General features: G+C 63.1%; 52 protein-coding genes, 1 tRNA gene and 1 other annotated feature (1 of these 54 cut by a window edge). Of the genes, 25 read left to right on the top strand and 28 right to left on the bottom strand.

Annotated features, from left to right (window positions below):
• From tsaE to trxA, 6 genes are all read left to right on the top strand, one after another.
• Positions 1-11 carry the 3' end of a tRNA (adenosine(37)-N6)-threonylcarbamoyltransferase complex ATPase subunit type 1 TsaE gene (gene tsaE, locus A9D13_RS00470; RefSeq protein ID WP_066768571.1) on the top strand. It extends 457 nt beyond the left edge of the window, so 11 of the gene's 468 nt are visible here — the last part of the coding sequence; its start codon lies beyond the left edge, outside the window; the stop codon is at positions 9-11.
• Positions 8-1,036, top strand: a complete 1,029-nt coding sequence (locus tag A9D13_RS00465) for an aminoglycoside phosphotransferase family protein (protein WP_373288772.1) — start codon at positions 8-10, stop codon at positions 1,034-1,036. The genes tsaE and A9D13_RS00465 overlap by 4 nt, the downstream gene beginning before the upstream one ends.
• A gap of 3 nt (positions 1,037-1,039) precedes the next feature.
• Positions 1,040-1,777: a nucleotidyltransferase family protein gene (locus A9D13_RS00460; RefSeq protein ID WP_066768568.1), complete on the top strand. Its 738-nt coding sequence runs from the start codon at positions 1,040-1,042 to the stop codon at positions 1,775-1,777.
• A 24-nt stretch (positions 1,778-1,801) separates the two neighbouring features.
• Positions 1,802-4,858 (top strand): double-strand break repair protein AddB, encoded by a 3,057-nt coding sequence (addB, locus tag A9D13_RS00455; protein WP_229665539.1) that lies wholly within the window; start codon positions 1,802-1,804, stop codon positions 4,856-4,858.
• Positions 4,855-8,340: a double-strand break repair helicase AddA gene (addA, locus tag A9D13_RS00450; RefSeq protein ID WP_066768566.1), complete on the top strand. Its 3,486-nt coding sequence runs from the start codon at positions 4,855-4,857 to the stop codon at positions 8,338-8,340. Before addB ends, addA begins: the two co-directional genes overlap by 4 nt.
• A gap of 104 nt (positions 8,341-8,444) precedes the next feature.
• Complete coding sequence (gene trxA / locus A9D13_RS00445) at positions 8,445-8,765, top strand: thioredoxin (RefSeq protein ID WP_066768564.1); 321 nt, start codon at positions 8,445-8,447, stop codon at positions 8,763-8,765.
• Here the strand turns inward: trxA and A9D13_RS00440 are convergent.
• The 3 genes from A9D13_RS00440 to A9D13_RS00430 form a co-directional block, all read right to left on the bottom strand.
• The gene (locus tag A9D13_RS00440; RefSeq protein ID WP_066768562.1) at positions 8,762-9,556 is read right to left on the bottom strand and encodes an inositol monophosphatase family protein; all 795 of its coding nucleotides are present in this window, start codon (positions 9,554-9,556) and stop codon (positions 8,762-8,764) included. The genes trxA and A9D13_RS00440 overlap by 4 nt on opposite strands.
• Complete coding sequence (argJ, locus tag A9D13_RS00435) at positions 9,553-10,773, bottom strand: bifunctional glutamate N-acetyltransferase/amino-acid acetyltransferase ArgJ (protein ID WP_066768551.1); 1,221 nt, start codon at positions 10,771-10,773, stop codon at positions 9,553-9,555. Before argJ ends, A9D13_RS00440 begins: the two co-directional genes overlap by 4 nt.
• 66 nt (positions 10,774-10,839) lie before the next feature.
• A complete protein-coding gene (locus A9D13_RS00430) occupies positions 10,840-12,069 on the bottom strand; it encodes an MFS transporter (RefSeq protein WP_066768549.1) in 1,230 nt (409 codons plus the stop codon).
• 306 nt (positions 12,070-12,375) lie between these two features.
• Between A9D13_RS00430 and A9D13_RS00425 the strand changes: the two genes are divergently transcribed.
• Positions 12,376-13,167: a hypothetical protein gene (locus A9D13_RS00425; RefSeq protein ID WP_066768547.1), complete on the top strand. Its 792-nt coding sequence runs from the start codon at positions 12,376-12,378 to the stop codon at positions 13,165-13,167.
• A 53-nt stretch (positions 13,168-13,220) separates the two neighbouring features.
• On the opposite strand, the gene A9D13_RS00420 is transcribed toward A9D13_RS00425, so the two are convergent.
• Both A9D13_RS00420 and A9D13_RS00415 read right to left on the bottom strand, forming a co-directional pair.
• Entirely contained in the window at positions 13,221-13,853 is a 633-nt protein-coding gene (locus tag A9D13_RS00420) for a hypothetical protein (RefSeq protein WP_066768540.1), read from the bottom strand.
• Between the two features lie 185 nt (positions 13,854-14,038).
• The gene (locus tag A9D13_RS00415) at positions 14,039-15,220 is read right to left on the bottom strand and encodes an acetyl-CoA C-acyltransferase family protein (protein WP_066768538.1); all 1,182 of its coding nucleotides are present in this window, start codon (positions 15,218-15,220) and stop codon (positions 14,039-14,041) included.
• Positions 15,221-15,513: 293 nt separating this feature from the next.
• Between A9D13_RS00415 and nadB the strand changes: the two genes are divergently transcribed.
• On the top strand, positions 15,514-17,166 hold the full coding sequence (gene nadB / locus A9D13_RS00405) for an L-aspartate oxidase (RefSeq protein ID WP_066768534.1): 1,653 nt from the start codon (positions 15,514-15,516) through the stop codon (positions 17,164-17,166).
• Between the two features lie 208 nt (positions 17,167-17,374).
• The gene (locus A9D13_RS00400; protein WP_066768532.1) at positions 17,375-18,229 is read left to right on the top strand and encodes a GGDEF domain-containing protein; all 855 of its coding nucleotides are present in this window, start codon (positions 17,375-17,377) and stop codon (positions 18,227-18,229) included.
• Between the two features lie 4 nt (positions 18,230-18,233).
• Here the strand turns inward: A9D13_RS00400 and A9D13_RS00395 are convergent, their stop codons facing one another.
• On the bottom strand, positions 18,234-18,473 hold the full coding sequence (locus A9D13_RS00395) for a GlsB/YeaQ/YmgE family stress response membrane protein (RefSeq protein WP_066768528.1): 240 nt from the start codon (positions 18,471-18,473) through the stop codon (positions 18,234-18,236).
• 564 nt (positions 18,474-19,037) lie between these two features.
• Between A9D13_RS00395 and A9D13_RS00390 the strand changes: the two genes are divergently transcribed.
• On the top strand, positions 19,038-21,017 hold the full coding sequence (locus tag A9D13_RS00390; RefSeq protein ID WP_066768523.1) for a ribonucleoside-diphosphate reductase subunit alpha: 1,980 nt from the start codon (positions 19,038-19,040) through the stop codon (positions 21,015-21,017).
• A gap of 246 nt (positions 21,018-21,263) precedes the next feature.
• The gene (gene mddA / locus A9D13_RS00385; RefSeq protein ID WP_066768522.1) at positions 21,264-22,001 is read left to right on the top strand and encodes a methanethiol S-methyltransferase; all 738 of its coding nucleotides are present in this window, start codon (positions 21,264-21,266) and stop codon (positions 21,999-22,001) included.
• Positions 22,002-22,127: 126 nt separating this feature from the next.
• On the opposite strand, the gene A9D13_RS00380 is transcribed toward mddA, so the two are convergent.
• Positions 22,128-22,346, bottom strand: coding sequence for a DUF2171 domain-containing protein (locus tag A9D13_RS00380; RefSeq protein WP_066768520.1), 219 nt, complete (start codon positions 22,344-22,346; stop codon positions 22,128-22,130).
• 190 nt (positions 22,347-22,536) lie between these two features.
• Here A9D13_RS00380 and A9D13_RS00375 point away from each other — a divergent pair, with 190 nt between their 5' ends.
• Positions 22,537-22,944: a PepSY domain-containing protein gene (locus A9D13_RS00375; RefSeq protein WP_308420409.1), complete on the top strand. Its 408-nt coding sequence runs from the start codon at positions 22,537-22,539 to the stop codon at positions 22,942-22,944.
• A 185-nt stretch (positions 22,945-23,129) separates the two neighbouring features.
• Here A9D13_RS00375 and A9D13_RS00370 read toward each other — a convergent pair whose 3' ends face one another.
• Positions 23,130-23,360 carry a hypothetical protein gene (locus A9D13_RS00370; RefSeq protein ID WP_066768505.1) on the bottom strand — a complete coding sequence of 77 codons (231 nt, stop codon included), beginning with the start codon at positions 23,358-23,360 and terminating at the stop codon, positions 23,130-23,132.
• A gap of 509 nt (positions 23,361-23,869) precedes the next feature.
• Between A9D13_RS00370 and A9D13_RS00365 the strand changes: the two genes are divergently transcribed.
• Positions 23,870-24,925, top strand: coding sequence for a ribonucleotide-diphosphate reductase subunit beta (locus tag A9D13_RS00365; RefSeq protein ID WP_066768504.1), 1,056 nt, complete (start codon positions 23,870-23,872; stop codon positions 24,923-24,925).
• 61 nt (positions 24,926-24,986) lie between these two features.
• Entirely contained in the window at positions 24,987-25,838 is an 852-nt protein-coding gene (locus tag A9D13_RS00360; protein WP_066768503.1) for a DUF3800 domain-containing protein, read from the top strand.
• Positions 25,839-26,311: 473 nt separating this feature from the next.
• On the opposite strand, the gene ppk2 is transcribed toward A9D13_RS00360, so the two are convergent.
• Positions 26,312-27,091, bottom strand: coding sequence for a polyphosphate kinase 2 (gene ppk2 / locus A9D13_RS00350; RefSeq protein WP_066768492.1), 780 nt, complete (start codon positions 27,089-27,091; stop codon positions 26,312-26,314).
• Complete coding sequence (locus A9D13_RS00345) at positions 27,091-27,504, bottom strand: hypothetical protein (protein ID WP_082922000.1); 414 nt, start codon at positions 27,502-27,504, stop codon at positions 27,091-27,093. The genes ppk2 and A9D13_RS00345 overlap by 1 nt, the downstream gene beginning before the upstream one ends.
• Before the next feature lie 431 nt (positions 27,505-27,935).
• Between A9D13_RS00345 and A9D13_RS00340 the strand changes: the two genes are divergently transcribed.
• Positions 27,936-29,594 carry a lysine--tRNA ligase gene (locus A9D13_RS00340; protein WP_066768489.1) on the top strand — a complete coding sequence of 553 codons (1,659 nt, stop codon included), beginning with the start codon at positions 27,936-27,938 and terminating at the stop codon, positions 29,592-29,594.
• Entirely contained in the window at positions 29,594-30,001 is a 408-nt protein-coding gene (locus A9D13_RS00335; protein ID WP_066768486.1) for a metallopeptidase family protein, read from the top strand. Before A9D13_RS00340 ends, A9D13_RS00335 begins: the two co-directional genes overlap by 1 nt.
• A 9-nt stretch (positions 30,002-30,010) precedes the next feature.
• Here A9D13_RS00335 and A9D13_RS00330 read toward each other — a convergent pair whose 3' ends face one another.
• Positions 30,011-30,688 (bottom strand): prolyl hydroxylase family protein, encoded by a 678-nt coding sequence (locus A9D13_RS00330; protein WP_066768484.1) that lies wholly within the window; start codon positions 30,686-30,688, stop codon positions 30,011-30,013.
• Positions 30,689-30,903: 215 nt separating this feature from the next.
• Positions 30,904-31,854: an RcnB family protein gene (locus tag A9D13_RS00325; protein ID WP_066768482.1), complete on the bottom strand. Its 951-nt coding sequence runs from the start codon at positions 31,852-31,854 to the stop codon at positions 30,904-30,906.
• Between the two features lie 236 nt (positions 31,855-32,090).
• Between A9D13_RS00325 and A9D13_RS00320 the strand changes: the two genes are divergently transcribed.
• Positions 32,091-33,458: a chloride channel protein gene (locus tag A9D13_RS00320; protein WP_066768479.1), complete on the top strand. Its 1,368-nt coding sequence runs from the start codon at positions 32,091-32,093 to the stop codon at positions 33,456-33,458.
• Position 33,459: 1 nt separating this feature from the next.
• Here A9D13_RS00320 and A9D13_RS00315 read toward each other — a convergent pair whose 3' ends face one another.
• The 3 genes from A9D13_RS00315 to ettA form a co-directional block, all read right to left on the bottom strand.
• On the bottom strand, positions 33,460-33,726 hold the full coding sequence (locus A9D13_RS00315) for an acylphosphatase (RefSeq protein WP_066768476.1): 267 nt from the start codon (positions 33,724-33,726) through the stop codon (positions 33,460-33,462).
• Positions 33,727-33,765: 39 nt separating this feature from the next.
• Positions 33,766-34,128, bottom strand: a complete 363-nt coding sequence (locus tag A9D13_RS00310; RefSeq protein ID WP_156521841.1) for a hypothetical protein — start codon at positions 34,126-34,128, stop codon at positions 33,766-33,768.
• Positions 34,129-34,204: 76 nt separating this feature from the next.
• Positions 34,205-35,878, bottom strand: a complete 1,674-nt coding sequence (gene ettA / locus A9D13_RS00305; RefSeq protein WP_066768470.1) for an energy-dependent translational throttle protein EttA — start codon at positions 35,876-35,878, stop codon at positions 34,205-34,207.
• Between the two features lie 148 nt (positions 35,879-36,026).
• Here ettA and A9D13_RS00300 point away from each other — a divergent pair, with 148 nt between their 5' ends.
• Positions 36,027-37,436, top strand: coding sequence for a M28 family peptidase (locus tag A9D13_RS00300; protein ID WP_066768468.1), 1,410 nt, complete (start codon positions 36,027-36,029; stop codon positions 37,434-37,436).
• Between the two features lie 63 nt (positions 37,437-37,499).
• Here the strand turns inward: A9D13_RS00300 and A9D13_RS00295 are convergent, their stop codons facing one another.
• Positions 37,500-38,063, bottom strand: a complete 564-nt coding sequence (locus tag A9D13_RS00295; protein WP_066768465.1) for a superoxide dismutase family protein — start codon at positions 38,061-38,063, stop codon at positions 37,500-37,502.
• Between the two features lie 232 nt (positions 38,064-38,295).
• On the opposite strand from A9D13_RS00295, the gene A9D13_RS00290 reads away from it, so the two are divergent.
• The 6 genes from A9D13_RS00290 (at position 38,296) to A9D13_RS00265 (ending at position 44,369) form a co-directional block, all read left to right on the top strand.
• On the top strand, positions 38,296-39,195 hold the full coding sequence (locus A9D13_RS00290) for a LysR family transcriptional regulator (protein ID WP_066768458.1): 900 nt from the start codon (positions 38,296-38,298) through the stop codon (positions 39,193-39,195).
• Between the two features lie 165 nt (positions 39,196-39,360).
• Positions 39,361-39,807 carry a MarR family winged helix-turn-helix transcriptional regulator gene (locus A9D13_RS00285; protein ID WP_066768455.1) on the top strand — a complete coding sequence of 149 codons (447 nt, stop codon included), beginning with the start codon at positions 39,361-39,363 and terminating at the stop codon, positions 39,805-39,807.
• A complete protein-coding gene (locus tag A9D13_RS00280) occupies positions 39,804-41,870 on the top strand; it encodes an FUSC family protein (protein WP_066768452.1) in 2,067 nt (688 codons plus the stop codon). The genes A9D13_RS00285 and A9D13_RS00280 overlap by 4 nt, the downstream gene beginning before the upstream one ends.
• Positions 41,867-42,082 carry a DUF1656 domain-containing protein gene (locus tag A9D13_RS00275; RefSeq protein WP_066768450.1) on the top strand — a complete coding sequence of 72 codons (216 nt, stop codon included), beginning with the start codon at positions 41,867-41,869 and terminating at the stop codon, positions 42,080-42,082. The genes A9D13_RS00280 and A9D13_RS00275 overlap by 4 nt, the downstream gene beginning before the upstream one ends.
• Positions 42,079-42,954, top strand: coding sequence for an efflux RND transporter periplasmic adaptor subunit (locus A9D13_RS00270; protein ID WP_066768449.1), 876 nt, complete (start codon positions 42,079-42,081; stop codon positions 42,952-42,954). The genes A9D13_RS00275 and A9D13_RS00270 overlap by 4 nt, the downstream gene beginning before the upstream one ends.
• Positions 42,954-44,369 (top strand): efflux transporter outer membrane subunit, encoded by a 1,416-nt coding sequence (locus tag A9D13_RS00265; RefSeq protein ID WP_066768448.1) that lies wholly within the window; start codon positions 42,954-42,956, stop codon positions 44,367-44,369. The genes A9D13_RS00270 and A9D13_RS00265 overlap by 1 nt, the downstream gene beginning before the upstream one ends.
• Here A9D13_RS00265 and A9D13_RS00260 read toward each other — a convergent pair.
• The 10 genes from A9D13_RS00260 to A9D13_RS19955 form a co-directional block, all read right to left on the bottom strand.
• Positions 44,359-44,673, bottom strand: coding sequence for a PepSY domain-containing protein (locus tag A9D13_RS00260; protein ID WP_066768439.1), 315 nt, complete (start codon positions 44,671-44,673; stop codon positions 44,359-44,361). The genes A9D13_RS00265 and A9D13_RS00260 overlap by 11 nt on opposite strands.
• Entirely contained in the window at positions 44,670-45,248 is a 579-nt protein-coding gene (locus tag A9D13_RS00255; protein ID WP_082921999.1) for a ferric reductase-like transmembrane domain-containing protein, read from the bottom strand. Before A9D13_RS00255 ends, A9D13_RS00260 begins: the two co-directional genes overlap by 4 nt.
• Positions 45,245-45,928: a Fe2+-dependent dioxygenase gene (locus tag A9D13_RS00250; protein WP_066768430.1), complete on the bottom strand. Its 684-nt coding sequence runs from the start codon at positions 45,926-45,928 to the stop codon at positions 45,245-45,247. The genes A9D13_RS00255 and A9D13_RS00250 overlap by 4 nt, the downstream gene beginning before the upstream one ends.
• Before the next feature lie 64 nt (positions 45,929-45,992).
• Entirely contained in the window at positions 45,993-48,365 is a 2,373-nt protein-coding gene (locus A9D13_RS00245; protein ID WP_066768428.1) for a TonB-dependent receptor, read from the bottom strand.
• Positions 48,366-48,381: 16 nt separating this feature from the next.
• The gene (locus tag A9D13_RS00240) at positions 48,382-49,128 is read right to left on the bottom strand and encodes an energy transducer TonB (RefSeq protein ID WP_066768425.1); all 747 of its coding nucleotides are present in this window, start codon (positions 49,126-49,128) and stop codon (positions 48,382-48,384) included.
• Entirely contained in the window at positions 49,125-49,553 is a 429-nt protein-coding gene (gene exbD / locus A9D13_RS00235) for a TonB system transport protein ExbD (RefSeq protein WP_066768422.1), read from the bottom strand. The genes A9D13_RS00240 and exbD overlap by 4 nt, the downstream gene beginning before the upstream one ends.
• A gap of 3 nt (positions 49,554-49,556) precedes the next feature.
• Entirely contained in the window at positions 49,557-50,318 is a 762-nt protein-coding gene (gene exbB, locus A9D13_RS00230) for a tonB-system energizer ExbB (RefSeq protein ID WP_216635472.1), read from the bottom strand.
• Between the two features lie 231 nt (positions 50,319-50,549).
• Positions 50,550-50,626, bottom strand: a tRNA-Pro gene (locus tag A9D13_RS00225).
• A 315-nt stretch (positions 50,627-50,941) separates the two neighbouring features.
• Positions 50,942-51,820, bottom strand: a complete 879-nt coding sequence (locus A9D13_RS20325; protein ID WP_156521840.1) for a hypothetical protein — start codon at positions 51,818-51,820, stop codon at positions 50,942-50,944.
• Between the two features lie 53 nt (positions 51,821-51,873).
• The gene (locus A9D13_RS19955) at positions 51,874-52,455 is read right to left on the bottom strand and encodes a recombinase family protein (RefSeq protein WP_082921997.1); all 582 of its coding nucleotides are present in this window, start codon (positions 52,453-52,455) and stop codon (positions 51,874-51,876) included.
• 114 nt (positions 52,456-52,569) lie between these two features.
• On the opposite strand from A9D13_RS19955, the gene A9D13_RS21365 reads away from it, so the two are divergent.
• Entirely contained in the window at positions 52,570-53,583 is a 1,014-nt protein-coding gene (locus A9D13_RS21365) for a DUF4238 domain-containing protein (RefSeq protein ID WP_425304737.1), read from the top strand.
• Positions 53,584-53,693: 110 nt separating this feature from the next.
• Here the strand turns inward: A9D13_RS21365 and A9D13_RS00210 are convergent, their stop codons facing one another.
• On the bottom strand, positions 53,694-54,365 hold the full coding sequence (locus tag A9D13_RS00210; RefSeq protein WP_082921995.1) for a hypothetical protein: 672 nt from the start codon (positions 54,363-54,365) through the stop codon (positions 53,694-53,696).
• 751 nt (positions 54,366-55,116) lie between these two features.
• Positions 55,117-56,345, bottom strand: a protein-coding gene (locus tag A9D13_RS00205; RefSeq protein ID WP_373288794.1) for an IS3 family transposase whose coding sequence is annotated in 2 segments (ribosomal slippage) — positions 55,117-56,054 and positions 56,054-56,345 — 1,230 coding nt in all. Because the reading frame shifts where the segments join, the coding sequence is not laid out codon by codon here.
• Positions 55,950-56,064 (bottom strand) — a sequence feature (AL1L pseudoknot). (Overlaps the previous gene by 115 nt.)
• Positions 56,346-56,395: the final 50 nt, after the last annotated feature.

Here is a 56,395-nt window from a genome sequence, read left to right as displayed (position 1 = left end):
GCTGGACATGAGCATGCCTGTCACGCCCGTTCGTCCAGAGTCTCCGGCCGAGCCGCCGCACGCCCGCGCGTTTCTCGAAGGTGCGGGCTGGGGCGATGCGCGGATCGACCCGCTGCCGGGCGATGCGTCGTTCCGCCGCTATTTCCGTATCCACCTTGGCGAAAAGACCGCCATGCTGATGGACGCGCCGCCTCCGCACGAAGATCCGCGCCCGTTCCTCAAGGCTGCGCATTACCTTGTCGATCAGGGCTTCCGCGCGCCGAAAGTGCTGGCCGAAAATGCCGAGCAAGGGCTCGTCCTGCTGGAGGACTTCGGCCACCAGCGCATGCGCGATCATCTGGATGTCGCAGGCGATGATGAACACGCCGTCTATGCCCGAGCGGTGTCGGTGCTGGCCGAACTGGCCGAGGCACCGGCAGGGCCGTTCGATCCTTACGACCTCAATACCTATCTTCGCGAAGCCAAGCTTTTCACCGAATGGTTCTGCGTCGCCCATGGCCTGTCCGTCGACGATGACGGGTTTGAGGCCGCGTGGCGCGAGGTCATGGCCCCGGTGCTGGACAAGCAGGCCAAGATGACAGGCGGCGGCGTTACCGTGCTGCGCGACTATCATGCCGAAAACATCATGCTGCTGGGTGACGTTGCCGAGCAGGGGCTGCTCGACTTTCAGGACGCACTGATCGGGCACCCGGCCTATGACCTCGTCTCGCTGCTTCAGGATGCGCGCCGCGACGTTGCGCCGGAACTGGAGGCGGCGATGCTCGACCATTACCGCGCCGCGACCGGCGTGGATGAGGATTTCCTGTCGGACTACGCCCGTCTGGGCGCGCAGCGCAATGCGAAGATCGTGGGCATTTTCGTCCGCCTTTCGCGCCGCGACGGGAAGCATCATTACCTCGACCTCATCCCCCGCGTCTGGGCGCTGATGGAGCGTGACCTCGCCCATCCGGCGCTGGAGCCGGTGGCGCGCTGGATGGACGCCAATATCCCCGGCGAGCTTCGCAGCACCGGCGGCGCTACGGCGGCGGAGGGCTGAGCCATGGCCAAGGACACGATCCCGCTCGCCAGCGATGTCGCCATGGTCATGGCGGCAGGGCTGGGCAAACGCATGCGCCCGCTGACCGCCAGCCGTCCGAAGCCGATGGTCAAGGTCGCGGGCAAGCCGATGCTCGACCATGCGCTGGACCGCATTGCCGATGCCGGGATCGCGCGTGCCGTGGTCAATGTGCATTACCTGCCCGATCATATCGAAGGGCACATGAAGCTGAGGAACGCGCCCGAGATCATTATCTCGGACGAGCGCGAACAGCTGCTTGAAACCGGCGGCGGGCTGGTGAAGGCGCAGCCGCTGATCGGGTCCGATCCGTTCTTCTGCCTCAATTCCGATGCCATGTGGCTGGATGGCCCGGTCGATGTGTTCCGCGCTTTGTCGGAAGCGTGGGACCCTGAAATCATGGACGCGCTCCTGCTGCTCGTCCCGCATAAGCGCGCGCACAACTATCGCGGGAAGGGTGACTTCCACCTCGATCCGCATGGCCGGGTGTCGCGCCGCAAATCGGGCCGGGTCGCGCCTTTCGTTTTTACCGGCATCCAGCTGGTTTCGAACAAGCTGCTGCGCGATCCGCCGGCAGAAGCGAAATTCTCGACCAATGTGTTCTGGTCGCGCGCGATCGAGGAAGGGCGCCTTTACGGCACCGTGCACCAAGGCGAATGGATCGAGATCGGCGAACCCCAGCATATCGCGCCGGCAGAAGCCCTGTTCTCCACCACGAGCTGATGGCCGTGGAAGGGGCGCAAGGGGTTGGCTGAGAAAACGGAAAAGCAACGGCTGGCGATCTATTCCATCGCCGCGCATCGCGGTTTTGCCGATGCATTGGCGGCAGGTCTGGTCCCGCGCTATTCCGATGGCGCGCACGGCCTTGCCCGGCTGACCCTGCTGCTCCCCGGTCGCCGCGCGATCCGTACCATGACAGAGGCGTTCACCCGGCTGATGGGGGAGCAGGGCACGCCCAATGGATCTGGCGGCTTGCTGCTGCCGCGCATGGCGGTGATCGGCGATATCGAGCTGAACGAAACGCTTGGTCCCCTGCTCGATCCCATAGGAGAGGGGGCGGACATCCCGCCCGCCGCCAATCCCACACGCCGCTGGCTGCGCCTTGCCGAAATGCTGCGCATGGCGATGCTGCGCGAGGGAATGGAGATCCCCACCAATGCCGCCCTGCTGCGGCAGGCGCGAGAGATCGGCAGCGCCATGGACCGCCTGCTCGTCGAAGGCATTGCGCCCGAGGATCTGCTGGGTGAGCGCGTGCTCGACATCGTGGGCGAATTGTCGGGGCACTGGCGGGAGAACCTGAGGCTCTTCGCCACCGTGCAGGCGATGTGGCTTTCCGAATTGCAGGCTCGCCAAGAACTCGACGCACCCGCCCGACGCAATGCCCTGTTCGAACATGCGGCGGATCGCTGGCGCACGAACCCGCCGGTCGATCCGGTGGTGGCGGCCGGCATCACCAGCGCCAGCCCCGCTATCGCGGCGCTGCTGCGGCGTATCGCGGAACTGCCGCAGGGCGCGGTGGTGCTGCCCGATCTCGACCTCGCCATGGAGGACGAGGTCTGGGAATCGCTGGGCCGCGCGGGCGTGGGGCCGGAACCGGGCGATGCGCCGCTGGGGCCGGGCGATGCCGTCACCCATCCGCAATATCATCTGAAGCTGCTCTTGAACCGCATGGGCGTGGCGCGGGGCGAGGTCCGCAACTGGCATCGCCGTGGCTCGTCCGCCGCACCGCCGGAACGGAGCCGCGCACTCTCAAGCCTGTTCCTGCCGCCGAAGGAAAGCGCCAGCTGGGTCGACTTGCCGCCCGAGCGCCGCCGCCTGACCGGCGTGCGCCTCATGGAAAGCGCCCACCCGGAGCATGAGGCGCAGTCCATCGCCCTGCTGATGCGCGAAGCGCTGGACACGCCCGAACGCCGCGTCGCGCTGGTGACGCCCGATCGCGGTCTGGCGGGCCGGGTGATCGCGCATCTCAAACGTTGGAACATTGATGCCGACGATTCCGCCGGTCGCCCGCTGCCGCATACGCCTGCGGGCCGGATCGCGCTGCTGATCGCGGAAATCCTTGCTACCCGCGCGGCGCCGGTCCCCTTGGTCGCGGCGCTGGCGCATCCGCATGCGGGCGGCAAGGACGACGAACGCCGCCAGTGGCTTTCCCATGCGCGCCTCTTGGAAAAGGCTTTGCGCGGCCCGCGAATTGATGTCGGCCTTGCGCCGCTTGCCGAGAAAGCGCGGGAGATTGCGGGCAAGCGCAGCAGCACCGCCTTCGCCGAATGGTGGGCGCGGGTGGAGGCGATCATCGCCCCGCTGGTCGCCTTGGGCGAAACCGAAACGCTCGACATGGGCGATGCGCTGAGCGCCATTGCCGCGGCGGGTGAGGCGATGTGCGGCCTTGCCATCTGGTCGGAGGCCGATGGCCGCTCCCTGTCCTCCACGCTCGAAACCCTGCGCGAAGCCGCGCGCGAAGTGCCGACCGCGCTGGCCCCTGCCGAAGTGCCCTTGGTGCTGCGCGACGTGCTGGATCAGGTCTCGGTCCGCCCGCCCTATGGCGGCCATCCGCGCATCGCGATCTATGGCCTGATCGAGGCGCGGATGAGCCGCGCCGATCTCGTCATCTGCGGTGGCCTTACCGAGGGAAGCTGGCCGCAGGGCGCGTCGCAGGACCCGCTGGTCGCCCCTGCCGTGATGCGCGCCTTGGGCGTGCCGGGCGGCGATTTCCGCATCGGGCTCTCCGCGCACGACCTCGCCGCCGCATTGGGCGCTCCGCAAGTGGTGCTCAGCTATGCCCGCAAGGATGCCTCCGGCCCCGCCATCGCCAGCCGTTTCGTGCTGCGCGTACGCGCCATGCTGGGCGAACTCCTCGAACGCCACATGGAGCGCGACATTCCCCACATCGCCGAGGCGCTGGACCGCGACCAGCCGACCGCGCCGCATCCGCAGCCCAAGCCCATGCCCAGCGCCGAGCAGCGCCGCGTCGATATTTCCGCGACCGCCCTGGACCGGCTGCGCAGCGATCCCTACCAGTTCTACGCGTCGCATATCCTGCGCCTGCGTGCGCTGGACGGGATCGACCAGGAACCCACACCTGCATGGCGGGGCGAGGCGGTGCATGACATTCTCGAACGCTGGTATGTCGATCATCGCGCCGCGCCCGGCACGCTCTTGCCGCTCGCCGAAAAGCGGCTGGCGGAATTGTCGGGGCACCCCTTCATGCGCGGGCTGTGGCAGCCGCGCCTGTTGGCGGCGCTGGCGTGGCTGGACGAAGAAACGCAAGGCCTGCGCGCCGACGGGCGCGAAATCGCGGTGGTGGAAACCGGCGGTGCCTTCACCGTCGATGGCGTCAAGATCAGCGCCCGCGCCGACCGCATCGACCGGCTGGTGAATGGAGAGCTGGCCATCGTCGACTACAAGACCGGCCACCCGCCCAAGGGTTCGGAAGTGGAGGCAGGCTATGCGCTCCAGCTGGGCACCACCGGGCTTGTCGCGGCGCATGGCGGGTTCGATGGGCTAAGCGGTGAGCCGACCCATTTCGAATATTGGTCACTCGCCCGCGACAGGAAATCGGGCGAGTTCGGTTACCGCGAGGAACCCATCCCCGAAGGCCGCAAGAAAAGCGGGATCGAGCGCGACAAGTTCCTCTCCGAAAGCAGGCGCATGCTGCAGGACGCGCTCGACCGCTGGATCACCGGGACCGAGCCGTTCACCGCGCGGCTTAACCCTGACCTTCCGGGTTACAATGATTACGACCAGCTCATGCGCCTCGACGAATGGCAGGGCCGCGGAAATGATGGGGGGAGCGACGAGACATGAGCGGCCCCGCGAAAGTCTATCCGCTGGCGGGCAGCCAGCGCGACGCGGTCAATCCCGCCGATACCGTCTGGCTGTCGGCCAGCGCGGGGACGGGGAAGACGCAGGTGCTGTCGGCCCGCGTGCTGCGTCTATTGCTTCAGTCCGACGTGGAGCCGGCGCAGATATTGTGCCTGACCTTCACCAAGGCGGGCGCGGCAGAGATGGCGAACCGCGTCAACGAGGTGCTGGCCAGCTGGGTCCGCGCGGATGAGATCGACCTTGCGCGGGATCTGCAGGCCATCGGCGCGGAGTTCGGCCCCGACGACATCGCCCGCGCCCGCACGCGCTTCGCCGCCGTGCTCGATTGCCCCGGCGGCGGGCTTCGCATCGAGACGATCCATGCCTTTTCGCAATGGCTCCTCTCCGCCTTTCCGCTGGAGGCGGGGCTGGTGCCCGGCACGCGTCCGATGGAGGACCGCGACCGCGAACTCCTGCTGCGCGAAGTGTTGGGCGATTTGCTGGTCGAGGCGGAGGAACATGGCGACACGACGCTAACGGACGCGCTCGCCATGATGTCGCTGCGCGCCGATCAGGGGGCGATCGAACGTTTCCTGATGGCCTGCGCCGAAGCGCGCTCTGCATGGGAGGGGACGGGCAGCTGGATGCCGCCGCTGCTGCCGCGCGTCTATCGCCTGCTGGGACTGAAGACCGACCATTGCGAAACGCATGTCGCGGCGATGTGCGGGGGCGATGTCTTCGATTGCCGCTCGCTGGAAGCGGCAGAGGCGATGCTGCGCGACAAGGGCGGCAAGAACCCGACTGCCGCTGCGGACCTGATCAGCGTCTGGCTGGGCGGCGATGCGGACAAGCGCCTTGCCATGCTCGACGATCTGAAGGGCGCGCTATTCACGCAAAAGGGCGAGGCGAGGAAGCTGGTGAAGGACAGCTTCGCCTATGACGATGCGGTGGAGGCGGTGCGCCAGTCCATCGAGCGCGTCGTCGCCTGCCGCGATCTGGGTGAGCTGGCGCAATGGCTGGCCCCGGCGCTGACGCTGGGCCGTGCGTTCGCGCTCAAATGGACCGAGGCGAAATCGCGTGCCGGCCTCATCGATTTCGACGACCAGATCGCGGAGGCTGCGCGGCTGCTCCAACGCTCCGACATGGCCGAATGGATCCGCTACAAGCTCGACCGGCGCTTCGACCATATCCTTGTCGACGAGGCGCAGGACACGAATAGCGCGCAATGGGACGTGATCGACGCGCTGACGGAAGAGTTCTTCGCAGGCGAGGGCGCGCGGGGCGACCGGCTGCGCACGCTCTTCGTGGTGGGCGATTACAAGCAGGCGATCTTTCGCTTTCAGGGCACGTCACCAGAAAACTTCCGCCTCGCCCGCGACCGGGTGAAGGAGCGCATGGCGGGTGCGATCGAGAACCGCACTGGCCAGCGGGGAGGGGGCGGCGAGCCGCGCCCGTTCCGCGAATATGGCCTCGCCCGCAGCTATCGCACCGCGCAGCCGGTGCTTGATTTCGTGGACGAAGCGATCCGCGAGATCGGGCCGCAAGCGCTGGGGCTGGAGGATAATCCCGGCCGCCATATCGGTGAGGATCGCCCCGGTCAGGTGGTGCTGTGGCGCACCGTTGGCGGCATCAGCGAAGACGCGGAAGACAAAGGCGAAACGGGCGAGGAAGGCTGGCTCTCCCGCCCCGACCGGCGCGTCGCTGAACATATCGCGACGCAGATCCGCCACTGGATCGACGATGGCTTCCCGCTGGTAAAGGGCGAGGCGCGGAACGCGGGCCCCGGCGATGTCATGGTCCTCGTCCGCAAACGCAAGGAGCTGGCCGGGCTGATCGTCGCGCGGCTGCATGCCAAGGGCGTGCCGGTGGCGGGTGTGGACAGGCTGCGACTAGGTGCGCCCTTGGGCGTGCGCGACCTGATGGCGGCGATGCGCTTTGCCGCGCAGCCTGCCGATGATCTCAGCCTTGCCAATCTGCTGGTTTCCCCGATCTTCGGGTGGAGCCAGGAGGATCTGCTGGAGCATGGCTGGCGCGAAAGGCGCGTGCGGCTGTGGGATCATTTGCGCGCCGCCGTGGCTGACAAGCCGCGCCGCGCGGTGGAGATGCTGGGCGGGCTGCTGGCCCGCGCCGATTACGACACGCCGCAGGCGATGCTGCACTGGATGCTCGTCGGACCATGGCAGGCGCGGCGCAAACTCGCGGCTCGGCTGGGGGGAGAGGTCAATGATCCCATCGACGAGATGCTCAATGCCGCCATGGCCTTCAGCGCGAACAACACGCCCAGCCTTGCGGGTTTTATCCGCTGGTTCGATGCGGGCGATGGCGAGCTGAAGCGCGAGGCCGAGCAGCAGGGCGGGCTGGTGCGCGTGATGACGGTGCACGGGTCCAAGGGCTTGCAGGCGCCGATCGTGATCCTCGCCGACGCGGCGGACGATCCCGATCTCGCCATGCCGCGCACGCTGGAATTGACCGAGCCGCTGCCAGACACCCCCGGCTTCGCGCCCCGCACCCTGCCGCTGCCCTCGCTTAAAAAGGCCGAGAAGCTGGGCCGCATCGCGGAGGCCGAGGACAAGGCCGCGCGTGAGGAGCGCGAGGAGCACTGGCGGCTGCTCTATGTCGCGATGACGCGGGCGGAGGAGGCGCTGTTCGTGGCCGGGGCCTTGCGCGCGAAGAAGACCGAGCCGCCCAAGGACAGCTGGTATGCCCGCCTCGCGCCCCTGTTTGGCGAAGATGACGACTGGCTCGCCGATCCGGTCTGGGCCGGGGCGAAGCGGCTGGGCGAGCCGGCGGACAAGATACCGGGCCTGGCTCCGGGTGCGCGGCAGACGGGGCTGGGTCTGCTGCCTGCATGGGCCACCGCGCCCGCCGGGGCCGAGCCTGCGCCGCCCCGACCGCTTGCGCCATCCTCATTGGGCGAAGCGCATGAGGTGGCCGAGCCGCCATCTGCGCCAATGCAGCCCGGCGCGGTCGATGCGGCGCGGCGCGGCGTGCTGATCCACCGCCTGCTAGAACGCCTGCCCGAACTCGCGCCCGAGGCCCGCGCCGATGCCGCCGCGCGCTGGCTGGCGCGGCAGGCGCAGGATCTGCCGGAGGCTGCGCGGACCGAGATAGCCGATGCGGCCGTCCGCGTCCTGTCCGATCCGCTCTGCGCCGATCTGTTTACGCCCGATACGCTGGCCGAAGTGTCGCTTTCGGCCACTGTCGGCCCGCGCGTGGTCACCGGTACCATTGACCGTCTCCACCTTGGTGATGGCAGCGGCCCCATCCGCATCGTCGATTTCAAGACCGCCCGCCGCCCCCCTGAAAGCTTTGACCAGATCCCCTCGGCCTATCTGCGCCAGATGGCCGCCTATGCCTGCGCGCTGGAGGTGATCCACCCGGGGCGCGAGGTCGAGGCATTGCTGCTCTATACCCATGCCCCGCGGATTTTCGCGATTCCCGCCGATGTGCTGGAGAGGGAAAGGGCTGCTTTACGCTCCGGGTAGAATCCGTTGCCACATGGCGCATTGCGCTTAGGCGCGCGCGGACTATCTAGGGACACAAGACTTTCCCCGCGCGGCCCCCTTGCGCGACTACAGGAGATAGATCCATGCCGACCGTTGCCGTCACCGACGCCAGCTTCGAAGAAGACGTATTGAAGTCCGACAAGCCCGTGCTGGTCGATTTCTGGGCCGACTGGTGCGGCCCGTGCAAGATGATCGCCCCCGCGCTGGAAGAGATCAGCGAAGAGCTGGGCGAGCAGGTCACCATCGCCAAGATGGACATCATGGAAAACACCGGCGTGCCCGGCCAGATGGGCGTGCAGTCGATCCCGCTGATGGTATTGTTCAAAAACGGCGAACCCGTTGCGCGCAAGCTGGGCGCTGCGCCCAAGGGTGCGCTGAAGAGCTGGCTCGAAGGCGAGCTCTAATCCGGTATGCAGGCGGCGAGCTTGTCCCACAGGGCCGGGCTTGCCGCCGCCAGCAGGCCGGTGCCGTCCTGGTCCGGCCGATAAGCTGATCCGTCGAGCCGCGCGGCCCTGCCGCCCGCTTCGTTCAGCCACAGAACGCCCGCCGCGTGGTCCCACGCCAGCGTGCGCTGAAACACCGACACATCGTTTACGCCAAGCGCCAGCCGCGGATATTGCTCCGCCGCGCATCGCGGAATGTCGACCAGCTGGAAATAAGGCGCGATGTTCTGCTTCACCTGGTGGCGCTGCGCCTCGTCCATGAAGATCGTGCTGATCGCGGCGACGGGCATGTCCTCGCCGGTCTCGCGCGCGGCAATGCGCTCGCCGTTGACAAAAGCGCCCTTGCCGCGCTCGGCAAAGCAGATCCGGTCCTGCAGCGGGTCCCACAGCCAGCCGGCATGGGTCTCACCTTTTTCGGCCAATGCGATGATGATGCCGAAAGGCGGCTTGCCCTTGGCGAAATTATTGGTGCCGTCCAATGGATCAATGATCCAGCACAGATCCGCGCCGCGCCGGTCCATCACGCTGGCATCGGCATGTACCGATTCCTCGCCCACGATGGCGGCTTCGGGCAGGATCTTCGCCAATCCCTCGGCCAGCATCGCCTCGCTTTCGCGGTCGGCGATGGTGACGACATCGTCCTCGGCCTTCTCGATGATCTCTCCGGCAGACAGCGACTGGTAGCGCGGCATGATCGCCTTGGCGGCGACATCGCGCATCAGATCGGCGACGGCGGTTTCAAGTGCGCTCATGTCCGGTAATCCGCGTTGATGGTGATGTAGCCATGGGTGAGATCGCAGGTCCACACCGTGGCCCGGCCATCGCCCATGCCAAGGTCGACATCGATCCGCACGTCCTGCCCCTTCAGATGCTCGGCCACCGGCGCTTCGTCGTAATCGGCCAGCGGCTGCCCGTCCTTTGCCGTCCACACGCCGCCGAACCCGATTGAGAGCCTGTCGCGATCCGCCGGTTCGCCGGCCTTGCCCACGGCCATCACGACGCGGCCCCAGTTCGCGTCCTCGCCCGCGATCGCGGTCTTCACCAGCGGCGAATTGGCGATGGCAAGGCCGACGCGGCGCGCGCTTTCATCGCTCTTTGCTCCGGTCACCGCGATCTCGATGAATTTCTGCGCCCCTTCGCCGTCGCGCACGACAAGATGCGAAAGCTGGCGGCAGACATCGGCAAGCGCGGCGGCAAAAGCGTCCGCGCCGGGGCTGTCGGGGCCGGTGATCTCTTCGTTCCCCGCCTTGCCGGTGGCAAAGGCCAGCACCGTGTCGCTGGTCGAGGTGTCGCCATCGACCGTGATGCAGGAAAATGTTTCCTCGTTGATGGCCGACAGGCACTGCTGCAGGAAGGCGGGCGCGACATTGGCGTCGGTGAAGACATAGCCCAGCATCGTCGCCATGTCGGGCGCGATCATGCCGCTGCCCTTGATGATGGCGCTGAATTCGACGCGGGTGTCGCCGACCATCGCGCTGGCATGTGCACCTTTTGCAAAAGTGTCCGTGGTGCCGATGGTGTTGGCGGCCTCTTCCCAGCTGCACGGCTCTGCATGGAACACCTTTGCCAGCCCCTCGCGCGCCTTGTCGGTGGGGAGCGGTACGCCGATCACGCCGGTGGAGGACACGAACACGTCGCTGGGTTCGCAGCCCATATGGGTGGCGACCTCGACCATGATCGCTTCCACCGCCTCACGCCCGCGATAGCCGGTGAAGGCGTTTGAATTGCCCGCATTGACGATCAGCGCGCGGGCCCGGCCCAGCTTCACCTGCTCGCGTCCCAGCTCGACTTCGGAAGAGCAGCAAATGTTCTTCGTGAACACGCCCGCGACGGCGGTGCCTTCGTCCAGTTCGACATAGGTCAGGTCGCAACGGCCCCAGTTCTTGTAGCCTGCGCGCGCGATGCGCGGCGTGGCCCCGGCAATGGCGGGAAGCTGCGGAAAGGGGCGGGCGAGGGGAGAGCGTTCCATAATGGCGCGGTGCTTATGGCGCGCGCCCTGTGCAGGCAAGCACCTTGTGCGGCTTGACCCAGTCCCTCAACGCAAACCATGCGCGATCCGCACCGCGCCGGGATGGCGGCGCAGCAGCATCATCGCGATCAGCCCCACGACCGGTCCGGGGACGAGGATCAGGAACGTCCAGCGCCAGCCGATCCAGTCGGCCACCACCGGGGTCAGCCGGATCGAAACCACCGTCAGGGCAAAGCCAAGTCCCAGTTGCAGTGCCAGCGCCGCGCCGACCTGGCTGCGATCGGCAAGTTCGGTCGCCATGGCGGAAAACTGCGCGCTGTCGCCGATGACGGTTACGCCCCAGAGCACACCGATCGCGACCAGCAGCCATAGCGGCCCGTCGAAGGCAAAGCCGATGGTGAGTGCGCACAGCCCCGACAATGCCAGCATGATCGCCGCCGTCGCCGTCCGCCCGATCCTGTCGGCCAGCAATCCGCCCGCAACTGCGCCCGCCAGTCCCGATGCGATCACCCCGAACGCCAGCAGAGAGGCCGACGCAGCATCCACCAATCCCAGCGCCGGAAGCGCAGCGGCGGCAAAGGCGAGGAACCAGCCCCACATCGCATACAGCTCCCACATGTGTCCGAAATAGCCGATGTTGGCGAGCAGTAGCGGCCGGTCGCGCAGCACCGCGCCCAGCTTGGCCGGATCGAAGCTGGCGCGGGCGAAGGGGAACGGCCCTTCGCGCACGAGCACGCCCATGGTGAAGGCCCCGACTGCGACACAGACGGTCGAAGCGGTGATGACCGCCCGCCAATCCGGCCCGACCGCCAGCGCCCGGATCAGGTGCGGCGATGCCGACCCCAGCGTCAAGGCCCCCACAACCACGCCCAGCGCGGTGCCGCGTCCATGCACGAACCAGGTCGAGATCAGCTTCATCGCGGGCGGATACACGCCCGCCAGCGCAAAGCCGGTGACAAAGCGCGCCGCATAGGCGAAACCCGCATCCGGTGCCCATAGCAGCGCGATATTGGACAGCGCCGCCAGCAGGGCGGACAGCCCCATGACAAGGCGCGGCGACACGATATCGGGAAGCCCGGTAATGCTGGCGAACAGCGCGCCCGCGACAAAGCCGATCTGCACCCAGATCGTGAGCCATGCTGCATCCCCTGCCGTCAGCCCCCAATGTGCGGCCAGCGCAGGCAGCACGGCGGTTGCGGAAAACCAGCTCGTCATCACCAGCACCAGCGCCGCGCAGGTCATCGACAGGGCCAGCCAGCGACCTCTGGCGGGCCGGGGGGCAGCCTTTCCATTCATTGCGGGATGCAGGCTAGGCGGCGCGGCGGAAGAGGGCAAACCCGACCTTTGGGCGATGGTGCTTCGCGCGGGAAAATCGCGCCCGCCGGCAATATGCGAACCGGATCGCTTGCCGAATCGGTTTGATGGAACATGTGCGTGGAAGGATGTGTCGGTTAAACGACGTTGCTAGGGTCATAACTGACTTATTTCAAAATAAGGGCCTGAAAATAAGGTTCTCTTACAGGAAATTTTCAGAAAAACATGGGCGTGGACATGGCCCGCGATACAAGTTCACAATCTCTTCACCAAAAGAGGGGATCTGAAATGACCTTTGATTGCGTAAAGAATACGGCAGCATTGGCCGGCGCGGCTGCAATGCTTGTCGTTTCGGGCTCAGCCTATGCGAACCCGCCGTCCAATATCGCCGACCTTGTCGATGCGCGCGCCAGTTCCGGCGAAAGCGCGATGCAGAGCCGCGGTTGGGAAATGCACCACTCGTCCCCGTCGGATGCCGGTCGCTACAGCTATTGGTGGCGCGCATCGACCAAGAAATGCGCGCGCGTGCTGACCAGCGACGGGCGCTACGCCGCGATCAAGGAAGTAAGCGCCAGCGATTGCGGCCGGAAAGGCAATGACAATACCGCGGCCATCGCCATTGGCGCTGCGGCGCTGATCGGCGTGGCGGCGCTGGCGTCCAAATCGCACCACCGCGACGACCGCGATTATGACGAACGCGGCACCGCCGATTTCGAACGTGGCTATCGCGACGGCCTCTATCATCAGGGCTATCACAATTATTCCAGCGCCAGTGAATACAGCCACGGCTATTCCGCGGGCGTGGAAGAGCGCAACCATAAGACCAGCTATCGCAGCGGCTATGACAGTCGCGGCGGCTATAGCAGCCACTCGGGCTATCGCGATCTGGTGGGCCGCTCCAATTCCTACGTCGACAGCGAACTGGGCCGGCGCGGCTATCGCTACATGGGCAAGGACGAGCTGAGTTCAGGCCATGAGCGGACCTATTGGAACCGCAGCACGAAACAGTGCATCTCGGTCCGGACGCGTTCGGGCGATGTCGACGACATCCATTCGATCCCGAAGCGCAACTGCCGCTGATCCTGCCGGGTCAGGGAGGGGGCGGCCTCGCGACAAGCGGGCCGCCCTTTTGCTTATGCAGGTGGGGCAGGCAGCGGGTCGGCCCGGTCGCGCATGGAATCGTAGCTTTGCGCGATCCAAGTCGCTGCCCATACGCAGATGCCAACGAACTTGGCCCCGTCCTCGAAGGACTGGTCGAGGAAGTTGAAGAACTGGTCGAGCACGGCCGACAGGCCCCAGAAGCCGATGGTGGCGGCAGTCCCGATGGTGGTGCGCGGCGGCATTTCATGGGCGCACATCAGCAAGATGCCGCCCGCCGCCCCGAAATAGCCCAGAAAGACCAGTTCCTGCCGCAAATAGATCATCGGGTAGACATGGTCGTGCAGCAGGAAGATATCGTCGATCCCCATCGCCCATGACAGCATGGCGGCGGCTGCCAGCACCTTGAAATGCCGGGGCCAGAACGCCAGCGCAAAGGTGAGGATCGCGGCGCATGCGAACCAGACAACCCCGCCAAGGCTGGAGAAGGCGCCCACATACCAGTCGCCTTTCAGAACGTCCTGCGGTTCGCCGGTGAAAGTGCGCCCCTCTCTTCCCGTGGCCGCCATGGCGAGCGCCAGCATGGCCAGAGAAACCGCGCCGAACAAAAGCGCGGCGGCAATCGCCCGGAAGTCACGCAATGTCGGAACGGGCCAGTATTGGCGCAAAACAGCCCAGTATTTTCCTATCAATTTCGGATTCCCCCGGCCCTGCAATTTCCATTTGCGACCGCAATACTGCGATTTCACTGCATTCGTGACAATTGCGATTAGGTAGAAGGGTGCCCGAATCGAAAAGGGCGGCCCGCGATGGGCCGCCCTTTGTGTTCGTGTGCCGGTAAGGGCCGAAACGGTCAGACCGCTTCCCACACCGTGGCGATGCCCTGACCGCCGCCGATGCACATGGTGGCAAGACCCATCTTGCCGCCGCTGCGCTGCAGTTCATAGGCGAGCTTGGTCACCAGCATCGCGCCGGTCGCGCCGATGGGGTGGCCCAGCGAAATGCCCGAACCGTTGGGGTTCACCTTGGCCGGGTCGAGACCCAGCTGCTTCGACACGGCGCAGGCCTGCGCGGCGAAAGCCTCGTTCGATTCGATGACGTCGAGATCGTCCTTGGAAATGCCCGCCTTCTTGAGCGCGTTTTCCGATGCCGGGACCGGGCCGATGCCCATATAGGCCGGGTCCACGCCTGCATGGCCATACGAAACAAGGCGTGCCAGCGGCTTCAGCCCGTGTTCCTTGACCGCGGCTTCGCTGGCAAGGACGGTCGCGGCCGCGCCATCGTTGATGCCCGATGCGTTGCCGGCCGTGACGGTGCCGCCATCCTTCTTGAATGCGGGGCGCAGGCCAGCAAGCTTTTCGGCGGTAGTGCCGGCCTTCACATGCTCGTCCGTGTCGAAGCTGACCATGTCGCGCTTCACCTTGACCTCGATCGGAACAATCTGGTCCTTGAAATAGCCCGCCTCGATCGCGGCGGCGGCACGGCGCTGGCTTTCGGCGGCGAAAGCATCCTGGTCCTCACGCGTGACCTGGTACTTCTCGGCCACGTTCTCTGCCGTGATGCCCATGTGATAGCGATGGAACGGGTCCTGCAGCGCGCCCAGCATGCCGTCGGCGATCACGCCGTCACCCAGCTTCAGGCCAAAGCGCGTGTTCATCGCGAAATAGGGCGCGCGGCTCATGACTTCGGCGCCGCCGCCGATGCAGATGTTGTGATCGCCCAGCATGATGTGCTGCGCCGCCGACACGATCGCCTGCATGCCCGAACCGCACAGGCGGTTGAGCGTGAGCGAAGGGGCGGCGACCGGGATGCCGGCCTCTACCGCCGCGATGCGCGAGACATAGGCATCGCGCGGTTCGCACGGGACGACATTGCCGATGACCGTATGCTCGACCAGCTCGGGCGAAATGCCGGCACGCTCCAGTGCGGCCTTGATCGTGAGGGAGCAAAGCTCGCCCGGCTTCTCGTTCGCGAGCGAGCCGCCGAAGGTGCCGATCGCGGTGCGAGCCGCGGAAACGAGATAGACGTCGGTCATGGATGCATCCTCTTGACTTGTGGCGGGCCCGCGATGGCCTGCCCTATGGGTACGTTGACGAAGGTCGCAGTAGTTGGTTGTGGGTTAGCAGATCAACTGTGACAGTCCAGAGGTGCATCGCGATCGATAATTTCGCTAGCCCGACCTTCATCCTATGCATGGCCCGTCTCGTGGCGGATGCGGTCATGCAGCCGCGCCTGTGACTACGGGGCTTGCCTGCCCGCCCGTGGTGATGGCAAGGCGGCGCGTCCGGGGCGCCAGCCGCCCGCAGATGATGAAAGCTTTGACTGCCCATGGCCGAGAAAATCACCACTGCGTCTCCCGCCCCGCGCGACCATGACGTCATCATCGTAGGATCGGGTGCGGCAGGCCTGTCGGCGGCGCTGGTATTGGCAGAGCGGCTCAAGGTGCTGGTGCTGGCCAAGGGCACGCTGCAATCGGGATCGACCGCATGGGCGCAAGGCGGCATCGCCGCCGTGCTGGACGAGGGCGACACGTTCGAGGACCATATCCGCGACACGATGATCGCGGGCGCAGGGCTGAACCGGCAGGAGACCGTGGAATTCGTGATCGAGCGTGCACCCGCCTCGATCCAGCGGCTGATCGACCTTGGCGTGCCTTTCAACCGCGAGCATGAGGATGAGGACAGCGATGGCCAAAAGGAAACAGCAGGGCGCGATCTGCATCTGACGCGTGAAGGCGGGCATTCGCATCGCCGCATCGTCCATGTGAACGACGCCACCGGCTGGGCGGTGCAGGCCGCTTTGCTGAAGGCCGCCGAAGAGAATCCAAACATCACCCTGCTGCCGGGGCGGGCGTGCATCGACCTCGTCACCGGACGGCATGAGGAGAAATATTCAGGATCGGGCCGGGTCTGGGGTGTTTATGCCGTGAATCAGGAAACGGGCGCGGTCGAAACCCATATCGCGCGCGCCACGGTGATGGCGGCAGGCGGGGCGGGGCGCGTCTACCAGTTCTCCACCGCGCCGCGCGGCGCGACCGGCGACGGCATCGCCATGGCATGGCGGGCAGGGGCGCGCACCTCCAACATGGAGATGATGCAGTTCCACCCGACCTGCCTCTATAACCTGGAGGTCAAGAATTTCCTGATTACCGAGGCCGTGCGCGGCGAGGGCGGGCGGCTGATCAATCCGCGCACCGGCGCGCGCTTCATGGAAAGCTATGATCCCGAAAGGCTGGAGTTGGCCCCGCGCGACATCGTCGCCCGCGCCATCGATTCAGAGATCAAGCGTTTCGGCCTCGACTACGTCCATCTCGACATCAGCCACATGCCAGCAGAGTTCGTGAGGGAGCATTTCCCCACGATCCATGAAAAGCTGCTCGGCCTGGGCATCGACATGACGACTGGGCCGATCCCGGTCGTGCCCGCCCAGCATTACACCTGTGGCGGCATCCTCATCGGTCTCGATGCGCGCACCGATCTGCCGGGCCTGTGGGCGGCGGGCGAATGCACCGAGAGCGGCCTGCATGGCGCGAACCGGCTTGCGTCAAACTCGCTGCTGGAATGTTTCGTTTTCGGCGATGCCGCCGCGCGCGACATCCTCGCCTGCTGGGACGATCTCGACGCTCCGCCGCCGATCCGCGAATGGGACGCCAGCCGCGTGACCGAGGCGGACGAGGAAGTCGTCATCAAGCAGAACTGGACCGAGATCCGCCGCTTCATGTGGAACTATGTCGGCATCGTGCGCACGACGAAACGGCTGGAGCGCGCCGCGCACCGCATCGCGCTCTTGGGGCAGGAGATCGAGGATTACTACGGCTCCTTCCGCGTCTCGACCGATCTGATCGAGCTGAGAAATCTGCATCAATGTGCGCAATTGATCGTGATGTCGGCACTGAAACGGCACGAAAGCCGCGGTCTGCACTTCACTTTGGACTATCCCGAAACGCTGGAAATCGCACGCGATACGGTGCTCGTGCCCTAGGGCGGCCGAGGTTAAGCCAGCGGTTGGAAAGGCTTAACCTTTCTGCGCTAGATCAAATGATGGAATTTGCGCATTTCGGCGCGGCGCGGTGGTTGCGAAAAGCTTAACCGCGTTCGCAGTCATGTCGTCAACCGTGATCGGTGACGCTTTCTTGTATTCGTATCAGGCACTTTCGGGATCAGGTCGCCGAAAGGAATACGTGCCAGCCATGCGCTTTTACAACGCCACCCGCTTCATCTTCCCGCGCCATTACGGCGTCAGGATATTCGCGACCTGCTTCCTTGCGGTGCATATCCCGCTCATCACCTATGGCGGGATGGCGGCGATCCGGGCGGAGATCGACTGGGGCATCGCGATCGCGCTGCTTGCCGCAACCGTCGCGGGCAGCATCTTCGGTATCGCGGCGCTGGCGGGGCTGCTGATGCCGCTGCGCATCGCAACGCTGCGGCTTCAGCAATTGCAGCAGGGGCAAAAGGTCGCGAACGTGCCGACCGGGGGGGCCGACATGGCGGGCGAACTCCTATCTTCGGTGGCGCTGGCAGTCGATGCGACGGTGTCGCAGCTCGACCGGCTGCGCGAGGCGGCACTGACCGATACGCTGACCGGCCTTCGCAATCGCCGCGGGTTCGAGGCTTCGGTCGATCAGGCGCTGATAGGCGGACGTTCGGGTACGCTGGCGCTATTGGATGGCGACAGGTTCAAGCAGGTCAACGACCGTCTGGGCCATGCCGAAGGCGACAAGGTGCTGCGCGGCTTTGCCCGGCGCATCGCCGAATTCCTGCGCGCGACCGATATATCGGGCCGCTGGGGCGGCGATGAATTCGTGGTGTTCTTCCCCGGCCTTGATGCAGGCGAGGCGAGCCGCGTGATCGAACGAATCCGCGACGCGCTGATCGAGAGGCCCGATGCCGTGATCGACGGCAATCCCGTTACCTTCACCTATGGGCTTGCCCCGCTGGAAAAGCGCGGGAAACAGGCACTGGAAACGGCAATGGATATCGCCGACACGCATCTCTACGCGGTCAAGGAAACGCGCGCCGCAGCCATTGTCGCAGCGGCCTGATCCCCTAGGTCAGCAGAACGCGCCCCAGGAAGATCAGCGCCATCGCGCCCAGGATCGAGGCGAGGCAGCCCGCGCGGCTGAACTCGCGGCTGCCGCGGCTGGTGATCAGCCCTGCCGCCAGCGAACCGCCGATGCCAAGCAGGATCGTCGCGATCCACCCCATGTCGACATCGCCGGGATAGAACCAGCGGGCGAGAGCGCCGATGATGAGCCCGCCGAGAATCGCGCCGATGATGTTGAGCATGTGGCCTTTGTCCCCTGTTGCCGGATGATGCCTGATTCGTGATCGGCCATGCCATGGGGCAGGGGCCGAAGACTCGTATTTACCCTTATGAAACCCCATATTGGGGGCCGCGAAAGATGCGCAACGAAGTGGTGGAAAAGTTTTTTTAACGCCCCGCCGCCTCTTGCAACGCTCTTGTGCGGCGAGCCGCGCGGGCAGCGCAGTGTTGCATGTGGACTTCGGTGGAAAACTTGCGCTTGAACGGCAAAGCCTTTGAGGCACTATCCCTAGCGGTTGGCGCGACAGACCGACCGCAAGACCTTGTGGCAGGGCATTGCCCCGCGATTGCCGCGAAACCGGGCCGAAAGGGCGATTTCGCAGTGGTCATACAAGGAAATGCGGGCCGAAAACGGCATGGATCCGGCGCGCTGGACGGGGGCTGCAGATCGATTTGGCGATGTCTCACCACGGGTGATGCGGGCCGGATCTGCGCCTTCGGCAAATTGAGTTTTCCGGTGCCCGGGCGGGCCCGGACAGGATCGGTAACCGGCGAATTGGCGCCATGGGCGGACAGTGGGGCGAACGATGGATTTCAGGAACGGTGAAGCAGGTCATGATGGTGAGGTTCAGGTGACGAGCAGCGACGTGGATACCCCCACTGCGGAAAAGCCTTCGGTCGAGCAGGCAGCCGGCGAAGCCATGGCCAATGCCATGAAGGCCGCCGCGACCCCTGCGAAGAAGCTCTCGTCCAAGGACGTGGCCGAGCGCCGCTTCACGATTAAAACCGACGACAGCCGCGATGCCAAGCTGACCGAGTTCGGTAAGGAAACGCTGAACGATCGCTATTTGCTGCCGAACGAGACCTATCAGGATCTCTTCGCCCGCGTGGCCGACGCCTATGCGGACGATCAGGAGCATGCGCAGCGCCTGTACGACTATATTTCGAAGCTCTGGTTCATGCCCGCCACTCCCGTGTTGTCGAACGGCGGCACCGGGCGCGGTCTGCCGATCTCGTGCTATCTCAATAGCGTCGAGGACAGCCTGAATGGCATCGTCGACACCTGGAACGAGAACGTCTGGCTGGCATCGCGCGGCGGCGGCATCGGCACCTATTGGGGCAATGTGCGCGGCATCGGGGAGCCGGTCGGCCTGAACGGCAAGACCAGCGGCATCATTCCCTTCGTCCGCGTCATGGATTCGCTGACGCTGGCGATTTCGCAGGGTTCGCTGCGCCGCGGTTCGGCTGCCTGCTATATCGACGTACATCACCCCGAGATCGAGGAATTCCTCGAAATCCGCACCACCACGGGCGACTTCAACCGTAAGGCGCTCAACCTGCACCACGGCGTGCTGCTCACCGACGAGTTCATGGAAGCGGTGCGCGACGGGGCGGACTTCGACCTCAAGAGCCCCAAGGACGGTTCGGTCCGCTCGACCGTCAACGCCCGCGCCCTGTTCCAGAAGCTGGTCGAGGTACGCCTGCGCACGGGTGAGCCTTACTTCGTGTTCTCCGACACGGTGAACCGCATGATGCCCAAGCATCACCGCGATCTGGGCCTCAAGGTCTCGACCTCGAACCTGTGCTCGGAAATCACCCTGCCGACGGGCCGCGACCACCTTGGCAATGATCGCACCGCGGTCTGCTGCCTGTCCTCGGTCAATCTTGAGACCTGGGACGAGTGGAAGGGCGACAAGAATTTCATCGAGGACGTCATGCGCTTCCTCGACAATGTCCTGCAGGACTATATCGACCGCGCGCCGGACGAGATGGCGCGCGCCAAATATGCCGCCTCGCGTGAGCGCAGCGTCGGCATGGGCGTGATGGGCTTCCACTCCTACCTGCAGTCGCGCGGCATCGGTTTCGAAAGCGCGATGGCCAAGGCCATCAACCTGCAGATGTTCAAGCACATCAACGCCAAGGCGAACGAAGCATCGATGATGCTCGCCAAGGAGCGCGGCCCGTGCCCCGACGCCGAGGACATGGGCGTGATGGAGCGTTTCAGCTGCAAGATGGCGATCGCGCCGACCGCGTCGATCTCGATCATCTGCGGCGGCACCAGCGCCTGCATCGAGCCGATCCCGGCGAACATCTACACCCACAAGACGCTGTCGGGTTCGTTCGTCGTCAAGAACCCGCATCTGCAGAAGATGCTGGCCGAAAAGTCGAAGGATTCGACCAATGTCTGGAACTCGATCCTCGAACATGGCGGTTCGGTCCAGCACCTCGACTTCCTGACGCCCGAAGAAAAGGCGACTTTCAAGACCAGCTTCGAGATCGACCAGCGCTGGCTGCTCGAATTCGCGGCGGATCGCACGCCCTTCATCGACCAGGCGCAGAGCCTCAACCTCTTCATCCCGGCCGATGTCGACAAGTGGGACCTCCTCATGCTGCACTTCCGCGCGTGGGAGATGGGCATCAAGTCGCTCTATTACCTGCGCTCAAAATCGGTGCAGCGCGCCGGTTTCGCTGGCGGCGTGGAAGCGGACAACACCCGCGAGGCGACGAAGTTCGAGCTGAATTCGGGCGATTCCACCGATTACGAGGAATGCCTCGCCTGCCAGTAAAACGGGCTCGCCCCGACCGGCACGCCACAGGAAACAAGGGGCGCGGGAGGCAGATCGTCTCCCGCGCCCTTTGTCTTGCGCCTCACAGGCTGCCCATGATCCGCCTATGGCCGATGACCGAATTGAGAAGACAAAAGTACCGCCTGCTAAGCCGCTGATTTGCATGGATGCGGGCGCTATGTCGCGTAGGGCCGAACCATGCTAGGCTGCGCGCAGCGGGTCGCTCGTGGAGAGGGAGATCATCCCATGCCCCGGCCGTTCGTCATGATCTATGCCGCCATCTGCTATGCGGCGTTTTTCGCCCTGTTTCTGTTGTTCCTCGGCTTTGTCGGCAATTTCCCGATGCTGCCCTTTACCGTTGATCGCGGCCCGATCGCGCATATCGGCGTGGCGCTGGCGACCGATGTCGGGCTGATCGGCCTGTTCGGGATCCAGCATTCGCTGATGGCGCGCAAAAGCTTCAAGGCGGCATGGACGCGCATCATCCCGCCCGAGATGGAGCGCAGCACCTATGTGCTGTCATCCTCTCTGGTGCTGCTGGTGCTGATGCTGCTGTGGCGGCCGGTCCCGGCCTATGTGTGGCACGTGGAAATGCCGGTACTGGTGGCGGGATTGCAGGCTTTGTTCGCGCTGGGCTGGCTGCTGGTCCTGTTCAGCACGTTTCTCATCAACCATTTCGAATTGTTCGGCCTGCACCAGGCCTGGGCGCACTGGCGCGGGAAAGAAATGCCGCATCCGAAACTGCGCCAGCCGCTTTTGTACAAGATCGTGCGGCACCCGCTCTATCTCGGCTTCTTCATCGCCATCTGGGCCACGCCTTACATGAGCGTGGGGCATCTCGTCCTCGCCGCCGGGCTGTCGAGCTATATGCTGGTCGCAATCCCGATGGAGGAGCGCGATCTCGTCGATGTGTTCGGCAAGGACTACGAAGATTACCGGAACCGCGTCGGCATGATCACCCCGCGTCTGTGGGGCAAGGGATAGGGGCTACCCTCCCTTTGAAGGCGTTCAGACGCGACAAGGCCCCGGCGCCTGTTAAGACAGGTGCCGGGGCCCTATCGTTACCGCATGGCAGGAGATTCCCTGCCTGCGGAACGGTTCGAAAATGCGTCAGACGCCCTGCGGAATCCGCACGCCTTCCTTCAGATAGACGCGGTTGTCGTCGATCTTCTCGACATCGTCGAGGTTGAGGAAATGGTGCATCCCATCTTCCGAATCCGAACGGGTCAGCTTGATGCGGTTGTCTTCCACATCGTCGACGGTGCCGACATGCTGGCCGCGTGCGTCTGCAACTTCCATATGTTCCTTGATACGAAGCTTCTCAAACATAGATAACCTTTCCGGGCCTTTATAATAACCCATTGATTTGACGTTCGATTATACAACGGTCCGGCCCCTTGCCCGTTCCTCGACCCATCGCGTGGGCGCAACGTTTCGCCTAGACGCGCGATACAGCTTGCGACAAAGCGCGGCTTGTTTGGCCGCCGGGCCTGAGTGAGGGCGGTGGCATCGGTTCTGGATTGGAATTATTCACATGCGCAAATGGCACCGCTGGATTTCTGTCTTCTTCGGCATCTTCATGCTCTGGATCGCGGCGACGGGCTTTCTCAGCCAGGTCGCGGTGCTCTGGCCGGCAGGAGAGGTCACGCCCGAGGCCGCCGCCGCCGCCACCCCGCCCGAAGGGTTCACCTGCCCCGATGGCTGGCGCTGCCTGCCGCCGCGCGCGGATGCGACCGGTATTCGCGGCATGGTCGGCACGTTCCACCACCTGCATTCGGGCGAGACTTTCGGCCCCATAGGCACCGCCATTTCGGTGCTGTCGGGCCTTGCGCTCGTCTTCTTCTCGATTTCGGGCATCTGGCTCTATGTCCAGATGTGGGCGAACCGGTCGAAGCGCAGCCTCAAACCGCGCTGGTTCTGGAAGTAGGGGTTCTGGAAATAGGGGCTCTGGAGATAGGCCGCATATAAAAGCCCCCCTCCCGGTCGTTGCCGAAAGGGGGGCAGGTCCATGGCTCCGAACCGCCAGAAGAGCCATGCACTGTCTCTGCATGAGATATCGGCCCTGTGTCTTGTTTCAGCCTCGCCGGACCGAGCGGCCGGGCTGATGATCTGTCAGTGGCGCTCGTCGCGCTTCTTGTCCTTTGCGGGCCTCTTGGCCGCGTTCCTCTCTCCATTCCGTGCCCATCCGCCGTGGGCCATGTCGGAACGCGGTCCGGTGACCGCGATGCCGAGATAGCCGCCAGCGCACCAGCCCTTGGGCTGAGGCAACCGGCCTTCACGCGATGTGACATTCCCATGGGTCGCGGCCTTTTCTTCGGCCTGTGACGGGGTCATGTTGTCCATCGCGGTTTCTCCTTTGCCCGGTTTGGGTGTGCCGCCCGGCGCGAAGGGGAAAGCACGACCGGGCGGACTTGTAAGGATAACGGCGCAAACGCCCCTCCCGTTCCGTCCAAAACGCCCGATTTCTGCCACATTCGCAGGGTTTTACGACGAGCGGCGAGTCGGGCGCGACGAATGGTAAATACCATGGGGCAGGGCGTGACTTTTTTGCCGCGATCGGGGCGGGCGCGGGGCCATGCAAACCGCCATGCCGGGCTTTCCCACAGGCTGCTCCGGCGTCCTCTCGCCTGCTTAGCCGGGGGCGGGCGCGGCTTTGCGCGGCTTTTCGTCCCAACTGTTGATAACGATTTTTTCACGCCATCACCGGGGCGCATGGCACCGCATTTGCTGCTAGATATTGTGGCTTCGGAGCGGGGGCGTTCCCATATCTGGCACAGGCCCTTTCGGGGGCCGCACCGATGACCACGCCCGAACCCGCGCCAAAATGCACTCTAACGAAGGACCATAGCCCCATGTCGCTGCTTGAAGCCCGCAAGACCTACAAGCCGTTCGAATATCCGTGGGCCTATGACTTCTGGAAGCGCCAGCAGCAGCTGCACTGGCTGCCCGAAGAGGTGCCGCTGGGCGAGGATTGCCGCGACTGGGCGCAGAAGCTGTCCGACCACGAACGCAACCTGCTGACGCAGATTTTCCGCTTCTTCACCCAGGCCGATGTCGAGGTGCAGGATTGCTACCACGAGAAATACGGCCGCGTGTTCAAGCCTACGGAAGTGAAGATGATGCTCACCGCCTTCTCCAACATGGAGACGGTGCATATCGCGGCTTACTCGCACCTGCTCGACACCATCGGCATGCCCGAAAGCGAATATGGCATGTTCCTCGAATATGCCGAGCTGAAGGACAAGCACGACTATCTGCAGACCTTCGGCGTCGACAGCGATGAGGATATCGCCCGCACGCTCGCCATGTTCGGCGGCTTCACCGAGGGGCTGCAGCTGTTCGGCAGCTTTGCCATGCTGATGAACTTCCCGCGCTTCAACAAGATGAAGGGCATGGGCCAGATCGTCGCATGGTCGGTGCGCGACGAAACCCTGCACTGCGAAGGCATCATGCGCCTGTTCCACGCGTTCTGCGCCGAGCGTGGCTGCCTGACCAAATCGGTCAAGGAAGACATCATCGACCAGTGCCAGACCACGGTGCGGCTGGAAGATGCGTTCATCGACCTTGCGTTCGAAATGGGCCCGGTGCCGGGCATGAGCGCCAAGGAGATCAAGAAATACATCCGCTATATCGCGGACTGGCGTCTGGGCCAGCTGGGCCTGCAGCCCGTTTATCTGCAGGAAGAGCACCCGCTCCCCTGGCTCTCGCCGCTGCTGAACGGCGTGGAGCACGCCAATTTCTTCGAAACCCGCGCCACCGAATATTCCAAGGGCGCCACACGCGGCGACTGGAACACCGTCTGGTCCAACTTCGACAACCGCCGCAAGGCCGCCAAGGGCGACAGTGCCAACGACGTGGTCGAGAGCGACGGTCCGGGCCTGTTCGGGGATACTGAAGCGGCGGAGTGATAGGTGTGAATTAAGTCGGCACACCAATTGCTTGATTTATTTGAGCGGCTATCAAATTTAGATGGCCGCTCAATATATCATTTACTGCGATGAGTCAGATTCCAAGGGGAGGTTTTACTCGCATTTTTATGGCGGTGCATTGATTGAAGCCTCCAAGCAGCAAGCACTTCATGCTGAATTGCAGGAGGTCAAGGATCGGTTGGGTATTCGCGAGAAAGAAATAAAATGGCAGAGGATTACGCAGCCTTATGCTGACAAGTACATCGAGTTTGTAAATGCTATTTTTGACATCGTGAAAAGAGGTGATATTAAGTTCCGGATTATGTTTACTCAAAACCGGCATGTTCGTTTTTTAGACGAATATCAGGTCGATAATGAGTACTTCCTGCTATATTACCAATTCATCAAGCACGCTTTCGGTTTGGAATATGCTGGCGATAAAGATGGTGCATCGATCAACGTTTTACTTGATGATATACCGCATAATCGTGAGAAGTTCGACCAGTTTAAAGAGTATTTAGCTTCCCTTTCGACGAACCCACGGTGGCGCCGTGCGGGCGTGAATATACCGTATGAAGCCATCGCAGACGTTGATTCAAAACGCCACAACGTTCTTCAGGCATTAGATGTAGTGCTTGGCGGAATTCAATCGCGGCTTAATGAGAAGCATACTCGTCCGATTCCACCCGCAAAACGACGCGCGAAAAGAGCCGTGGCAAAGGAAAGGGTCTATAAAGCAATTAAGGACCGGATCTTCGAACTGTATCCCCATTTTAACGTCGGGATAAGTACGGGCGAGAAAAATGGGAGTCGCGACAGGTTCGATGGCCCATATCGCCATTGGCTCTTCATCCCTAATGGCTCGATCAAGGACGAGACTAGGACGAAAAAAGCTGCCGGATTGAGAAAGTGACCCCACGCAGCCCTACTACGGGCCTTTCGCAGAGCGAGAGGCTTCGAGTGCGCAGGGTCGTCTTAATTATAGTAGAAAAATATGTTTTCAACACCCCTTGGCATTAAAATTGTGATCTCGTTTATATCAACTTTCCTACACCCCCACGCCCTGCCATAGCCGACGCTGGCTCCTTCCCATCGTCAGCCCCTCGTCAGCGCATGAGGGCAAAACCCGGCCCCGGCGCACGCGCGCGAAAGGGTCGGGCTTGCGCCGCAAAGACGCGCCCCGCAGCGCCCCCAAAATCATCTGCAAATTTTTCCCTTTGGGCGCCATGTGTCACCCAAACCCCGCAAACCCCGGCATTCCTGCGGGATACAGCCGGGTGACGCCCGTTGTAGGACATGTCACTTATGTCACCCTGCCCCCAGGGGAAGGGTAACGCCTGTCCGGCCAGTGTAACCCTGACCAGCGGGTGTCACCTTAAGCGCGCCTCAATCCGAAATCGGAAAATCCGGGATCGGCTTCAGCCGCTCGAACCCCTCGCTCAGCGGTTCGTGGCCAAGTTCGGGCCAGTCGATCGGCTCGGGCGGGACATATGTGTCAGGCAGCCGGTCGAGCAGATCGCGGATCAGCGTCAGCCGCCCGCGTTTCTGGTCGTTGAAATCCACCATCGTCCACGGCGCCCAGCCCGTATGCGTCTCAGCAAAAATCGCCTCCCGCGCCTTGGTATAGTCGGCATATTTCGACCGCGCCGCGACATCGGTGGACGATAATTTCCACCGCTTCAGCGGATCGTCGAGCCGCTCCCTGAACCGCTCTTCCTGATGCGCCTGATCGCAGCTCAGCCAATATTTGAAGAGACGGATGCCATCGTCGACCAGCATCTTTTCGAACACCGGCACGGCGCGGAAAAACGCCGCGACCTCTTCCTTGCTCGCCCAGCCCATGACCCGTTCGACGCCGGCGCGATTATACCAGCTGCGGTCGAACAATGTGATGTCGCCCGCGGTCGGCAGATATTGGATATAGCGCTGGAAATACCACTGCCCCTGCTGCTCGTCCGAAGGCTTGGGCAGCGCCGCCACCCGGCATTGCCGCGGGTCGAGGCAATTGTGAATCGCCTTGATCGCGCCGCCCTTGCCGGCGGTATCGCGCCCTTCGAAGAGCACCACGATCCGCTCCCCCTTCGCCCGCGCCCAGCGCGCCATGCCGACCAGCTCAAGACACAGATCGTCGAGAGCGGATTCGTATTCCTTCTTCTTGATGGCCATCAGACCGCCGTTTCGATTTCGGCGATCTCGGCCACCGGCTCCCCGTCGCAGGCGATCATCACTGCGCGATATTCAGGCAATGCCGGCTTTATCTCCATGCGCACATCGACCCAGCCGCCCGCCGCATCCGGCGCAGGGCTAAGCGACAAAGTGGCGCGCTGCCCCGGCGGCATCATCCGGTCCGTCGGCCCCGCGACCAGCACCGCCGCCGCGCCATCGGGCACCAGCGCCTGTCCGGTCACGATCAGCGTCGGCGTCGAACCCGGCCCCGGCATGGCATTGATGAACGCGTTCCAGCCGCGCGTTTCCGCCGGGCACACCGGCAGCGGCACGCCGGCTTCGGCCATGCCGTCATCCATGGTGCATCCCGCCAGCATGGGCATCGTAAGAGCCGCAAAGAGGAAACCGCGCATATCTGCTCCTGTCGCCAAGCCCGCGGGTGGTGCGGGCAGGGCAGAGCCTAGGCATTTGAGGACCAGCCTCAAGCCCACAAATGCTGTCAGGAAATGGAAGGGAGAAGTTTGCCGGATGGGCTCCGCCGCTTAGGGGGAGGGGGACTGCGAGCGGTCCCATCCGGCTTCTTGGGATCAGGGCGGCGGGATCGCCATCCGTCCGCCACTGGTCGATACGGGATATGGGCGCGATGCCGATGCCCGCATAGGGCGCGAGCGCCGAAACGAGTGCTTTTCTGGCCCGGTTGAGAGCGTTCATTTGGCGTTTATCGCGCGTTTATCCGGGGTTCATTTTGAAAGGAGGTTTCAGGAGTTGAATGGGGCGGTTCCGACGTATTGTCGCGCCATGGCACTTGCGATTCGCATCGCTTTCACGCAAGGCCCGCCTCACTATGAGCACCACTGACACGATCGCGACCACCGCAGAGCAGCTGCAGGCTGCCGCCGCCAATTCCAAGGCCTGGCCTTTTCAGGAAGCGCAGCGCCTTGCGAAACGCTTTCCCGGCGGCAAGCGCAACGCTGCGGGCGAGCTGGTGCCGGTGTTCTTTGAAACCGGCTATGGCCCCAGTGGCCTGCCGCATATCGGCACGTTTCAGGAAGTGCTGCGCACGACTTTCGTGCGCCGCGCCTATGAGGTCCTGACCGGCGGCCACCCGACGCGGCTCGTCGCGTTCAGCGATGACATGGACGGCCTGCGCAAGGTGCCCGACAATGTGCCCAATGGCGATGTGCTGGCGGCGCATCTGGGTCATCCGCTGAGCCGCATTCCCGATCCCTTCAACGCCGGGTTCGACAGTTTCGCGGCGCATAATAATGCGAAGCTGCGTGCGTTTCTGGATCGTTTCGGGTTCGACTATGAATTCGTCTCTGCGTCGGAGCGGTATAATTCGGGCGCCTTCGACGAGGGGCTACGCAAGGTTTTGCGCGGGTTTGAAGCGATCCAGGCTGTGATGCTGCCGACGCTGCGGGAAGAGCGCCGCGCGACCTATTCCCCGGTGCTGCCCGTCAGCCCGAAGAGCGGCATCGTGCTGCAGGTCCCGATCGAGGTCGTGGACGCCGAGGCCGGCATCATCCGTTTCGAGGATGAGGGCGAGGTGATCGAACACTGCATCTTTGGCGGCAAGGCCAAGCTGCAGTGGAAGGTCGACTGGGCGATGCGCTGGGCGGAACTTGGCGTCGATTACGAAATGTGCGGCAAGGACCTGACCGACAGTGTCACCCAGTCGGGCAAGATCGTGAAAATTTTGGGCGCTCGGAAGCCTGAGGGCATGATCTACGAGCTATTCCTCGACGCGAATGGCGAGAAGATTTCAAAGTCCAAGGGCAATGGCCTGACGATCGAGGAATGGCTGGAATACGGCACCGAGGAAAGCCTCGGCCATTATCTTTACGCCAATCCCAAGAGCGCCAAGCAGCTGCACGTGGGCGTGATCCCGCGCGCGGTCGACGAATATTGGCAGTTCCGCGAAAAGCTGCCCGCGCAGCCGGTGGAGCAGCAACTGGGCAATCCGGCGTGGCACTTGCTGGGCGCAAATGGCGGGCATGATACGGAAACGGGTTTGCCTGACGGTTCGGGCGACAGCCTGCCGGTGACCTTCGGCCTGCTCTTGAACCTTGTCGGGGTGCTGGGGGCAAAGGCGACGCGCGATCAGGTCTGGGCCTATCTCGCCAATTATGTCGAGGATGCGCAGGCGGAGAACTATCCCGAGCTTGACGCGCTGGTGACGGCAGCGCTCGCCTATAACGAGGCATTCGTCGCGCCCACCCTGTCGCGCCGCGCGCCAGAGGCGAACGAGGCCGAGGCGCTGAAGGCGCTGGATGCCGATCTTGCCGGATTTGCCGAGGATACGCCTGCCGAGGACATGCAGACCGCCGTTTATGAAATCGGCAAGCGCGAGGAGTTCGGCTTCGGCAATCTGCGCGACTGGTTCCGGGCATTGTACGAAACGCTGCTTGGGTCCAGCCAAGGGCCGCGCATGGGCAGCTTCATCGCGCTCTACGGTGTTGCCAATACGCGCCGCCTGATCGCAGAGGCGCTGGAGCGCGCCTGATGCGCGCTGGCATCTCGGGCGAACCGCCAAGCGCGGCAGAGCTCGAGACGCTGGCGCTGGACGCGCTCGCCCGGCTGCCGGATGCGTTCAAGCCGCATGTGGAGGGCGTGGTCGTGCAGATTGCCGACTTCGCCGAGCGCGAGGTGCTGGACGAGCTGGGCATCACCGATCCTTGGGAATTGTCGGGGCTTTATCATGGCCGCCCGATGGATCAGCAATCGGTATGGGATACAGGCGACATGCCGCCCATCGTTACGCTGTTCCGCATGCCGCTATTGGCCGAATGGGTGGAGACGGGCGGCAGGCTGGATGCGTTGATCTTCCATGTGGTGGTGCATGAGATCGGGCATCATTTCGGCCTGTCGGATGATGACATGCACGCACTGGAAGACAGCGCAGACGATTAGTGCCCCGGCCTAATACCAGCGCCTTCCGCGATACCAGCGGGTGATGATGTATTTCGTGCCCTTCTTGACCGGCGTGCCCGCATGCAGCGTGTTCATGTTGGGCCGACCGTCCGCGTTGGCGTTCGACCACATGATCAACGTGCCGGCCTGCGGCGGGACCGAAATATTGGCTTTCGGGAAATCGGTGTTTCCGCCTTCCTCGACATCGTTGAGATAGACCATCAACGTCCACGCCCGCTGCCCGCCTGCGGCGACTTCCGGAGTCCAGTATGACTGGGTGGTGTCGAACCAGTCGTGATGGGCGCGGAACTGCTGGCCCACCTGGTATCGCTGGCCCTGCATGGTCTCGCCGAACTCCTCTTCCACGCCCAGCAGATCGTCCATACGGCGGTGCAGGCTGCGCACGAACGGGTTATGCGCGTCGAGGTCGCCCGAATAGCTGGTGCGCGCCTCGCGCCCTTCGGTGGCGTAGAAAACCGGGGAGGGGCGGGCGACGGCGTCGATCATCGTCATCAGCTTCTGGCATTCATCGGGCGAGAAGAATTCCGGGATGCCGAAGAGCTGCAGCTTGTCGTCGTCGACCAGCGGCTGAACCGTGTCATCAGCGCGCAGCCGTTCCAGCGTGGCGGCGTTCATCACCATCAACTGCTTGCGATTTTCCTCATCGATCTTTGAGGTGTTGGCCATGGCTGGGAATCCTGAAATGCCGCTTAAGTTGGCCCCGCTCTAAAACAGGGAGGCGGGCGCGATCAACCGCGCGGACAATCGGATACACGCCCCGCCTGCCCCAAAAGCAATCTGCCCCAAAAGCAAAAGGCCCCCGCCTTGCGGCAGGGGCCTCGCTTCTGTCAGGCCCAACCCGTGATCCTTACAGGAGAGGGCGGGGCTGCGACCCTTGGACCTTACCAGAAGAAGTCGTAAATCACGTCGACCACTTCGCCGTTGTAGATGTCTACCAGCAGCACGTCGTCGTAATAGCGGACCCAGCGATAGGGGCCGTAGACTTCGGGCAGGCGATAGCGCCACGGATCATTGATCCAGTACCGCGAGCTATAGAACAGCGACCCCAGCGAGAAGCCGATGCTCAGGCGGCGATAGCGATAGTCGCGATAGGGCGTGTAATAGCGGCCCACGCGATAGATGCTGCGATTGCGCGCCCGATAATTGTGCCAGTTGTAGCGGTTCGACTGGCGCCAGTCCCGGTTCCACCGGCGATAATCGCGGCGCTGGTCACGCCAGCGGCTGTCGGAATAGCGGCGGTCGTTATTGCGCCAGCGGTCATTGTCGCGGCGCTGGTCACGCCAGTTGCGATCACGGTCGCGGCGGTCACGATCCCGGTCGCGGCTGGTATAGCTCCGGTTGCGATCATTGTCCGCATAGGTGCGATTGCGCGTCTGGCCCCGGTCACGATCATTGCGGTCGCGGCTCCAGGTGCGGTTGTCGCGGTCGTTGCGATCGTTGCGGCGCTCCGAACGCTGTGCCTGGCGCACATCGCGGCGTTCTTCTTGCGCCCGGCGCATCGCCTGGCCAAGATCGCGTCGCTCGTTGCGCACTTCGCGCTGCGCCCGGCGCACGTCGCGGCGTTCCTGCTGCACACGGTCCTGCTGGATACGGCGGGGCGCGTCACGGCGCTGCGAACGCTGGCCGCGCGCCTCGTCGTTGCGGCCTGCGCCGCGGCGGATCCGCTCTTCAGGTGCAAGCGAGGCAATCGTATTGCTGGCGCCGATGGCCGAATTGGCCGCCGCGCGCTGCGACTGGATGGTTTCTGAGGCCTGTGCGATGGGCGCTCCGGCAAGCATGGTCGTTGCCAGGGCGAGTCCCGTGAGCCTCTTCAATGTATTGACCCTGATCATAAGTGTCTCTCCTCAAGGGCGCGGACTCGCTCCCGTACTTGTCGCGCGCCGCATGTCCTGATTGCATCCCTAAACGTAACCGACTGTCGCATATCTGAACCGGGCCGCAGGGATTCGTTCATATTCAGGCTATTCTGGATTAACCTGATGGGCGGATGGCAGAGAACCCACCCGGATGTGCCCGCCAATCGGGATCGGCGCTGGACGACTCACCTAGGCGGCAATAGGGGAGGGGCATGATCTCCCTTCGGCCTTCGGGCCGCCTCCTGCCCGACCACGTCAATGAACTGCTCGTCAGCCGGCGCGAGTGGGGGCGCCGCATCGCGACGCTCGTTTCCGCGGTGCTGGTCGGTATTGTCGCGATCTTCTTCGCGCAGGCGGGCGACATGGCGCATGCGCTGTTCCAACGGGTGCGCGCAATTGATCCGCTGATCCCGCTGGTAATGACGCCATTGATTTTCGTTGCCATCGCGGCCGCGCAGATGCGCTTTGCACCAGAGGCGGCCGGATCGGGCATCCCGCAGGTCATCGCCGCCAGCCGCCAGCCGCGCGGACGCGTGTCGCGCCGGCTCGTCTCGCTGCGCGCCGCCATTGCCAAGATATTCTTCACGCTGGCGGCGCTGGCCGGTGGCGGCACGGTGGGCCGCGAGGGGCCGACGGTGCAGCTGGGCGCGGCGATCATGGTCGCGGTCCACCGCCTGCTGCGTGTGCCGATGACGCCGGGCGTCCTGATCGCGGGCGGCGCGGCGGGTGTGGCTGCGGCGTTCAACACGCCGCTTGCCGGTATCGCCTTCGCGATCGAGGAACTGGCCGTCGCCTATGAACAGCGCGTCGCGGTCCTCGTTATGGGCGCGGTGATGATCGCGGGTCTGACCGCGCAGGGCATTGCGGGCAATTACGTCTATTTCGGCGAGATGGAGGCGGGCGGTCTCTCTATCGTGACCATCGTCGTCGCAGCGCCGCTGCTTGGCATTGCGGGCGGCATTCTTGGCGGATTGTTCTCACGCTGGATGCTGGCACTGCGCGGGCCGGACGGGCGCTTTGCCAAGCTATTGGGCAAGCGCCCGCTTGTCACCGCGCTAGTGTGCGGCATAGTCGTCGCCCTGCTCGGCCTTGTCAGCGGGGGCATGACATCGGGCACGGGGTACGAGCCGACACGCGTCATGCTGGAAGGCGGCGGCGGCGAATGGTGGTATGGGCCTGCGAAATTCGCGGCGACACTCGCCACCAGCGCCAGCGGCATCGCGGGCGGCATCTTTGCGCCTTCGCTGGCAGTGGGCGCGGGCTTCGGCCAGCTGATGACAGGCTTCTTCCCGACCGAACAGGCCGGCATGATCGTCCTGCTGGGCATGGCGGGTTATTTCACCGGCGTGGTGCGCGCTCCGCTGACGGGCGTGATCATCCTGTCTGAAGCGACGGGAAGCAGCCATGCGATCCTGCCGCTGTTCGCCACCGCGCTGATCGGTGACTGGGCCGGTTCGATGGTCTGCCGCAAGCGCCTCTATCACGAGCTGGCCAAGAGCTTCCTGCCCAGGACCGGCTTTTCGAAAGCCGAGGGCACCGCGCAAAAAGGCCAGCGCCGGGCGAGTTCGTCGATTTCGTGATCTAGCGCCGGGTGAAGCTGGTGAAGCCTTCCGGCTCTGCCGCTTCGCTTTCGATCCGCTCCACGCGTGCGCGGGGCGGGCCATCGTGCATGGCGGCGATCATCGCGTCGATGGCGGCGCTGTCGCCTTCCAGATGCGCCTCAACCGTTCCGTCCGCCCGGTTTCGGACCCAGCCGGTCAGGCCGTGGCCGCGCGCGGTGCTGACGGTCCAGTCGCGGTAGAAGACGCCTTGGACTTTGCCGTGGATGATGAGGTGAGTGGCGGGCATAGGGCTGGTTTGGGATAGGTCCTGAATGTTTGGGTCGGACTACTCGGTGCTTCTCGTCATCGCGTCATAAATCGCGGCTGCGGGAATGCCAGCGCCAAGCGCGAAATCAATCAAGTAATCTGCACCATAGCCGTCAGTGATTTCGCTGTTAGTAATAAAGCCCGCGAATAGCCGTCGGCGACTGGCGGCATCCCCCACCTCGTTAAAGTCCCAAGCCTTTGCAGCCAATCGATTGAAATCGGCAGGATTTCGGCCAGTAGCATCCCAATCAACGATTTCCATCTCTTCGGAGTTTATATCGAGATGCCCAATGAGTTGCCGAAGCACGGACCTGAACTGCTCCACGCTAGCTGGTTTGGCATCATATAGATCAACTAATTGGTGACGGCGTTTATCATCCATTTCTCGCCTTTTAGATGAAGCTCCAACGTCCGCAACCGGTCGCAAGCCGCCATCGACTTGCGACCGTTCGCTCATATCAGCGGGTTAGCTTCTTGTACTGCAGCTTGGTCGGACGATCCGCAGCATCGCCCATACGGCGGCGCTTGTCTTCCTCGTAAGCTTCGAAGTTGCCTTCGAACCATTCGACGTGGCTGTTGCCTTCGAATGCAAGGATGTGGGTCGCCAGACGATCAAGGAAGAAGCGGTCGTGCGAGATGACCACGGCGCAACCGGCGAAATTCTCGATCGCGTCTTCCAGCGCCGCCAGCGTTTCGACGTCCAGATCGTTGGTCGGTTCGTCGAGCAGGAGGACGTTGCCACCCTCCTTCAGCATCTTGGCCATGTGGACGCGGTTGCGTTCACCGCCCGACAATTTGCCGACGTTCTTCTGCTGGTCCGCGCCCTTGAAGTTGAACGCGCCCACATAGGCACGCGTCGACATGTCGTGGCCGTTGACCTTCATGTAGTCGAGGCCATCCGACACTTCCTCCCAGACATTGTTCTTGTCGTTGAGGTGGTCGCGGCTCTGGTCCACGAAGCCCAGATGCACGGTCGAGCCGATCTCGACCGTCCCGCTGTCGGGCTCTTCCTTGCCGGTCAGGATCTTGAACAGCGTGGATTTACCTGCGCCGTTCGGACCGATCACGCCGACGATGCCGCCTGGCGGCAGGATGAAGGACAGGTCCTCGAACAATAGCTTATCGCCATAGGCCTTGGTGATGTTCTTGGCCTCGATGACCTTGCCGCCCAGACGTTCGGGCACCTGGATGACGATCTGCGCCTTGCCGGGCTTGCGATCCGACTGCGCGTCCTGCAGCTGCTCGAACTTGCGGATACGCGCCTTCGACTTGGTCTGGCGGGCAGCCGGGGTCTGGCGGATCCACTCCAGCTCTTCGCGCAGGGCCTTGGACCGGCCGCTTTCCTCACGCTCTTCCTGTGCAAGGCGCTTGGCCTTCTTTTCGAGATAGGTCGAGTAATTGCCCTCGTACGGGAAGTATTTTCCGCGGTCGAGTTCGAGGATCCAGCCCACCACATTGTCGAGGAAGTAGCGGTCGTGGGTGATCATCAGCACCGCGCCTGCATATTCCTTCAGGTGGTTTTCCAGCCATTCGACGGATTCGGCGTCAAGGTGGTTGGTCGGTTCGTCCAGCAGCAGGATCGAGGGCTTCTGGATCAGCAGGCGGGTGAGGGCCACGCGGCGCTTTTCACCGCCCGACAGATCGGTGACGGGCCAGTCGCCCGGAGGGCAGCGCAATGCCTCCATCGCGATTTCGAGCTGGTTGTCGAGAGTCCAGCCATCGACCGCGTCGATCTTGTCCTGCAGCTCCGCCATCTCGGCGCCCAGCGCGTCGAAGTCGGCGTCTTCCTCGGCCATTTCCATGCCGATCGCGTTGAAGCGTTCGACCATGTCAGCGGTCTCGCGCGCGCCATCCTTGACGTTTTCGAGGACGGTCTTGGTCGGGTCCAGCTCGGGCTCCTGCTCAAGATAGCCGACGGTGATGTTCTCACCGGCCCATGCCTCGCCCTGGAAATCCTTGTCGATGCCGGCCATGATCTTGATCAGAGTCGACTTACCCGCGCCATTGGGGCCGACGATGCCGATCTTCGCGCCCTGATAGAACTGCAGGTTGATATTGGACAGCACCGGCTTCTGCGCGCCGGGGAAAGTCTTCGTCATGTCTTTCATGACATATGCGTATTGGGCGGCCATCGGGCGTCCTTCGTCAGAAATTCGTGTTTTGCGGATTTGGGGCGGAGATAGGGATTTCACCGCCATACGGCAAGCGCCGAAGCGGCAGATGCGCTGACCTCGTTTTGACCTATCGACAGGCACGCAATGGCGCATTAGCAATCGCAGCATGAACCGCACCGCAACCGCGCTCGCCCTGCTGGCATCAGCAGCCGCTTCCACCCTTGCATCGACCGCCGCCGCGCAAACCGCGCCCGACGCGCTTATCGCCGCCGCTCGGGACGAGGCTCTGGAGGGTGACACCATCGCATGGGATTTCACCGAGGGCGTGACGACCGAAATCGGACCGCGCCTTGCCGGGACCAAGGCCGAGGCCCGGGCCCGCGAATGGGCGATGGCATGGCTAAAGGCGCAAGGGTTTTCGAACGTCCGGAACGAGCCTTACATGATGCGCACATGGGTCCGGGGCGAGGAAAAGGCCGCGATCACCGCGCCCTTCACCCAGCCGATGCACGTGACCGCGCTGGGCAATAGCGGATCGACCGGGGCGAAGGGCATGACCGGCGAGGTCGTCGTATTCCCCTCTTACGCCACGCTCGAGGCGATCCCTGATGGCAGCCTGAAGGGCAAGATCGCCTATATCTCGCACGGGATGAAGCCGACGCAGGACGGCTCGGGCTATGGGCTCGCGGGTCCGGCGCGCTGGACCGGTGCGTCGCTGGCGGAAAAGAAGGGCGCATCTGCCATCGTCATCAAATCGATCGGCACCGATCACCACCGCGTGCCCCATGCGGGCGGCACCATGTTCGAGGACGGGCAAACCCCGATCCCGGCAGGCGCGCTTTCGGTGCCGGACGCAGAAAACCTCGAACGCATGGCGACGCGCGCCGCCGCCCGGGGTGAACCGCTGATGCTGAACCTAATGCTGACGCCCAAGGTGCTGGGCCAGACCGAGAGCGGCAATGTGCTGGCCGAGATTCCGGGCAGCGATCCGGGTGCGGGCATCGTACTGCTTGCCTGCCATCTCGACAGCTGGGATCTGGGCACGGGTGCGATCGACGATGGCGCAGGCTGCGGGATCATCGCGGCAGCGGCGAAATATGTCGCGGCGATGGGGCAGCCCCGCCGCACGATCCGCCTGCTGTTTGCAGGTGCAGAAGAAGTCGGCGTGTTCGGCGGCGCGGCCTATGGCGAGGCGCACAAGGATGAAGAGCACGCGCTCGCCATGGAGAGCGATTTCGGGGCGGACCGTGTCTTCGCGTTCGAACAGACGCGGCTCGACCCGGCGCTGGCTGACCGGTTGGCGGAATTGCTGGCGCCGATGGGTGTCGTGCGCGGCACCGGTAGCGCTCATGGCGGCGCGGACACGGGCGCAATCAGCGAAGCGACCGATCCGGTGATCGTCGATCTTAAACAGGACGGCCTTAATTATTTCGACCTGCACCACACGGCGGATGATACGCTGGATAAGGTCGATCCCGCGCAGCTTCGGCAGAATGTCGCGGCGTGGACAGCCACGGTTGCGCTGCTGGCGAATGCGCCCGGTTCGATCGAGGCTGCGGAAACTCTCGAAGATTGAGGCCCGCAATGAAAAAGGGGCCGCCTCTGCATGGAGGCCACCCCTTTAATGAGCTTTGGATGATCAGCCCGCGGTAAAGACTCCGCAGGCAAGACGCGGACCTGCATCGCCGGAAGGCTGGCTCATGTAATCATCGGCATTGGCGTGGACGACGAATGCGGAGCCGTCTTCGTCCATCAGCCCGGCAAATGTGCCGTTCGAGGTCGCCTCGAGCGTGCCGGTGCCGTCTTCGGCGACGACGAGATTGGGCATGTCGCCGGCATGCGGATTGGGCGCTTCGCTTTCGGTGCCGTGGTTCACGTCCATCGGGTTCCAGTGACCGCCCGCGCTGGTGAAATCGGCGGCCGAGCAATCGCCCGTGGTGTGGATATGCGCGCCATGTTCGCCCGCAGGCATGCCGGTGACGTTGAGCGCAATCGCAAGGCCGTCGGCGGTTTCGGTTGCCGTGGCGGTGCCGACATCATTGCCGTCGGTATCCTTGAGCATCGCGGTTGCGGTCTGGGCGGGGGCTTCGGCAGGCTCGGCAGTCTCGGTCTCGGGCGTGGTGTCCGCCGGTTCTCCGCAGGCCGACAGGGCAAGCGCGCTTGCGGCGGCGAAAAGGGAAACGGTTTTCGGCGAAAGCTTCATCAGACGCTCCTTATGTGTGCCTTTTGCGTGGTCGCATCATGCGACCTGTCGTTCGGCTATCTGTGGCCAACCCCGCTTGCATGCGGATCAAGGGGGCTGCTGGCAAGAGGGGCATACCCCTTGGTACCGGGAACGCGGAGGACCGGCATAATGTTTCCCGAGTTTTACAGCTGAGACAGTTTGCGACATTGCGCCCCTTGTTACTGCGAAGGGCTTGCAATAGTGGAGCGCCATGCGTCTTCCTGTGGATCCCAACCTCATCCAGCTTCTTGCCGTACTTCTAAGGGAGTGCAGCGTCAGTGCCGCCGCCGACGCGCTGGGCATCAGCCAGCCCAGCGCCAGCCGCGGCCTTGCCCGCCTGCGCGATGCGCTCGACGACCAGTTGCTGGTCCGATCGGGTGGCGGCATGGTTCGCACGCGGCGCGGTGACGAGCTGGTCGAGAGGCTGGGCGAATGGATGGCGCTGACTTCAACGCTTTTGGCCAGCGATGATTTCAATCCCGGCGAGTTACAGCGACGTTTTCGGATCGCCACCACCGATTTCGGCGCGATGGCGGTGATCAAGCCCGCGTTAGTCGATCTGATCGCGCAGGCACCCGGCATCGCGATCGACATCCTGCCGTTCACGCGCAATTCCCAGCGCATGCTGGCAAGCGGAGATCTCGATCTCGTGATCTCCGGGCTGCCGCATGACGGGACGCAACTGCATTCCGCGCAGCTCTTCCTCGACCGCTTTGCCTGCGTCGTTCCCCCTGGCCATGCCCTTGCCGAAGAGTCGGATCGGCCGCTGACGCTCGACGAGTTTCTTTCCTGCAAGCATCTTAGCCTGACGGTTACCGACTCTGAAATCGACCGCATCATCGACTTGCTGGGAAACCGCCGAGCGGAACGCAAGGTAGCGTTGAGCACTCCCTATTTCGCGCTTGCGCCCATGTTCGCGCGGGAGGGCAATCTGCTGTTTACCGTGCCGCTGCGCGCGGCCACCACGTTCTGCGCCGATGGCTCTCTGGTCAGCCGCACGGCGCCTGTCGAACTGGGCGAGCTCGACTATCGCCTGTTATGGCACGAACGCAGCGATCGCGATCCCGCATCGCAATGGCTGCGCGACCGGCTGGCTGCCGCCTGCGTCTAAGCAGCCCTCGCGTGTTGGCCATTGCGGGTCTGTCATTGCGGATCGGTCATTTCGTGGGTGGCGCCTGACGGCTATTCGGGCGAGGCCCGCTTCCCAATCTTTCCATTGCAAAGAATCGATGAACGGACCCCTTGAACCATTTACTTAGCAATCTAAGTATATCCGATGAGCCGGATCGAACAGGAAAAGCAATTCGCGATGCGTGTGGCCACGGCCTCGCGCAAATGGCGGCAGATGGGCGACCAGGCGCTCAAGCGTCTGGGCCTTTCGAGCGCGAGCGGATGGTGTCTCGTCTATATCGACCGGCTGGGTGACAATCCCAACCAGGTCGAGTTGGCCCGCACGGTGGGCGTTCGCGAACCCACGATCGTGCGCATGTTGGCAGGGCTGGAAAAATCGGGATTGATAACCCGGTCTCCCGACCCGGAAGACGCCCGAGCCAAGATCATCGCGCTGACGCCGCAGGGCACGGATATCGTCAAGCAGGTGGAAAACAGCCTGCGCATGTTGCGCCATGACCTGCTCGCCAATGTGTCCGATGCCGATCTTGCCGCGGCATTGCACGTTCTCGACGAAATCTTGACCGCCCGAGCGGAGTGGAAGGACGCATGAAGGGCGAGACATACGGACTTCCCGCCGCGATCTTCGCTCTGAAGGTCTTTCTGGCGGCGATGCTGGCGCTTTATGTCGCGCTGCGTATCGGCCTGCCGCGGCCCTATTGGGCGGTGCTGACCTCTTTCATCGTCGCGCAGCCGACCGCAGGTGCCGTGCTGTCAAAGGGTGTGTTCCGCGTGATCGGCACGGCCATCGGTGCAGCGGCGACGGTTATCATGGTGCCCACGCTTTCACCTGCCCCCGAGTTGCTGGTCCCGGCGATTTCGCTGTGGGTCGCCTTGTGCATCTTCATCTCGCTGCTCGACCGCACCCCGCGATCCTACATGTTCGTGCTGGCGGGCTATAGCGCGTGCCTGATCGGCTTGCCCAGCGTCGAAACGCCCGGCGCGATTTTCGATATCGCGGTGCTGCGCGTGCAGGAAATCACCATTGGCATCCTGGCCGGAAGCCTGGTCCATGGCGTGCTGTGGCCGGGGTCTGTGACCGACATGCTCATGCGCCGGGTCGAGGGCACGCTGACCGATGCCGAACGCTGGTCCCGCGACAGCATGGCGCAAGAGCGCGTCCCCGATCTCGACAAGGAACGCCGCCGCCTCGCGCTCGACATTACGGAGATGCACCAGATGGCAGTGCACCTGCCGTTCGACACGGCCAAGGCCGCGCCGCGCCAGCGCACGGTGCGCGCGCTGCAAAACCAGCTTTCCATGATCCTGCCGCTGGCGGCTGCGGTCGACGATCGCATTCGCACCCTTATGGCGGAAACGGGCGCTGCGCTGTCCGAAGACATAGGCGTCCTGCTGGCCGATTGCCGGGAATGGCTGGATGAGGCAAACCACGACGCTGCCGAAAGGCACGAGCGGGCAGAGGCGCTGATCCGCCGTGCGGCGGAGCTGGAGCCGGAGGTGTATCCCGGCATGGGCTGGGACGCGGCCTTGCGGCTGAGCCTTTTGGCGCGGATCGCATCGCTGATCGCGGCGCATCGCGATTGCCGCGACCTGCGTGACCAGATGCTCGCCCCGACCGCGCGCCCGGTCACCGCGCGCGTGGCGCAATTGCTGGAGAGTACCGGGCAGCGCCAGATGCACCGCGATTATGCCGGCGCGCTGCGCACGGGGTTTGGTGCGGCGCTGACGATTACCGTGGGCTGTGTGCTGTGGATCGCCAGCGGATGGGACCAGGGTTCGACTGCGGTGATGCTGGCGGGCGTGTTCCTGTCACTGTTCTCTGCTGCCGATGATCCGACCAGGCCGCTGCGTTTTTTCTTTTTTGGCACGCTCATCGCGACGGCGGTGGGGCTGCTCTACGGTTTTGCCATACTGCCGCAGGTCGATGGCTTTGCCATGATGGCCGCGGTGATGGCCCCCGCGCTGCTGCTGGGCGGCGCGTTCATGGCATCGCCGCGCTGGGGCATGGTGGCGCTCCCTTCAATGCTGGGACTTGCCAGCCCGAGCCTGCTGGCAGAGCAGTACAGCAGCGATTTCGCAGGCTATCTGAACGGAGCAATCGCCCAACTGGCCGCGGTATTCTTCGCACTGACCATGGTCCGCCTGTTGCAGTCGGCAGGCCTTGACGGCACGATCAACCGCACCCTGCGCGCCGGATGGACCGATATTGCGCGGCGCGCCAAGCTTGACCGCGCGCCAGATGTGCCGGGCTGGATCAGCCTGATGCTCGACCGCACCGGGCTCCTCGCACCGCGCCTCGCCGCGCGCGGCGATGATCCGGGCCAGCCGCTTTATGACGCGCTGCGTGACCTGCGAACGGGCATCGTCATCGGCGAACTTCGCCAGCTGCGGTTCGATCTGGGGCGTGAAGAAGGCCGCGTTATCAGCCCCGTGCTTGAGGATGTGAGCCGCTATTACACGCGGCTGGGCGCCGATAAGCCGCCCGAGATCGAACCGGGCACGCTGCGTCATGTCGACACCGCCATTGCCTCTCTTGCCAATAATCCATCGACCGAGGTGCGCCGGACCGGTGTGCTCGCGCTCATCTCGCTGCGCCGGAACCTGTTTCCCGATGCGCCCGACTACATCTCCCTGCCGGAAAGGAGCGCCGCATGACCGGTGAGGTTTCCATTGGTGGGGTCTTTGTCCCCACGCTGCTGCTGCTTGCCATCCTGGCGATGGTGATCGCGGCGCTTGTCATCCGCTTGCTCTCGCTGGTCGGGGGCTATCGCTATCTCGCCTACAAGGCGCTCGTCGACCTTGCCATTTTCGTGCTGGTTTTCGGCGGGCTGTTCTTCCTCTCCATCAAGTTCGGATTCCACCCATGAATGGCGTATTCTCCACCCTTCGTCGCAGCCTTGCCACCATCGTCATCGTCGCGTTGGCGGTCATCGTGGCCGTGTGGATGTGGAACCATTACGCGCTGTCGCCGTGGACCCGTGATGGCCGGGTGCGGGCTGACGTGGTGCGCGTGACGCCCGACATCAGCGGCCTCGTCACCGAGGTGGAGGTGACCGATAACCAGCCGGTCAAGGCAGGCGACCTGCTCTTCGTGCTGGACCGCCCGCGCTATCAGCTCGCGCTCGACCAGACGAAGGCGGAGATTGCCAGCGCCCGTGCGACGCTGGCACAGGCCAAGCGGGTGGCGAACCGCGACCTTGCGCTGGGCGATCTGGTCGCGCGCGAAACGCATGAGCAGAACGTGGCGGCGGTCAAGACCGCGCAGGCCGCGCTGTCACAGGCGCTGGCGACGCGCGATGGGGCCGCGCTGGACCTTGAACGCACGCAGGTGCGCGCCTCGGTCAATGGGGTGGTGACGAACCTTGACCTGCATCCGGGCGACTATGTCGGCGCGGGCACGCAGGCGATGGCGCTAATCGATACCGACAGTCTGCGGGTGGAGGGCTATTTCGAGGAAACCAAGCTCGACAAGATCCGCATCGGCGCGCCCGCCACGGTCAAGCTAATGGGCGACGATCATGTGCTGCGCGGCCATGTGGAGAGCATTGCCGCGGGCATCAATGACAGCACGCGAAGTGATTCCAGCAATCTCCTTCCCACGGTGGAGGCAAGCTTCAGCTGGGTGCGGCTGGCGCAGCGCATTCCCGTGCGCATCCGGATCGACGAGGTGCCCGAGGGCACCCGCCTGATCGCAGGCCGCACCGCCACCGTGACGATCGAACCGGAGGGGGATGAGTGATGCGCGCATCGCTACTCGTCCTGTTTCCGGCGGCGCTTCTGGCGGGCTGCGTCGCAGGTCCCGACTACCATGGGCCCGAGGGATCGATCGCGCAGGCGCCAGCCGCAGCCGCACCGTTTGTCGCGGCGCAGGAGAGCGATTTCGTGGAGGCCGCGCTGCCCGACAAATGGTGGGAGCTCTATGACGATCAGCGCCTCGACGCGCTGGTGGAGGAAGCACTGGCGGCCAATGCCGATCTGCGAGTCGCGGACGCGAACCTGCGGCAGGCCAGCGCCGTCCTTCGGCAGGCAGAGGCAGGTCGGCGCGTCACCACCACGGTAAGCGGCGGCGTCGAACTCGATCGCGAAGCCTCTACCGGATACAGCCTGCCCGGTATCTTGGGCTATGACGCTGGCATCTCGGCGGGACTTCCGCTTGACCTGTCGGGCAAGATCCGGCGCGCGATTGAGGCTTCGCGCGCCGATGAGGAAGTCGTGCGGGCCGCGCGCGACGATACCCGCGTAGCCGTGGCGGCAGCCGTTACCCGCGCCTATGCATCGGTCTGCGCGGCGAATTACGGACTGGCAGCCAACGCCCGCGTGACGAAGCTGCTGGGCGAAACGCTCGACGTGACGCGGCGCCTGCAGCGGGCCGGGCGCGGCACCGCATTCGACGTGACCCGCGCTCGCACCGCGCTTGAGCAGAGCGAGGCCGCGCTACCCGCCTATGAGGCCGAGCGGCAGGCAAATCTTTTCCTGATCGCGACATTGTTGGGGAAGGTCCCGTCGCAATATCCGGAGGACATCGCGAATTGCGACACGCTGCCTGTTCTCTCTCAGCCGATGCCGGTGGGCGACGGCGCGGCGCTGATCCGGCGCCGACCCGACATTCGCGCCGCTGAAAGGCAACTGGCGGCGGATACGGCGCGGATCGGAGTCGCGATGGCCGATCTCTATCCGCAGGTGAGCCTTGGCGGATCGGCGGGATTGAGCGGCCCATTCAGCGATATCGGATCGGGCAACAGTTTCGGATTTTCGCTTGGGCCCCTGATCAGCTGGAGTTTTCCCGACCGTACCATCGTCAAGGCGCAGATCGCTGCCGCCGGGGCGCAGGCCGATGCCGATCTGGCCAGCCTCGATGCAACCGTGCTGGGCGCATTGCGTGAGACAGAGACCGCCCTGAACGCCTACGCCCGCGGGCAGGATCAGGTTGCTGCCTATCGCAAGGCTCGTGACAGCGCGGCCGAAGCGGCGGATCAGGCTGAAAAGCTGTTCCGCTTCGGGCGCGCGGACTTCCTCTCCGTACTCGACGCGCAGCAGAGCCTTGCGACGGCGGAAACCGCCCTTGCCAGCGCCGAGACCGAGGCCGTGGACCGGCAGGTCGACATCTTCCTCGCGCTGGGCGGCGGCTGGCAGGGGGAGGGCGTTAGCCCTTGAACCCCTTGGCGCGGTAGATTTCCTGACCGCGGCGAAACACGACCAGCTTTTCCAGCGTGACGGGGTGGAAGAACGCCTCGATCGCCTGCCCTTCCTTGGTGCGGGCATAGACTTCGTAGCAGTCGCCCTCGACCTGCGTTTTCAGGATCTGCCATTCCTCCAGCCACGCCTGCTTTTTCAGCTTGGAAATCTTCTGCCACTTGTCCTGCGGCCCGCCATTGCAGCTGATGTCGCCATCGGCATGGGCCGGGGCGGCAAAGGCAAAGGTGGCTGCTGCGGCCATAACCAGACGGTTGATCTTCATGCGACACTCCTTTGGATTTTGCGGCGGCGCATGGTGAAGCGCAGCGCCCACGCCAGCATGACCGGCGCAAGATGAATGAAAGCGGGAAGCCACGCCCAGTCGAGCAGTAGCCAGTGGACGAGCGCGACCAGAAACGCGGGATAGACCAGCCGTTGCCAGCGCTTCCACCGGCGGCCCAACCGGCGCAACGCGGCATCGAAACTGAGCGCGGCGGGCGCCGCCATCGTGATCAGCGCGACCCAGCCGGTCCAGATGCCGGGAATGGCCAGTTCGCCGATCATCGCGCTGACCATCTGCATGTCGAGCACGTAGAAGAAGAGGTGCAGCAGCCCATAGAGGAACGCCGCCACGCCCAGATTGCGCCGCACCGCGATCCAGCCGCGCAGGAAACGGTTTGGCCCGAATGCATCGACCAGCGGGCCGGGCAGCAGGGCGAGGATCATCAGCCGCACCGCCATTTCACCGCTTGGGTGATAGAGGTCCATCGCAAGCGCGCCGCCAGCGAGATCCGTGATCATCAGCGCGGCGGGAATAGCCAGCAGTAGCCACAGCAAAAGGCGCGGCCAGCGGATCACGGGTTTGCCCAGCGCCGCAGCAGGTTGTGATAGACGTGGATCAGGCGATTGATCTCGGGATCGTCCTTGGCCCGCCCCGGCGTTAGCGCCCGGATCGACTGGTCGAGATCGTAAAGCAGCCCGCGCGCCGAATCATCGGCGACTGCGCTCTGCATCCAGGTGATCGCGCAGATGCGCTCACCGCGCGTAACCGGCGCGACCTGGTGAAGGCTGGAGGAGGGATAGAGCACCATGTCGCCCGCCGCCAGCTTCACAGCCTGCGCGCCGAAAGCTTCCTCGACGATCAGCTCGCCGCCGTCATAGCTTTCGGGATCCGAAAGGAAGAGCGTGGCCGAAAGATCACTGCGGATCGTCAGCCCCGCTTCGGGCAGGCGCATCAGGGCGGCATCGGAATGGGTGCCGTAATGCCCGCCGTCCTTGTAAAGGTTGAAAACCGGCGGCCAGATCTTTTCCGCCAATGACGCCGATACGAATTCGGGATGCTGGCCAAGCTTGTTCAGGATCAGATTGCCCAGTTCCCGCGCCAGCGCATCGCCGCGATCGAGCTGCAGGTTCTGCTTGACCGAAACGGATCGCGTGCCCGCCGTGCCTGCGCCATCGCGCCAGTCCGCATCCGCCAGCGCGTCGCGAAAGCGGCTGACTTCGTCGCCGTTGAGCAGGTTCTCGATGATGGTCAGCATGGCGGATGCGCTTTCAGGAAAATGGGCCGGGCGGCGCAGGATGGCCCGCCGCCCGGCCGGTTTTTCAGAACTTCGCGGTCAGCGTCAATGTCGCGCGGCGTTCGTCACCCTTGTACAGGAAGTGACCCGAACGATAGCCGGCGAGGTAGTAATCCTCGTCCGTGACATTGGTGATGTTGATCCGCGCCCCCAGATTGCGGGTGAGATCGGCCGAAATGAACGCATCGAAGGTCCAGTAATCGGGCACGCGATAGGCATAGACGCCCAGCGTATCATCATAGCTGGCCGCATCGTCCGGCTGCCCGGTGTACATCGCGCCCTTGTAGGTGGCCGTGCCGCCAAAGGCGATCGCGTCGGTCATCTGATAGCGGATCTGGCCGCTGAACTGCGTATTGGCGAAGTTCGACAGGCGGCGACCGATCTTGTCCGCGTCGTTGGACTTGGTGATCTCCGAATCCATCAGCGTCAGCGCTGCCTGCGCCAGCAGTTTGGGCGTGATGTTTCCGACGAGGCCAAACTCGAGGCCGCGCACACGGTTTTCGCCGGTGTTGAGCGAGCCGCCGGCGCTATAGCCATCGCCTGCGGATTCGAAGACGTCGCCCTTGGTGATCTGGAACGCGGCTGCCGTCAGCAGCAGGCGATCGTCAAACAGGTCGGCCTTAACGCCCAGTTCAAAGCTTTCGCTGCTTTCCGGGCTGCCGTCGCCAATGTCGGTGCCATCATCGACGCAAATGCCGCCATAGCCGCAATTACCGCCAAGGTCGGATTCGCCGCCATTGATGTTCTTTGCCGTGCCATAGTTGAAATAGACATAGACCTCTTCCAGCGGCTTCAGCCCAACGCCCGCATGGCCGTTCCACAGCGTGTCGGAATAGCTGTAATTGGTCGGCACATCGGCGCCGCGTCCGATGACATCGTTCGAATAGCTGAAAGCGTCCATGCGCACGCCGCCATGGATCGAGAGCCATTGGGTGATGTCGATGGTGTCCATCGCATAGAAGGACAAGGTTTCGACCTGCCATGCGCTGTCGACCACGCCATCGGCGACGCTGCGCTGGAGCAGGTCGTGGATCTCGCTGTCGCTGTAAAGCACGTCGCGGTTTTCGTCGGTGATGCAGAACGCATCCTGCAGCGTGCCGCCGCGCCCGGTCACCTGGCAATTGGCGGTGCCATTGGTGGTCAGGTCATAGGTGCCGTTCGCCACCTGAAGGTTCGAATACTCGCTGCCCACGATGATGTTATGCAGCAGCGATCCGGTCGAGACTTCGCCGATCAGGTTGAACTGGTTGACGAAATATTCGACCTCCTGATTGCCCTGGTGCGTGCTGAGCGTAACCGGGTCATAGGTGCCGTCTTCGGTATTGACCGCGCCGCCGCGCAGGCCGGTGAGGACATAGCCGTTGCTCGTCTCGCCATAACGCGTCGAATTGACGATCTTGAAGCCGTCGAAGGGCGTGATGTAGATGCGGCCGGTGACCGTATCGACATCGGAATCGAGGAAGTCGCTGCTCTGCGTGTAGTTGGGTACGTCGTCCCACGGACCATAGCTGGTGACATCGCCTGCCGTGCCGGTCGGGCGCGGGACATAGCCGCCAAGATCGGGCGTGTCATTGGCGGTGAGGTGGTAATAGTCGAGCACCACCTCGATCACGTCGCTGGGCTTGAATGCGGCGGACAGCGCCGCGCCATAGCGTTCGCGGTCCGAATAATTCCGGTTCGGCACTTCCTGATAGCCGTAAAGCAGGTTCGCGCGCACGGCGAGCGTGTCGGTCAGCGGCAAGTTGGCATCTGCCGTCACGCGGTAGTAATCGTCGGTGCCGATCCCGGCGTCGATGCGCGTGAACTGGTAATCGGTGCTGGCCTTCTTCGTGATCGAATTGACCGCGCCGCCGGTCGAACCGCGCCCGGCAAAGCTGGAGCTTGGGCCCTTGGTAATCTCGATCTGGTCGATGGCGAAGGTTTCGCGCGTGGTCATGCCGGGATCGCGCAGGCCGTCGACGAAGACATCGCTGCGCGCCTCGTGCCCGCGGATGATGTAGCGGTCGCCAAAGGCATTGCCGTTCTCGCCCGTGCCGACCGTCACGCCCGGTACATTGTCGAGCACGTCGCGCATGTCGGTCGCGCCCTGTTCGTCAAGCTGCTGTTCCGTCAACACCTGGATCGTCTGCGGCGTTTCCGACAGCGGCTTGACCCGTCGCACATCGCCAGAGGTGCGGGCCTTGTAGGGCACGCCCGGCTGCGCGTTCGGGTTTACGTCGGCGGTGGCGTCCTCGATCGTCAGCGTGTCGAGGACGACTTCCTCTTCATCGCCAGCATCCTGCGCCTGCGCGCCCGTGGCAAAGAGCGCAGCCGACAGCCCGATGGCCGCAGCGGCAGTGCCCGTCCGGGCGGCGCGCAGGCTCATGGGGCGGATGACGCCCTTGTTGTGGTCCCTCATGAAAAAGCCTTTCTTCTTATCGTGTTCTCAGGGAATAATCGATCGGTAGCGAGATCGTGACGCTGTCCCGCGTCATCGATTTCGGGAAACGGGGCAGGGGTGCGACACGCTGCATCAGGTCGAGCGTCGCTTGGTCGAGAAGGGCGTGACCGCTGGATTTGCGGATGGAGGCGGCGGTGATGCTGCCGTCCGAATGGACGGTGAAACGCACGGTCACCACGCCCTGTTCGCGGGCCTTCTTCGCCTCTTTGGGATATTGTTTCTTGCGATTGAGATGCGCGCTCAGCATCGCGTAGTAATCGGCTTCCTCGCGCTTCGCCTTGGGGTCATTGCCCGCTGTCTCGGCCTTGCCGGTGTCGGTGCCGCCGGGGATCGTGGCCATGGCGGTGCGGATCGGCTGCGGCGCGGCGACGGGCTGCGGGGGAGGGGCGCTGACCACCGGGCGGGGAACGGGCGGTTTGGGCGGCGGGGTGGCGACGAATTCGCGCGGCAATGGCTTGTCGACCTGCGGGGCCTCGATGACGGGATCGACGGGTTGCGGCGGGGTGTAATCAGGTTCGACCGGCTGTTCGGGCTGCGGCTTGCTCACGGCGGCGGGGCCAGCCTGCGGCGGCAGTTCGACCAGCACGACGGGATCTTCGACAATTGCGTCGGGCACTGCGCCCTTCGCCAGAAGGACACCGCCAAGCACGGCTGCATGCGCAGTAAGCGCGACAGCGCCGCCCAGCATCCAGTGGCTGCGATCCCCTCCCACGGTGATCATGGCCGGGCTGCGCCCGTTTCCGCGCCGACCAGCGCGACATGGACATAACCTTCGCCGCGCAGGGCGTTCATCGCCTGCATGATCGCGTCATAGGTGACGGTCTTGTCCGCGCGCAGGAAGATCCGCTTTTCGCGGTCTCCCGCAGTCGCGCCGACGATGGCATCGCCCAGCGTGGCAAGCGTCACCCGGTCATCGCCCACGCTCAGCGCGCCATCGGCCTGCATCGACAGATAGACCGGCGCTTCGGGCTTGGGCGCGGCTTGTGCGTTGGAAACGGGCAGGTCGACCTTTACATCCACCGTCGCCAGCGGGGCGGCGACCATGAAGATGATGAGCAGCACCAGCATTACGTCGATAAACGGCGTGACATTGATCTCATGCGCGACGGCAAGGTCTTCGCTGTCGGAGGCGAGTTTCAGCGCCATGGATCAGGCCCCCGCCAGCGTGCCGCGGCTAAGATCGCGCGACACGATGCGCAGCAATGCGGCGGCGCTGTCCGAAACGATGGCGCGATGGGCGGCAATGGCACGGGCGAAATGGTTGTAGATCACGACCGCCGGGATCGCAGCGACCAGACCCAGCGCTGTCGCCAGCAGCGCCTCGGCAATGCCCGGCGCGACGACGGCGAGATTGGTAGTCTGCATCTCGGCAATGCCGATGAAGCTGTTCATGATGCCCCAGACCGTGCCGAACAGCCCGACGAACGGAGCGGTTGCGCCAATGGTGCCAAGGATGGTGACACCCTGCGTCATCTTGCGCGCGACCCGCGCTTCGTAACGGTCGAGGCGGGACACCAGCCGCTCCTTCAACCCTTCGCGGTCATCCAGCGCGCCGCCCGACTGCGCGATCTCCTCACGGGCTTCGGCGACGATGGCATGCGCCGACGCGGTCTGGTCCAGCGCGGAGAGCGAAGGGGCGGCCAGCAACGTGTCGCGAAAGGCTTCGGCGCTCTTGCGCTGGCGGGCGAGTTCGAGATGTTTGGCGACCAGCACGGTCCAGGTGACGACAGATGCGATGACCAGCCCGATCATGATCAGCTTCACCACCCAGTCGGCCTGCGCGAACATGCCCCATACGCTGAGGTCGCTGGGGATCACCGGCCCGCCCTGCGCACTCGCCGCATTGGCAAAGGCGGCATGCGGCATTGTAAGTGCGCCGCCACCGATCAGCATATATCCAAATCGCGACACTTTCGGCCGTCCCCTGATGATTCGTCTTGACCGCCGACTACCCAGCGAAAAATGCAATTGCAAGTCATTCCTAATAGCAAAAGTGTATCACGCCTGTCGCGGCATCTGTCGACATCGAATTCGGGGAGACCGATGGCGTGTGAACCATGACGCAATGAGTCGATGCGGCGATTGCCACATCGACAAGGCCGCGTGCCCGGCGGTTCCTCATTCTTGCAAAATGGAAAGAAATGGTCGGGGAGACAGGATTCGAACCTGCGACATCCTGCTCCCAAAGCAGGCGCGCTACCGGACTGCGCCACTCCCCGACCGGGAGTCGCCCGCATGGGGCGAAAAGAAACTGGTGGGCCCGGCAGGACCAAAACCCACACACCCCTGAATGCATAAAAATCAATGACTTATGCTCGTCAGGAGGTCTCTAATTGTCACACGTTCGTGTCACACGCAAGTGTGCTGCGGAAAATTCCTGACTGAGAACTCGACACATTACGCGGCTGGAAAACTCAAAATCGGAAACAAGCATTTGTCTTTAGCGGCTTAGGCGTACCGGGGCTTTCAGGTTGCAACCATCTGCGGGGAGTATGGAGACCAGCCTGCTGGCGGAAGGAGTTGCCATCCTATTCTCATTCGTCGGCAACTGAGCGGCCCATAAACCAACGTTCCCAGCGCCATAGGTCCCAGTGCTTCAGTGGTGGTGGTCCGATGATCTTTACGGCAACGGATGGTGCATTTCTGATAAGTGCCCTAGCGGCCTCGCGAATGGCCTCTGGGCCAAGTCTGTACATGCGACCGTAGGGACCTTCCCTTAGTTGCTCAGCCTCCTCAACCTCATCTGAGGACAGCTCAAAGTAGCCTTTCTTCCTCAGCCACCTCTCAGCAGTACGGCAGTCGCAGCTAAGGGTTACGATCTCGAAAACCTCAGGCAATGCATACTTGCGTCGAGACCGGATTACGCGAGAACGCCATGCAGCATAGTCACTGCGCCATTTCTCAGCAGCCTCAGCATCGTCTTGGAAGCGTGCGGGGAGAAAGGTGCTCGATACCGGTGCGTCCTCTTCAGCGATCTCATGGAGGGGATCTCCCTTTGAGTGGCGATAATAGACCCTGCCGTAATCCTTCCCGATGGCACTCGCGAATTCAGCTAGAGTCATCTCTTGACCGAGCCAATTCACGAGGATCGTATTTCGACGGTTGCGAGTTTGCTCAGCCTTTGTGGCCCATCGGCAAAGGCCTGGGCCATAACGCGGATTGCCACTGTCCAAGCGATCAATCGAGTGTGCAGGCGAAGGCTTCCTGCCCATGTCAGACAGAAAACCTGCCAGAGTATCCCAAGCAGGATCAATGATCCTTCCATCGTGGGATCGCTGGCGCATGGCCCTATGGCTATCAGCTTCGGCCTTGTATTTCGTTCGGAGCTGTTGGGGACGCAAGGTCGCTAGATCATGGGCAAGCTCTGCATCGGGCTGGTCTTGACCGATGCACTGATCTTCAGATGCACTCATTATTGAAAGCTATACCTAGGACATTTGAAGGTTGGGTGCATATGCAGTTCAGCTTATGCGTTTGAGGCGGCGCAGTAGCGTTTCACGGTCGCAGGGGACAGCTTGAAATGGGCTGCAGTAGTCGCGATGCTTGCCTCGTTGTTACGTCGCCACGACGCCACCTCAGCAGCATTATGTGCAAATGGCCTGCCTAAGCTCGCCTTACCACGGTGAGTGCGTCCGGTCTCTGCAAGTGACTTACGCGCGGCAGAGCGACCCGCAGCAGTTCGTTCGAAAATTCGACGGCGTTCCATTTCCGCGACCTGGGCGAGCACAGCTAAAATCAACTCACCAACTCCGCGCGCAATCGGGCCAAGGCCGTGGACTTCAACTAGGACGCCCATATTGATAAGTTTGCGGACGGTGGCTTGAACATCAAGCGCATCGCGCCCCAAGCGGTCAACCGCATATACATGTACGGTATCACCATCCCGAACTTGATCTAATAGTCTAGCAAAGCCGGGACGGTTCGCGGCCATCGTGCCGCCACTCACGCCTTCATCGAGATACTCACGGTCAAAGCACCCGCCCATTGCGTTGCGTTGAGCTTCGACACTCTGGTCATTTGTCGAGACACGGTAATAGGCAATGCGCATGTATGGCTCATAAGTTAGAGGTACTTGATGCCTAGCTCTTAACCCCGCTCATAATCACTGTAAAGCTGCCTTTTGATCCATAGCGCAGATGTTACAACTTATGAGCTCGTCGTTGTGACCTGCTCTCGGCGCTATGGTCGAACCCTGAGAAGTAGAGGTCTGTCTGTGCCCCTTGATCACTATGTTTCACAAGTCCATCTCAAGCGCTTCTATGCGGAGAGCCTTGGCAATCGGAAGATGCACGCTTACCGCAAGTCTGACGGCCAACAGTTCCCATGCGGCTCGGAGGATGTGTGCCGGATCAAGGACGGAAGCACCAATGACTTCCTTGGGGAGCCGAGGCTTGTAGAGGAATTCCTGAAGACGATTGAGCCGAAGTATAATGCCGCATGCGCTGCTTTGGCTGCTGGGACATTCGATCAAGAACACGTTTATGTGATTACCGGCTTTATTGCCTATGTGGCTTCGTGCTCACCGACGGCAGTAAGGTTGGGGACGAGGCATCTAGAGGCACTCGTTCACGCGGAGGCTGCAATCATGGACCAAGCGGACCTCTTGCCACCATCGCCCCCCGAACTCGGCGGAGCGTCTTTCAGTGAGCTTCTGAGTGACGGTCGCGTGGTCATTGAAACTGATCGACGGTTTCCTCATGCGCTGGGCATTTCCAATCTACTGCATTTAGCAGCTGCCTTTGGTAACACGTACTGGGAGATATTGTTAAATGACGATGCGAGCTCACCTTTTTTTACCAGCGACTTCCCTGTAGCAATCGAGGCCAACCCCCAAAGTCTTGTAGTTAATCGGGTAATACCGCTGACACCATCTCTTGCACTACGCATTCATCCCAGAACGCATCTGTCTATGTCAGAGCCGTCACTTAGCTTTGAGAACCTGAGGTACAAGGTGCGCAATCTAGGTCGGCAGGGAGTTCGGCTAGTTAACACTGCGGTCGTAAGGTCCGCTGAAAACCAAGTTTTTGCATCTATCAATAGCCAATGGGTCTCTCGGTTCGTCGCTAAGCACAGCAGATACCGAGTTGAAATTAGCAACCGGTATTCGCCCCACGGGTCAGGTATTATCAAGACATCGAGCCTAGAAGTAAGGGGGAGTGGAGGTCACAGTGATTGATCTGAACCCGCCGCCTTTGGGGGTAGTGTAGCTCAGGGGGCTGTTCGTCGAATCAGGTTACTGCTTCGGATCATAACGAACGGTAAGGTGCGGTCTGCACCGATTGCACATTACAGACCCCTTCGATCAAGCTGCTCATCGGTTAAGGGATTGTTGATGTAGTCTTGCATGGCAGCACGCGCAGATTGCCAGAACGCCTTATGGAAGCAAGCAAGTGCCGCTACTTCAATTGAGGCGAATTCCATCCAGTACCGATATCGAATAGGCCCCAGCGTTACATAGCTTTGTATGCGCGAAGGGAGCTTCGTCTCGCGGTCCATACTGAGGTTTAGGCCACCGTGTGCTGCATAGGCATGGTCCCCCGACACTGCAGCCCAGTCCCGGTAGTTAGGATCGCCGTCGATGGCGAGAAAAACCCGATTAAGCACCAGGTCGCCTATCGCAAATGCACTAAGTGATATGGGGCGAGGACCGCGAACATCCCCCATGTGGCAACACAATAGCTTGGCGAAATAGCGGAACACATCAAGGTAGGGCTTACTGCCATCGCCGTACCTTTCATCCTCGAATGCCGTGATAGGTTCGGCTCCGGCAGCATATAGTTCTAGGGTCCGATTATGAAATAGGTCAAACTCGCGGTCGGCAGGTTGCGTGCGATTGCCATTGCACTCCGCGCATAAACCGGCGGCGTGGTGGAGTGCTTTGGACTTCGGTCCTTGGGCATTACGATAACCTTCTGCGCCACCGAATTGCCCAATCACCATCTTCTCTTTGCCGAACATGGCACGGATGGCGGACGCCTTTACTTTGTGTTCGCCAGTTAGCGGAGCGTTGCCGCCGCATAGGCAGCAGTGACCCTTTCGGTATGGTTCAAACAAGAAACCCATTCACCAAACCTCAGTTCATTCCATTTGTAGATAGTGAAGGCCTAGGCGCGGGCAACTGTCGCATAAGGACCTTAGAAGGTTTCCCCAGAAAGCGGTTGCGACGCGCTATGCTGCGATAAAAGCCTAAAATTCTCTGGATACAAACTCTTTGGGTGCGTTAAAGGCCTGATAACGACGCTACGACTACTGACGTCTCGTCAAAGATAGCTGGAGGCGAAATGGCAGTAAAGGAATTGGCCGGATGGAGCGAGTTGTCGCTCACGGACCTATTTTTCGCGTATCGGAAAGCGAAAGTAGACTGTTTTTACGAGTCATCTATCAGAGTTGCCGAGAGTTTTATCGCATACGAGCAGGAGATAACCGAAAATTTAATAGCATTGCTTGAGCGTTTACAGTCAGGTGAAGTTGCAGAGATCCTAGGTGAGGGGATCCAGTCACCCATAATATTTCCTAAGAGGCTTCATCTTGAGGCCGGAGAGCAGCTGTCTTCCCGGCGGGGCTCCAGAGCTCCGAAAGCGCATGCCTACTTCTCTGATAGCGAAAGAGCCTTCCAGCAGGCAACGGATCAACGACAACTAGTTCCCGAATTTCGGCTAATCGGTGACTTTGAAGCGTCCCGGATTTTCCGGAGGCAGTTTCAATTGAGTCATGCGACCATATCGAGGTTCCCTCTAGCTGCATAGTAATTGGCTTCGGCCTCAGCGGGTGGGATGTGCCCGATGGGGCCGAACAGACGCTGGTTGTTGAACCAATCGACCCAGCGTAGCGTTGCCATTTCCACGGCCGACACGCTTGGCCATGATCGCTGCCGCCAGATCACTTCCGCCTTGTAGAGGCCGTTGATCGTCTCGGCCAAAGCGTTGTCGTAACTGTCGCCAACGCTGCCAACGGACGGGACGAGGTTGGCCTCTGCCAAGCGCTGGGTGTAGTTCATGGCCAGATATTGGACGCCCCTGTCGCTGTGATGGATCAGGCCGTCATCAGGGCCAGGCCTGCGCGCATGGATCGCCTGTTCCAGAGCATCGAGCACGAAGCCGGCGGTCGCCGACGTGCTGACCTTCCAGCCCACGATCCGGCGGGCATAGGCATCGATCACAAATGCCACGTAGACGAACCCGGCCCAGGTGTGGACATAGGTAAAGTCGACCACCCACAAAGCGTTCGGCCGGCTGACGCGGAACTCGCGGTTGACCTTGTCGAGCGGGCACGGCGCCTTGGGGTTGCTGACGGTCGTGACCGTCGTCTTGCCTCGTCGCACGCCTGCCAGCGACATGGTGCGCATCAACCGTTCCACGGTGCACTTGGCCACAGCGATGCCCTCGCGGCGTAACTGGTGCCAGACCTTGCGGGAACCGTAGAGGCCAAAGTTGTTGTCATGGACACGCCTGATCTCTTCCTTGATCTCATCATCGCGCCGGGCACGGGCCGGACGCCTGGTAGGATCTGCAAGCCGGGCAGCATGCTCGTGGTAGGAGGACGGGGCGATCGCCAGTTCACGGCAGATCGGCTCGATACCCAGTTCCTCACGGTGCGTGTCGATAAACGACATCACCATTTGCCGTGGCGGTCGAGCTCCGCCTGAGCAAAATATGCGGATGCCTTGCGGAGTATCTCGTTGGCCCGGCGCAACTCCTTCACTTCGCGTTCCAGCGCCTTGACCCGGTCCCGGTCGCTGGCGGCCTGCGCCGCTGGTCCCGCTCGTCGGCTCGCCTCCTCACGGCACCAGCGGCGCAGCGTCTCGGTCGTGCAGCCAACCTTCCCGGCAATCGAAGACAACGCTGCCCATTCCGACGGGTAATCCCCCCGGTGCTCATCCACCATTCGCACCGCGCGGTCACGAAACTCTGGCGAAAACTTGTTCCTTGTAGCGCTCATTCTGGCTCCTTCTCACAAATAGGAGCCTCCGGAAAACCCGGGACGCTTCA

It is taken from the genome of Croceicoccus mobilis (genome assembly GCF_001661965.1).
Classification (GTDB): domain Bacteria; phylum Pseudomonadota; class Alphaproteobacteria; order Sphingomonadales; family Sphingomonadaceae; genus Croceicoccus; species Croceicoccus mobilis.
This window is presented reverse-complemented; position numbering and strand designations above follow the sequence as displayed.

Bases quoted from the DNA above. Each gene is read 5' to 3' on its own strand.
- A9D13_RS00310 (WP_156521841.1), bottom strand. From the start codon at position 34,128: ATGGATGATAAACGCCGTCACCAATTAGTTGATCTATATGATGCCAAA.
- A9D13_RS00425 (WP_066768547.1), top strand. From the start codon at position 12,376: ATGACCTTTGATTGCGTAAAGAATACGGCAGCATTGGCCGGCGCGGCT.
- A9D13_RS00325 (WP_066768482.1), bottom strand. From the start codon at position 31,854: ATGATCAGGGTCAATACATTGAAGAGGCTCACGGGACTCGCCCTGGCA.
- A9D13_RS00290 (WP_066768458.1), top strand. From the start codon at position 38,296: ATGCGTCTTCCTGTGGATCCCAACCTCATCCAGCTTCTTGCCGTACTT.
- A9D13_RS00275 (WP_066768450.1), top strand. From the start codon at position 41,867: ATGACCGGTGAGGTTTCCATTGGTGGGGTCTTTGTCCCCACGCTGCTG.
- A9D13_RS00335 (WP_066768486.1), top strand. From the start codon at position 29,594: ATGCGCGCTGGCATCTCGGGCGAACCGCCAAGCGCGGCAGAGCTCGAG.
- A9D13_RS00360 (WP_066768503.1), top strand. From the start codon at position 24,987: ATGGCCGCTCAATATATCATTTACTGCGATGAGTCAGATTCCAAGGGG.
- exbD (WP_066768422.1), bottom strand. From the start codon at position 49,553: ATGGCGCTGAAACTCGCCTCCGACAGCGAAGACCTTGCCGTCGCGCAT.
- A9D13_RS00245 (WP_066768428.1), bottom strand. From the start codon at position 48,365: ATGAGGGACCACAACAAGGGCGTCATCCGCCCCATGAGCCTGCGCGCC.
- A9D13_RS00370 (WP_066768505.1), bottom strand. From the start codon at position 23,360: ATGGACAACATGACCCCGTCACAGGCCGAAGAAAAGGCCGCGACCCAT.
- A9D13_RS00415 (WP_066768538.1), bottom strand. From the start codon at position 15,220: ATGACCGACGTCTATCTCGTTTCCGCGGCTCGCACCGCGATCGGCACC.
- A9D13_RS00380 (WP_066768520.1), bottom strand. From the start codon at position 22,346: ATGTTTGAGAAGCTTCGTATCAAGGAACATATGGAAGTTGCAGACGCA.
- A9D13_RS00295 (WP_066768465.1), bottom strand. From the start codon at position 38,063: ATGAAGCTTTCGCCGAAAACCGTTTCCCTTTTCGCCGCCGCAAGCGCG.
- ppk2 (WP_066768492.1), bottom strand. From the start codon at position 27,091: ATGGCCATCAAGAAGAAGGAATACGAATCCGCTCTCGACGATCTGTGT.
- A9D13_RS00465 (WP_373288772.1), top strand. From the start codon at position 8: ATGAGCATGCCTGTCACGCCCGTTCGTCCAGAGTCTCCGGCCGAGCCG.
- A9D13_RS00300 (WP_066768468.1), top strand. From the start codon at position 36,027: ATGAACCGCACCGCAACCGCGCTCGCCCTGCTGGCATCAGCAGCCGCT.
- A9D13_RS00270 (WP_066768449.1), top strand. From the start codon at position 42,079: ATGAATGGCGTATTCTCCACCCTTCGTCGCAGCCTTGCCACCATCGTC.
- A9D13_RS00390 (WP_066768523.1), top strand. From the start codon at position 19,038: ATGGATTTCAGGAACGGTGAAGCAGGTCATGATGGTGAGGTTCAGGTG.
- A9D13_RS00210 (WP_082921995.1), bottom strand. From the start codon at position 54,365: ATGTTCGGCAAAGAGAAGATGGTGATTGGGCAATTCGGTGGCGCAGAA.
- trxA (WP_066768564.1), top strand. From the start codon at position 8,445: ATGCCGACCGTTGCCGTCACCGACGCCAGCTTCGAAGAAGACGTATTG.
- A9D13_RS00280 (WP_066768452.1), top strand. From the start codon at position 39,804: ATGAAGGGCGAGACATACGGACTTCCCGCCGCGATCTTCGCTCTGAAG.
- A9D13_RS00430 (WP_066768549.1), bottom strand. From the start codon at position 12,069: ATGAATGGAAAGGCTGCCCCCCGGCCCGCCAGAGGTCGCTGGCTGGCC.
- ettA (WP_066768470.1), bottom strand. From the start codon at position 35,878: ATGGCCGCCCAATACGCATATGTCATGAAAGACATGACGAAGACTTTC.
- mddA (WP_066768522.1), top strand. From the start codon at position 21,264: ATGCCCCGGCCGTTCGTCATGATCTATGCCGCCATCTGCTATGCGGCG.
- nadB (WP_066768534.1), top strand. From the start codon at position 15,514: ATGGCCGAGAAAATCACCACTGCGTCTCCCGCCCCGCGCGACCATGAC.
- A9D13_RS00320 (WP_066768479.1), top strand. From the start codon at position 32,091: ATGATCTCCCTTCGGCCTTCGGGCCGCCTCCTGCCCGACCACGTCAAT.
- A9D13_RS00365 (WP_066768504.1), top strand. From the start codon at position 23,870: ATGTCGCTGCTTGAAGCCCGCAAGACCTACAAGCCGTTCGAATATCCG.
- A9D13_RS00440 (WP_066768562.1), bottom strand. From the start codon at position 9,556: ATGAGCGCACTTGAAACCGCCGTCGCCGATCTGATGCGCGATGTCGCC.
- A9D13_RS20325 (WP_156521840.1), bottom strand. From the start codon at position 51,820: ATGAGTGCATCTGAAGATCAGTGCATCGGTCAAGACCAGCCCGATGCA.
- A9D13_RS00250 (WP_066768430.1), bottom strand. From the start codon at position 45,928: ATGCTGACCATCATCGAGAACCTGCTCAACGGCGACGAAGTCAGCCGC.
- A9D13_RS00345 (WP_082922000.1), bottom strand. From the start codon at position 27,504: ATGCGCGGTTTCCTCTTTGCGGCTCTTACGATGCCCATGCTGGCGGGA.
- A9D13_RS00330 (WP_066768484.1), bottom strand. From the start codon at position 30,688: ATGGCCAACACCTCAAAGATCGATGAGGAAAATCGCAAGCAGTTGATG.
- A9D13_RS00460 (WP_066768568.1), top strand. From the start codon at position 1,040: ATGGCCAAGGACACGATCCCGCTCGCCAGCGATGTCGCCATGGTCATG.
- A9D13_RS00285 (WP_066768455.1), top strand. From the start codon at position 39,361: ATGAGCCGGATCGAACAGGAAAAGCAATTCGCGATGCGTGTGGCCACG.
- A9D13_RS00315 (WP_066768476.1), bottom strand. From the start codon at position 33,726: ATGCCCGCCACTCACCTCATCATCCACGGCAAAGTCCAAGGCGTCTTC.
- A9D13_RS00260 (WP_066768439.1), bottom strand. From the start codon at position 44,673: ATGAAGATCAACCGTCTGGTTATGGCCGCAGCAGCCACCTTTGCCTTT.
- addA (WP_066768566.1), top strand. From the start codon at position 4,855: ATGAGCGGCCCCGCGAAAGTCTATCCGCTGGCGGGCAGCCAGCGCGAC.
- A9D13_RS00400 (WP_066768532.1), top strand. From the start codon at position 17,375: ATGCGCTTTTACAACGCCACCCGCTTCATCTTCCCGCGCCATTACGGC.
- A9D13_RS00395 (WP_066768528.1), bottom strand. From the start codon at position 18,473: ATGCTCAACATCATCGGCGCGATTCTCGGCGGGCTCATCATCGGCGCT.
- A9D13_RS00240 (WP_066768425.1), bottom strand. From the start codon at position 49,128: ATGATCACCGTGGGAGGGGATCGCAGCCACTGGATGCTGGGCGGCGCT.
- A9D13_RS19955 (WP_082921997.1), bottom strand. From the start codon at position 52,455: ATGCGCATTGCCTATTACCGTGTCTCGACAAATGACCAGAGTGTCGAA.
- argJ (WP_066768551.1), bottom strand. From the start codon at position 10,773: ATGGAACGCTCTCCCCTCGCCCGCCCCTTTCCGCAGCTTCCCGCCATT.
- A9D13_RS00265 (WP_066768448.1), top strand. From the start codon at position 42,954: ATGCGCGCATCGCTACTCGTCCTGTTTCCGGCGGCGCTTCTGGCGGGC.
- A9D13_RS00340 (WP_066768489.1), top strand. From the start codon at position 27,936: ATGAGCACCACTGACACGATCGCGACCACCGCAGAGCAGCTGCAGGCT.